Genomic DNA, 57,671 nt, shown 5'->3' with positions numbered 1-57,671 from the left:
CTGAAGAACGGCACGCCGGCCTCGCCGGCCACCGCCTTGCCGAGCAGCGTCTTGCCCGTGCCCGGGGGGCCCACCAGCAGCACGCCCTTGGGGATGCGTCCGCCGAGGCTCTGGTAGCGTTCGGGGTTGCGGAGGAAGTCGACCACCTCGCGGAGCTCGTCGACGGCCTCTTCAATACCGGCGACGTCGTCGAAGGTGACCTCGATGTCTTCCTGGGCGTAGAGCTTCCCGCGGCTGCGGCCAAACGCCATCGGCGAGCCCGCGCCGCCGATCCGCCGGATCAGCAGCAGGAACAGACCGATCATGCCGACGAACACCGCAAACCACATCAGGTTGCTGAGCAGCGGGTCCGGCAGCTCGCCGTTGGTGAAGTCCAGCCCCGACTGCTCGAGCAGCTTGGGGAATTGGCGGTCGTTGGGGTCGCGGTTGCTGGTGAATTCGATCACCTGGCCGGTCGATTCCCCATCGCCCTCGGTGCGGTTGAGCACCGTCCGGGTGACCTTGCCCTTCACCTTGGTCGGGTAGACCACGATGTCCGAGAGCTTGGAAAGCTTGATCTGCCGGGGCGGCGTGGTGGTGGTGTCGGTGATCTCGATCCAGTGGGGCGAGGTCTGATCGCCCACCTTGCTCTGCTTCACCAGTTCCACGAGGTCGGACCAGGCGACCTTCTTCTCCCCGCTGTTGGAGAAGATGGTCACCATCAGCAGCAGCAGCACGCCCAAACCGAGCAGGTACCACATGTAGCTGCCGCCGTTCGAGGCGGGCTTCTTGTTCTTCTCGGGGGAGGGCTTTTTGCTGGATTCCATCGGCGCTGGTCTGTCGGGGGACGGGTTTCCCTGTTCTCAACTCTCTAAACGCAGGCCGGGGCGGGACGGTTCGAATGTCCGGCCCCCTGCCCGGCTCGCCTTGCTGGCAAACCGGCTGGGTTCTAGAATTGCGGGGCCGCGGGGCGGCCACCCACTCTTATCGTAACGTAAATGTTACATTGAGCTTAGCGGGCAAATGCCGCAGTGCAGCCGGCGCCTGGCCCGCCGCCTCTTACGACCGTTTTGATCCCTACCAGTCGCGCCAATTCGCGGCGCCGACGCCCCGGACACGGGGTGGTCGGTTTGCGACCCGTTTGTCCTAGCCGCTTCCACCCCAGTTGTTCCCCCGCCCTATGGCCGCCTCCGCAAAGAACGTCGCGGTCCTCGGGGCAACCGGCAGCATCGGCCAGAGCGCGTTGGAGGTGATCGCCGGCAGTTCCGGGCGCCTGCGGGCGTTCGCGTTGTCGGGGCACACGCGGCTGGACGAGTTGAGCCAGGCCGCCCAGGAGCACGGCTCGCGGACCGTTGTAGCGACCGATGCCCAACTGGCCGACGACTACCACTGGAACGGGCTGCCCGGCGGCATCCGGCGCCTGACCGGCCAGGAAGGGCTGGAGGCCGTCGTCAGCGACCCGGCCGTGGACGTCGTGCTGGCGGCGATTGTCGGCGCGGCCGGGCTGCGGAGCACGCTCGCCGCCCTGGAAGCCGGCAAGGCGGTCGCCCTGGCCAACAAAGAAACCCTGGTCATGGCCGGGCCGATCATCGAAGACGCGATTGCCGAGCACCGCGGCCGCCTGATCCCGGTCGACAGCGAGCACAGCGCCGTGTTCCAGGCGATGCAGGGCGCCAAGCCGAAAGAGGTCCGCCGCATTGTGCTGACCGCCAGCGGCGGGCCGTTCCGCACCTGGCCGGTCGCGCAGTTCCGGCAGATCACGGTCACTGAAGCGCTGACCCACCCCACCTGGGACATGGGCCCCAAGATCACGGTCGACTCCGCGACCATGATGAACAAGGCGCTGGAGATCATCGAGGCGCGGTGGCTGTTCGACCTCTCGGCGGAACAGATCGAGGTGGTGATCCACCCGCAGTCGATGGTGCACTCGTTCGTCGAGTTCGTGGACGGGTCGGTGCTGGCGCAGCTCAGCCCGCCCGACATGAAGCTGCCGATCCAGTACGCGCTAGAATACCCCGACCGCCTGCCCGGCCCCGCCGACCGCGTGGACTGGACGCAGGCCATGACGCTCGAGTTTGAGCCGCCCGACCCGAAACGCTTCCCCGCCATCGCGTTGGGCCACGAGTGCGCCCGCGCCGGCGGGACTAGCGGGGCCGTGCTGAACGCCGCCAACGAGGCGGCGGTCCAGGCGTTCCTGGACGGGGAGCTCCACTTCACCGAGATCGTTCCGGCCTGCCGGAGCGTCCTTGAATCGCACAACTTTGAGCCCAGGCCGTCGCTCTCTCGGCTGATCGAGCTGGACGCCTGGGCCCGGAAGGAGATAAGCACATGGATGCTTGCCTGATGCTGGCGGATACCTCGTTCGTAGACCTCGTGCTCGGCATCCTCAAGGTGGGCGCCGCGCTGGGCTTCGTGATCTTCGTGCACGAGCTGGGCCACTTCGCCGTGGCCAAGATGTGCGGCGTGCAGTGCGACAAGTTCTTTGTCGGCTTCGACATCGGCGGCTACAAGCTGAGCCGCAAGTGGGGCGAAACCGAATACGGCATCGGCATCCTGCCGCTGGGCGGCTACGTGCGGATGCTCGGCCAGAACGACGACCCGTCCAAGATCGCCGAGCAGCTCAAGGAGTCCGAGGCCGCTGCGCAGGACATCGACGAGTCGCAGACCAAGGAGATCACCGGCCCCGGTGGCGAGAAGTACCGCGTCGACCGTCGCAGCTACATGGCCAAGAGCGTGCCGCAGCGGATGGCGATCATCTCCGCGGGCGTGATCATGAACATCATCTTCGGCTTCATCTTCGCGGTGATCGCGTTCAGCATCGGCGCGGACTACATCCCGTGCGTGGTGGGCGGCGTGTCGCCCGCGTCGCCGGCCTACATGGCCAACCTGGAGCCCGGCGACGAGTTCCTCAAGCTCAACGACCGCCAGGAGCCCAGCTTCGGCCACCTGCGGCAGGACGTGATGCTCGGCGACCGCGACCAGGGCGTCACGTGCGTGGTGAAGAAGGCCGCCACCGGCGACGAAGTCGAGCTGCAGCTCAAGCCCGCCGTGGTGAAGGGCGTGGGAATGCAGATCGGCATCAGCCCGTCGGCCACCAACACGCTGTTCGCCGACGACCCGGTCGCCAAGGGCTCGACCGCCGCCGCCGCCGAGGGCTTCCAGGGCGGCGACAAGATTGTCGAGATCAACGGCGCTCCGGTCGAGACCTACCGCGACCTCAAGGTCCAGCTCTTCGCCAACCTGGGCAAGCCGCTGGACGTGATGGTCGAGCGTCCCTCGGAGTCGGCCGGCAGCGACGCGCCGGTCACCGAGGTGGTGACCGTGCAGCCGGCCAAGATCCGCCGCCTGGGCGTGCAGGTCACCATGGGCGACGTGACCGCCGTGCAGCCGGGCTCGCCGGCCGACGACGCGGGCATCGAGCCGGGCGACCGGATCACGTCGATCAACGGGCGCCCGGTGGGCCCCGCCGAGCCGGGCGAGGCGAGCTGGGACCCCTCGACGCTGCCGAACCGGCTGCCGCAGGAGGAGGGCGAGCTGGAGTTGGTGCTGCAGCGCGGCGACCAGACCATCAACGCCACGATCACCCAAAGCGAGGGGCGGTGGTTCGAGTCGCCCAACGGGCCGGGCGCGCCGTTCGCGCTGTCGACCGTGGGCCTGACGTACCAGGTGTCGACCGAGGTGGCCGCCACCGTCGAGGGCGCGACCGGCGCCGAGCCGCTCCGCGTCGGCGACATCATTACCTCGATCGTGGTCGCCCCGCCTAAGGGCGGCGAGTCCGACCTCGAGAGCACCACCATCAACTTCAGTGAAGACAGCCCCAACTGGCCGTTCTTCTTCACGCTGATGCAGGCCGCGCCGCTCGACTCGGAGATCGTGCTGACCGTCAAGCGGAACGACAAGCCAGTCGAGCTGAAGCAGACCCTCTCCGAGCAGGACGGCGTCTTCTACCCCAACCCGGGGCTCAACCTCAAGACGCTGGTGCTCACCCGACCCGCCGAGAGCTTTGGGCAGGCGCTGTCGCTGGCCAGCGACCGGGTCTGGTCGGACATGACGTCGGTGTTTCGGGTGCTGGGCAAGATCGGCTCCGACCAGGTGCCGGTGAAGAACGTCAGCGGGCCGCTGGGCATCCTCAGCGTCGCGTACAAGTCCGCCGAGGCGGGCTGGTCGCAGCTGCTGCTGTTCCTGGTGCTGCTGAGCGTCAACCTGGCCGTGCTGAACTTCCTGCCGATCCCGGTGCTCGACGGCGGGCACATGGTGTTCCTGGCGTGGGAAGGACTCACCGGCAAGCCCGCCAACGAGCGGGTGGTGGTCGCGCTGCACACGGTCGGCTTCCTGATGCTGATCGGGCTGATGGTGTTCGCCTTCAGCAACGACATCCGCAACATGTTCGGCGGGCAGTCGTTCTAGCGGGGCCGGTCGGGCAAGCCTGGTAAGCAGCGCCGGCCGCGGCGGACGCCTTTGAGCGTTGTGCCACGGGGACCGATTCTACCAAGGGCGCGTGTCGTGCGCCCTTTGCTAGCAATCCCCGACACCCGCCGCGGCCACCGATGCACCAAGCCCACGCCCGTAGAGTCCTGCTGTTGGCCGCTGCCGTGACGATGTGCGGCTGCTCGATGCGCCAGCCCATCAAGGTCTGCATGCAGGGCGACCTGGACGCCGCGGCCTCCATGAAGCTGGACAACAACGTGCAGCAGGTCTGCGCCCGCACGCTGCCGGGCGAGCCGTGCGGCGGCCCCCGCGTGGCGCTGATCGACATCGACGGGCTGCTGGTCAACCGCAACCTGACGGGGTTCTCCTCGATGGGCGAGAACCCGGTGGCGCTGCTGCGTGAGAAGCTGCAGAAGGCCGAGCGCGACCCGTGCGTCGCGGCGGTGGTGCTGCGGGTCAACTCGCCCGGCGGCGGCGTCACGGCCTGCGACATCATGCGGTACGAGCTGACCAACTTCCGCCAGCGTTCGGGCAAGCCGGTGGTGGCCTGCCTGATGGATGTCGGCGCCGGCGGCGCGTACTACATCGCCACCGCGGCCGACGCGATCGTGGCCCACCCCACCACCATCACCGGCGGCGTCGGCGTGATCCTCAACCTGTATGACCTGCAGGACTTCATGCAGCAGCAGAACGTGGTGGAGAACGTCATCCGCAGCGGCGACAAGATCGACATGGGCACGCCGATCCGCACCATGGAGCCCGCCGAAGCCGAGATCCTCGAGGGCATCGCCCGCGAGTTCCACGACCGCTTCAAGACCGCCGTGCGTGATAGCAGGCCGGCGGTCGCGTCCGCGGCGCCGCGGCCCGAGGTGGTCCCGCTGCCCGACGCCTCGCCGAGCGACGACGCACGCGACACGGACGCCAACGTGCTGGACGGGCGGGTGTTCACGGGCGTCGAAGCGGTCCGCCTGGGCATGGTGGATGAGCTGGGATACCTGGAGGACGCGATCCGGTTGGCCGAAGGCGCCGCCGGCGTGATCAACGCCAAGACGATCGTCTACCGCCGCGACAACGACCGCGCGCTCACCCCCTACGACATCACGCCCAACATCCCCGGCCAGAGCCTGATCCCGCTGAGCCTGCCCGGCGTCGACCGCGCCCTGCTGCCCACGTTCCTCTACCTGTGGCAGCCCGAGCCGGCCTACGAGAAGACCAGCGGGCCGTAGGCGTCGCCCGCCGCGGCCGGTACGATTGGTCTAGGCCCAAACTTTCTTCCAGCCGCCGACACCCGAGCCTGATGGCCAGCCCCTCGACCGCCGCAACGCCGCAGCCCGCCGCCAAGCCGGCGCCGCCCGCGCCGATCCTCGAGGCCCGCAGCCTGGTCAAACGCTACCCGAACGGCGACGTCACCGCGGTCGACAACGTATCGCTGTCGATCAAGCCGGGCGAGTACCTCTCGATCATGGGACCCAGCGGCAGCGGCAAGTCGACGCTGCTCAACCTGCTGGGCGGACTCGACACTCCCACCTCGGGCGAGGTGCTGTTCCAGGGCACACCGTACAGCTCGTTCCCGTCGCTCGACCAGCTCCGCGCAACGCACCTGGGGTACGTCTTCCAGTCGTTTCACTTGCTGCCGACGCTCACGGCGCTCGAGAACATCCAGGTTCCGATGTTCGAGGGCCCGCGGTCGGCGGCCGATCGACAGGCCGCCGCATGGGAGCTGCTTAAACTCGTCCACATGGAGCACCGCGCCCGGCACAGCCCGCTGCAGCTGAGCGTCGGGGAGCGGCAGCGTGTCGCGATCGCCCGGAGCCTGGCGAACGACCCGCAGGTGCTGCTGGCCGACGAGCCGACCGGCAACCTGGACAGCAAGAACGGGTCGGAGGTGCTGGACCTGTTCGACAAGATCCACCAGCAGCACGGCGTGACGCTGGTCGTGATCACGCACGGCGGCGAGGTCGCGGACCGGGCCCAACGCCTGCTGACCTACCGCGACGGCCGCGTCGTCGGCGACGAGCGGCGCTAGCTGCGCGTCGCCGACCTGCCGCACGAGAGACGAAACGGAACGCTGGACCGCACCACACCAATGCCGCCCGCTCCCCCATTGCGAACGACCAACCCTATGAACCACCGCCGCCTCGCCGCCCTGCTTGTTCTGCTGCTGGCGCCCACCGCCGCTCCTGCTCAGCACACGACCACAACAGACCACCCGGTCGTGAAGCAGCTCACGACCGAAGGCGTCGAGGCGATCGGCGGCGCCCGGATCAAGCTGCTGCCCCCGCTTGTGACCCCCGGCATGCCGGCCGACCAGCAGCGTCAGGCGTTCGCCGACCTGGTGGGCGAGCGGCGCATGGACAAGTACCTGCAGGACTCGGTGGTGGCGTCGTACGAGCTCGACATCCAAGACCTCGGCAAGACCGCCGACCGGGGGACAATCCGCCGCCTGGACCTCTACTTCGTCGTGCGGGGGAACCTGAACATCATCCACCAGAAGAACCTGCTCAGCGGCTTCATGAACAACGAGGAGACCAGCCAGGCGGTCGCCGAGAGCGGCTTCGAGACCTATGTCAAACCGGTCGACGAAGCGGCCGAGAAGCCGAGCGAGCTGCCGCCGGCCGGCGTGCTCTCGACCGGCATGTCGAAGTACCGCTTCCCGGTGCTGGAGAAGGTGGTGGTCAGCGGCCTGGTGCGCAGCGCGGGCATGCACGTCGACGGCGGTCTGGTGCAGTCGGCAATCTCGCCGCTCGACCTGCTGGACGACCCGCAGAACCCGACCGTGTGGCGGCCGATCCCCCGCGGCGCCGAAGACGACACCCAACTCGGCCCGCCGGCGCCGTTTGGTGGGTTCTTCTGTTACCTGCACGCTTCGCAGCTCGGCTTTGAAAAGGACGCCGTGCTGGTCGAGTGCCACGCGGCGTACATCGAGCCCTACGGGTGGTTCCGTGGACGCAACTTGCTGGCCTCGAAGCTGCCGCTACTAATGCAGCACAACATCCGCGACTTCCGCCGCAAGCTGAAGGAAGCGCAGGCCGAGCAGGAGTAGAGCGGCGCCACGAGCCGCTCTAGGCCAGCAGCATCTCAGCCGGCGGCAGCCCCAGCTTGTTGCAGATGCTGGCGTTCACCTGCTCAATCGACTTCATGCCATCGATGTGCACGACCAGCTCTTTGGTCATGAACAACTCCACTACCGGCACGGTCTGCTCGCGGTAGTCGGCCAGCCGCTTGAGCACGGTCTCTTGGACGTCGTCGGCACGGGCGATCAGCGATCCGCCGCAAACGTCGCACACGTCGGGCTCGGCGGGGCGGTGGTGAATCAGGTTGTAGTCCAGCCCGCAGTCGGAACAGAGCCGTCGCGCCTGCACCCGCTCGATGACGGCCTCGTCGGTCACGTCCAGCAGCACCACGGCGTCGATGTCGTAGTTCTCCAGGAAGAACTCCGCCTGCGCCCGGTTGCGGGGGAAGCCGTCGAGGATGAAGCCGTAGTTCCAGTCGTGCTCTTTGAGCCGCTTGTCGACGACCTCGTCGACAATCTCGTCCGGCACCAGGCGGCCGGCGTTGACGATCCGCTTGATGCGGGCGGCCAGCTTGGTGTGGGTCTGGATGTTGAGCCGGAAGATGTCGCCGACGCTGATGTGGACCAGGTCGTACCGCGAGGAGAGGAGCTTGGCCTGGGTCCCCTTGCCGCAACCGGGGGCGCCCATGATGACGTATTTTCGCATAGCTCTGACGCGGGGTGAGCGGGGAGTCGCCTAAAAGCCCCATTATGGCCCGCTTGTCCGCCGCGTACAGAGCATCCACGCGGCGGTCGGGCGTCCGAAGCCTCGGTAATCTTGGGGCATGCGCCAATCGGAGGAAGGGGTGCGCTGGCGTGGGGGCCGGCTCTTGAGCGCACGGGTGGCGCCGCCGCAGCGGCGGCGGTAGGGTGCCGGGCATGACGGATCCATCGGGCGGGGCGGGCCAGATCGACTGGCAGGATTTCATGCGAGTCGACCTGCGGGTCGGCACGGTGACGCGTTGCGAGCCCTTCGCCGAGGCCCGTCGGCCCGCGTATAGGCTCTGGATCGACTTCGGGCCGGAGATCGGCGAGAAGAAGAGCTCCGCCCAGATCACCGTGAACTACACGGCGGAAGAGTTGGTGGGGACGCAGATTGTGGCGGTGGTGAACTTCCCGCCCAAGCAGATCGGTCCGCTGATGTCCGAGGTGCTGGTGACCGGCTTCGAGGACGTAAGCGGCGCCATCGTTCTGACCCGGCCCGCGGCGCCCGTCCCCAACGGGTCGCGGCTGATCTAGGCGGCCCCCGCTCTGCGCCCAAGTTAGCGATTGGGGAGAGGCCCAGCCGCGCTGGCATCGTTGGCGACCCCCTGGGGCCAAACGAAAAAGGCGGCCCGACCCACGGGGGATCGGACCGCCTCGGATTAGCTTTGACCAGCCCTCTTCCGTACCAAGGAAGCGGGGCTTTGGCTAAGGTCTCTCAACTACTCACTCGCAGCCGCGGACGGCTCAGTTGCAGCCGCAGTCGCTAGCGGGAGCCGACGCCTCGCCCTCGCAGCCGCTGTCGCAGCTGTTGCAGGGGCAGGCCGGGACCATGCGGGTGCAGGTCACGGGGACTTCCTTGCAGACGATCTTCGGCACGCAGCGGGTGACGGTGTACGGCACCTTGCGGGGCACGCACTTCATGACCTTAACCGTCTTCTGGCAGCAAACCGGCTTGCAAACCGTGTAGCACACGGTCTTGGTGCGGCACTCGGGGACCATCTTGCAGACCTTGTAGCAGCAGGTCTTGGTCTCGGGCACCATCTTGCACACCTTGTAGCAGCAGGTGCGGGTGCGGCACTCGGGGACCATCTTGCAGACCTTGTAGCAGCAGGTCTTGGTCTCGGGGACCATCTTGCAGACCTTGTAGCAGCAGGTCTTGGTGCGGGGCTCGCAGACCGTCTTCGTGCAGCAGATCTCCTTCTCGATGCACTCGGGCACCCAGACCTTCTTGCACTTCTTGATCGGCGGGCACTGCACGCACTCTACGCGGCAGGCGCCGGGCTTGTAGCAGCACTTGCAGCCACAGGCGTCGTAGACCCACTCACCCGGCTCGCGGACAACCTTCTTCCGCATCGGGCCAGGAACTTCCCACTCCTGCTTCTCCCAGTGACCACTCTGGACCGTGATGGTCTTCGTGTAGGGAACCTGCTTACGCACGGTGTAGTTGATCTCGCGGGTGCGAGTCTCCCAGACCGGCTTGCACACGGTGTACTCGCGGGTGCGGGTCTCCCAGACCGGCTTGCAGACCGTGTACTGGACTTCCTTCTGACGGGTTTCCCAGACCGGCTTGCACACGGTGTACTCGCGGGTGCGGGTTTCCCAGACCGGCTTGCACACGGTGTACTCACGGGTGCGGGTCTCCCAGACAGGCTTGCAGACCGTGTAGGTGCGGGTCTTGGTTTCCCAGACCGGCTTGCAGACGGTGTACTGCACTTCCTTCTGACGGGTTTCCCAGACGGGCTTGCACACGGTGTAGGTGCGGGTCTTGGTTTCCCAGACCGGCTTGCAGACCGTGTAGTTCACTTCCTTCTGCCGCTGCTCTTTAACGTACTTCGTGTAGTTCACGATCTTGTCTTCGCAGATTTGATCGTAAACCGTCTTGTAGCAGGTCACTTCCTGCTGCTCGTAGACTTTGCACCGCACCGTCTTCATTACGGTGTGGGTTTCGGGCACACAACACTGCCCGCAGTTTCCGTAGCGCACTGCGCCACAGTACCGGGCGTCGGCTTGCGATGCCGCAAGCACGATCGCCAGGCCCGCCAACAGCGGCGTTGCAATCAAACGTTTCATGGTAGAGTTCGCCTCCTTCGACAACTGCACGGGGAATATAGGGGGGCTGGTCAAGACGGACTGTTTCCGTCCGTAAATACTTCGGGCAGCCTTGCTATCGTTCCTTAGCCGACTTGCCTAAATTGACTGGTCGGATCGCATTCTTTTTTCGGCCTATTTTTCCTCGTTGGAATCGTCGTAAGTGTTTTGAGGATAGGGGGTTGGGGTAGGCCGTAGCGGCCCTACGGCGGTGCGTTCGCAGCGGTTGTTCCGGGGGCGCCTGGCGGCACGGTTGGGGCGGTCGTGCCGCCGGGGAGGGTCGTACTGCTAGCGGGACCGGTAGCGGACCCGTGTGGGGCCCAGCGCCGGCGCCGCCTGGCCGAGCGTAAGTGCCGTTCTGGCTTGCCTTTTCGCCGATTCAGCCCTACAACTACGCCCGTCGAACGGCTAACCTGGATCCACGGCTTCGATTCCGGGGCCCGCAGTCCCCTTCCCCCCTTCGTGTGAGTCGCAGCGTCCTGCGGTCCACGACCGCCCGACCGCGACCCCTCACTTGAGTTCACCCAAGCGAAAACCCGGCGCCGTCGATCCCGAGTCCGTCCCCAAGGCGGTGGTAAGCCGGCTCAGCCTGTACCTGCGAGAGCTGCAGCACCTGTTGCGCGACGGGCAGGCGACCGTCAGCTCCAGCCAGCTGGGGCAGCTGCTCGGCTTCAGCGACGCCCAGGTGCGGAAGGACCTGGCCTACTTCGGGCACTTTGGGCACCCGGGCATCGGCTACCGCTGCGACGAGCTGGTCTCCGCGATCCGCAGCATCCTGGGCACCGACCGCGAGTGGACCATCGGCATGGTCGGGACCGGTAACCTGGGCCGCGCGCTGCTCGGTTACCGTGGGTTCGCGTCGCAGGGTTTCCGGATCGTGGCGGCGTTCGACGAGGACCCGGCGCGGGTCAACCAGACGATCGAGGGGGTCGACGTATTCCCGATGATGCGGCTGGACGAGATCGTGCGGGACCGGGCCATCTCGTTCGGGCTGGTGGCGGTGCCAGCGGCGGCCGCCCAAGGGGTGGCCGACCGGCTGGTGGCGGCCGGCGTGACCGGCATCCTGAACTTCGCCCCGGTGACGCTGTCCTTCCCGTCGGGGGTCAGCCTGGTGAGCGTCGACCTGGCGACCGAGCTGGAGCGGCTGTCGTTCTCGGTGGCCAACCGCGGCGGCGAGAAGGCCGAGGAAAAGCCGGACGACCCTCCGCCCGAATAACCAGCGGAACCGCCCCGAGGCCCTCAATCCGGCCCCTTTAGCAGACCGCCCGCCGTGCGGTAGAATAGAGCGTTCAGGCACAGCCCCGTAGTGTAATGGTAACACTAGGGATTTTGATTCCCTCATTCCAGGTTCGAGTCCTGGCGGGGTTGCTCAATGAAGGCTGTCAGCTCTCGGCTGACAGCCTTCCGCTGTTTCGACGCTAGGCATTGCCTTTCTTTCTGAGTGCTGACAGCCGATAGCAAAAAGCCGACTGCTACTATGATCGACTCCCCCGAAGCCAAGTTCGCTATCGCCGCGGTCCGTGAGGCCGGCAAACTGGTCCGCCGCGTGCAGGCCGAGATGGTCACCGACGCCCTCACCAAGGGCGACAAGTCGCCCGTGACGGTGGGCGACTTTGCGGCCCAGGCGGTGGTGGCGCGTCGGCTCAGCCAGGCGTTCCCCGGCGCGGTGCTGGTGGGCGAGGAGTCCGCCGCCGACCTCCGCGAGGAAGCCGGCGCCCAGACGTTGGCCGACGTGGTCAAGTTTGTGCGGACCGTGTTCCCGGACGCCACGCCCGACGACGTCTGCGACTGGATCGACCTGGGCGCCGTGGACTCGCACGACACCCACTGGACGCTCGACCCGATCGACGGCACCAAGGGCTTCCTGCGGGGCGACCAGTACGCCGTGGCGCTCGCCCACATCAAGGGCGGCAAGGTGGTGCTGGGCGCGCTCGGCTGCCCCGAGCTGGCCGCCGGCCAGACCCCGCAGAAGGGCGGCCCCGGTTCGGTGCTGATCGCCGCGGCAGGGCAGGGCGCCTACGTGGGATCGATGGCCGACGGGGTCGACGACTGGCGGCAGGCAAGCGTGTCCACGACCGCCGACCCGGCCCAGGCCCGCGTGCTGCGGTCGGTCGAGAAGGGCCACACCAACATGGGCCAGATCGACTACTTCGCCGAGGCCCTCGGCATCCAGGCCGACCCGGTCGGAATGGACAGCCAGGCCAAGTACGCGGTGCTGGCCGCCGGCGGCGGCGAGATGCTGCTGCGGCTGATCTCTCCCAAGATGCCCGACTACGTCGAGAAGATCTGGGACCAGGCCGCCGGGTCGATCGTCATCACCGAGGCCGGCGGCCGCGTCACCGACCTCGACGGCCGCCCGCTCGACTTCTCTCACGGCCGCACGCTCAAGACCAACCGCGGCGTGCTGGCCACCAACGGCGCGCTGCACGACGCCGCGCTCGCCGCGCTCAAGAGTGTCGGCGCCTAGCCCCGATAGCCGGCGAGCCACGCCTCGCCGGCGTCTTCTTTGTCTGGTCTGGCGCCGCGCTCGAGAATGCGCAGGACGATGAAGCCGGTGCAGGATCGGGGGTCCGTCCTGAATCTGCACGAGGGTGTGACAACCGACGTTAGGTGGGGAGCCGGAAATCGCGGTACAGGGCGAGCACCGCGGGGACATGCGGCAGAGCCAGCTCTGTACCGCTTTGCTACAATCGGATGGCTACTTTATCCACTCGTTCTGCAGGTAAGCACGCTGCATCAATTCTCATCCACGTTTCTTGTGTCAAGCGACAAGTTATGTGCCAATAGCAGCACACTCAAGAAATGGAGCCAATCCCTGTAGCACCCTATCCGTTCAGAAAGACATTTGACTCGGTCGAATCTGCCGTTGAGTATTCGATGTCCCACCCACTCCGCCCCGAAGCAGAGGCTGACGCGGCACGATTGAAAGACTCGACTCTGACTGAAGCCTATTGGTCGTACTCAGCCTGTGTTCTGCGTTTCTCCAACGATCAGTATCTGCATTCCTTCATTCGCGACGGTGCTGTTCGTTGGCGACTTCAAAACAGTTCACCAGTTCTCTCCGCCGAACCGCAGTTCCGCATCGGTGCTCCACCCGTGACACTCGACTGGACCTCGATCGGCGTTCAACAAATGTGTGTTTCCGACCTCATAGCCAAACGGATCAACTCAACATTCACAAACTTGTTCATCAATCACACCGGATTCTTCGTCTATTTTCGCTCCCACATGGTTCTTCAATTCAACGCTGCGTATCGTACGGACACAGAACAGGATCTGCTCTATGTCACTGAAGATGACTGAACAGGGCACATGACAATCGCCCGAACCGGAGCGGCGACACTGGGCCAACCTGAAATCAACGCGTAATGTCGCCGCTCGGTCACGCTGGTCGTTATCGGGCTCGTCGGCAGCCCCCCAACCAACCGCGGCGTGCCCAACCTCAGCGACTTTGAGCCCGGATGTAACCTGCGTCGACGTGAAACGCCTGCGCTCCAAAACGCCTAGCAACAGCGCTCGTCGCGCCCCAAGCGCTCGGTCCAATTCGTTCTGTCCAAAAACACGCGCGAAGCGGACAAAACTCCGGGGGCATTTTCCCCTAGGTTGTCGTTCTACGCTTCTATAGCGGTGCCTCTCGCGTCGTGGGGAAAGCGGCCACTAGGGTTTTGTCCGATTGGTGGCCGACGCGGCGGGACAAAACGGACAAAACCCCAGCGGCTCACGGGCGGTCTAACCAACCGCGCAGCCGTCATCCGGCACGCGCCGGCCGAATCGGCGCGCGTGGGTACGGGTGAGCACCCCCACATTGGAGCACGGCAGGTGGCCGGTTTCTACAAGAATCCGGCCAGGAACCGCAGCGTCCGCTTGGCGTCACGATGAGGAGATTCCACCGCCAGGCGTGGCTCGCCAAGTAGTCCCCTAGCGCCGCGCGGACTCTGGTGCGGCCCGCAATTGCTTGCATTGCCCCGACCGCTCCCCCATGCTCTAGGGCGAACCGCCCCGACGCCGCGGCGGCAACTTCCTCAGGGACGCCATCATGCCTGCACCTCCGCGCGTGCTCTGCTGCCTCCTCGCCTGCCTGCTGCTCGTGGGCGGCGCCCGCGGCCAGAGCGAGGTCTACCGGGACTTCAACTACGGCCAGGACACCGGCGGCGATCAGTGGACGCAGTCCATCAAGGTCTCGCAGCCCGCGCTCCGGTCCAGCGTGTCGGGCGACGTACAGATCAGGTTCCAGGCGCCCGGCATGCAGGCCGCCTGGGCCATGTGCTGGCGGCAGCCGACCGCCGAACACGCGAGCCGCTGGGGGCACGACGCGCGACTGGAACCCGGCGTGATCGAACTCGACGAGCAGGGCCGCGGCGCGTTCACGTTCCCCGCCGCCGAGTTCCCTCACGGGCCGACCAACGTGCGGATCTACGCCCGCAACGGCGAGGGCAAACGCGACGTGTTCGAGCTGCAGCTCTACAACACAGGCGGCGCGGACTGGAACGCCGGCGCGCCCAAAGAGACCCCGCCGGGCGCCAAGGGGATGAAGCTGCTGTTCGCCGACGACTTTGACGCCCCGCTATCGATTAGCCCCGACGGCCGCGGCGCCGCGCGGTACACGGCCCACAAGCCGGGCGGCGGCGACTTCAGCGGCTGGCAGTTCGCCAACCCGCCAGAGCCGTTCGAGCAGGTCGATAGCTACCTCAAGATCAAGGCCCGCAAGACCGGCGAGGGCGCCTACTCGGGCCTCATCGCGTCGGTCGACGCCGACTTCCAGGGCGTTACGGCGCGGGCGCCCTGCTACCTGGAGTGCCGGTTCACCGGCCAGTCGGCGCCGGGCACGTGGCCCGCGTTCTGGACGCTCACCCTGCCCGACGAGCCGCGCGGAACCGACGAGCTCGACATCTGCGAGGCGTACGGCGGCGTGGGCGCCGGCAACCCCAACCACCCGGGCTACAGCCTCGTGTCGCACTTCTGGAATCAGGAGCTGCCCAGCGGCGAGAAGAAGCCGCACCCCAACAAGGTGGTGCCGATGATGGAGCTCGGCGGCAAGAGCTACTGGTCCACCACCATGCACACGTACGCGGTGCGGATCGGCAAGCAGGAGACGGTGTACTACTTCGACAACATCGAGGTGTTCCGCCACGCCACCAACCCGCGGTCGCTCGACCCGCACTTCTTCCTAATCAACTACGCCATCGGCGGGATCAGCGGCTGGTCGATCGACCTGGAGCGGTACGGCAACGCGTCGGACATGTACGTGGACTTCGTCCGCGTGTACCAGGGAGAGTGAAGCGCTGGGCGGCCGCCGGCTACTCGCCGAGCGCGGCCTTCACGCGCGACACGGTGTCGGCGTGCTCCAGCTCCAGCTTGCCGAAGCCGCGGAGGGCGCCCGCCTGCTCGGCGGCGTCCTGGTGCTCGGGGAAGTTGGTGATCAGCATCACCGGGGTCGACGCCAGCCGCTCGTCGGACTTGATCTGGCGGATCACGTCGATGCCGTCGGTGTAGTCGATGTCCAGCTTCCGGTTCACGACCACCAGGTCGTAGCCATTGTCGCGCAGCTTGGGCAACGCGTCCTCGGCGCGGTCGGCCTGGTCGACCGTGCAGTCGAAGTGGCTCGTGAAGAAGCGGGTCAGCGAGCCGTGGTCCGGGCCGCAGTTGCCGATGTCGAGGATGCGTTTCATCAGTCCCGTTAGTCGTTGTAAGAGAAGCTGGTGGCTGACGCTTCAGCAGAGCAGGATCGCTCCGCCGGCCCCTCCCCCTGACGGGGAGGGGGATTGGCCGCCCGGCGATTGGCCAACAGCCAACGGCTGGCGGCCAATCAGTCTTCCTTGTTCTCGATGGCAAACAGGTGCGTCTTGTTCGAGATGTACATCACGCCGTCGGCGAAGATGGGGGTCGAGTAGACGCTGTTCTTCATGTCGATCTGGCCGAGCGCGGGGACCATCTCGCCGCCGTCGTCCATCATCGCGACATTCGGGTCGGCCGAGTGCCGGAAGATGGCCACCTCGCCCTCCTCGTCGCCGATGTACACCTTGCCGTCGGCGATCATCGGCGAGCCCCACGCGGCGGCGAACATGTCGTACACCCAGTGCCGCTTGCCGGTCTGGGCGTCCAGGCAGTGGAACAGGCCGCTGAAGTCCGCGATGTAGAGCACGTCGTCCTTGATGGCCACGGTGCCGCAGCTGCGGTGCATCTCCTCCTCGAAGTCGATCTCACCGTCGCCGTTCTCGTCGACCTGGCTGTAGTGCCAGATGGCGGCCGAGTTGGGGTTCGGCCGGGCGAAGTCGCCCTCCTCGGGCACCACGGCCTGGATCCGCTTGTGCGCGATCGGCTCGCTGGGGTTCTTGGAGTTGAACGCCAGCTCGGGGCTTACGTCGCCCCGCTTGGTGGGGTCGATGCACCACAGGTGGCCGATGCCCTCGCCGTGCTCGGGGTCCTGGCCCACCGCCACGTACACCTTGCCGTCGTAGATGACGGGCGTGGCGATGATGTTGTTCCGCGTGCCGCGGCCGCCCAGCACCCACACGCTGTCCTTGGGGTTGGCGTCAAACTTCCACAGCAGCTTGGCGTTGCCGGCGCCGTCGCCCTTGGGGTCGAAGCTGTAGACCCAGCCGTCGCCGCCGCCGAAGATCGCCTGCTCCTGGCCGCCGAGCACCGCGTACGACGGGCTCGACCACTGGCCGTGCAGGATGTTGGACCCGGGCGACTTGTCGGTCCACAGCAGCTTGCCGGTGTTCTTGTCCAGAGCGATGAAGCTGGGCGCGTTGGGCGCCGGCAGGTTGATGTGCGACTCGTCCAGGCCGTTGGAGGTGTTGACCAGCAGGATGTCGCCGATGGCGGTGACGCTGCAGCTGCACATGTTGTGCTGGCTGACGCCGAGCTCACGCATCATGTCGAACACCCACACCACGTCGGCCTCGACCTCGCCGGTGTGCTCCTCGTCGGTGTAGGGGCCGTCGTTCTCGCCGTCGCGGAAGCCCTCGGGGTCCAGGCAGCGGACCTCGCCGCGGCTGGTTACAAACCACAGCCGCTTGCCCTCCACCAGCGGCGCGCAGCAGATGCCCTGCAGCGGCCAGTCGTGCACGCGGCCGGTCTTGAGCTTCTCGCTGGAGTGCTGCCACAGGAACTTGCCGTCCTTGATGTCGAAGCAGAGCAGGCACCCCAGGTCGACGTCCGACAGGTAACGCTCGATCCACCCGCCCGAGTTGTTGGTGCCGACAAACGCCTTGCCGCCGGCCACCACCACGTTGCCGTAGGTCTGCGAGCCGAGCCGCGCCGCCCAGCGGATGTTGCGGGCGGTGGAGGGGTCCCACTCGCCGGTGCGGAAGTCGAACTCGCCGACGTCCCAGTCGGTGGGGACGTTCTCGGCGACCGGCACGTTGTTCTTGGAGGGGCCGCCGGCCCACTGGTTCCACTCGAGGGTCGGCTCGTCGGCCAGGCAGCAGGCAAACGACGTCAGGCAGGTCGCAACGGCGATCGAAACGCGGTTCATTGTAGGGTGGCCTTGGTAGGTCGAAGTTTTTGGGGGGACGCCGGCGCCGGCCGCCGCGGGCGGTCGGTTGGCGGTGAGACTGGCCGACTCACGCGGCTAGTTGGGCGTGACGCTCAGGTTGTCCACGTAGAACTCGGCCTCCTTCGAGTCGCCGAACAGCCCGGGGCTGCCGCTGTAGTTGGGGGCCTCGTCGTACACCTCCATGGTCCACTCGTCGGGCTCGGCCTCGCCACGCTTCCACACCTTGGCGAGCACGTGCGCCACGCCGGACTGCTTGTCGGGCTGCACCTTGAGCTTCATGGTGTACCACTCGTCCGGGACAAACTCCATCGGCACGGTCGCCTGGGCGCGGCGGTCGTGCGTGCACCAGCTGTACAGCCGGGCCTCGTTGTTGGGGCCGAACAGCGTGAACGTGTAGCGGCTGTTGATCAGGCCGGCCGACGGCAGCTTGACCGCCGAGGACGACGCGGCCTCCGGCGGGAACTCGGGCACGGGGCCCGACGACTCGCCGCCCACGCCCACCTTCATCTGGATGTCCGCCTGCACCGTGTAGTCGGACATCTCCGGCGAGCCCATCCACATGCGGCTGCGGGTGCCCAGCTTGGTGGTCGGCGCCCCGGGGCGGGTCGGCAGCTCGGTCGGCTTCGCCAGGTACTGGTTGCCGGACTCGTCCTCACGCAGGTTGTAGCGGATCCGGCCGCCGACCCACGTCAGCGGCACGTCGCGGCGGGACTCGAAGTCGAACTCCCACGGCAGCGGCGGCACCACCCGCACGCGGGCCTGGGCGGTCAGGTCGCCGAACTTGCAGGTGACCAGGGCGCACTCGTGCTGGGCGTCTTCGCTCGCGGCGTACGTGGCGGTCAGGCCGGAGTCGTCCTGGGTGACAGCGCCGCTGCCGTCGACCGAGAACGAGACCTCCGCGTCCGACGGCTCGGCGATCAGCTCGCCCTTCTCGTTGTAGCAGCGGAGCGTGAGCTTGAGCGAATCGCCGGGCGCCAGCAGCGAGTCCCACGGCGAGAGCTGGATGTGCGTAACGGCCTTGCCGCCCGCCGGCGGAGGTTCGGCCACGACGTGCGTGTCGTGGTCGGCGTGCGTGTCGGCCGCCGACTTGTCTGCGATGCAGTACAGGTTCTCGCTGGTCGCGAGGTACACGCGGCCGTGCGAGACGATCGGGCTGGCGTTCACCTCCTCGCCGCCGAGCCGCTCGCGCTGCAGCACGTCGACCCCGCGGCCCGAAGGCTTGAGGATGTAGAACATGCCCTCGTTGGTGCAGGTGTAGATCTTGCCGTCGGCGTACACCGGGGTGCCGCGCATCGCGCGGCCCAGCGTCCGCTTGCCGACCTGCTCGCCGGTCTCGGCGTCAAAGATGTTCATCTTGGCCGTGTCGGTCACGGTGTAGACCCGGCCGTCGACCAGCAGCGGCGAGCTCTTGCCGACCATCTCCTGCGGGAGGATCCACTCCTCGTCGCCGAGCTTGAGCTCGCCCTCCTTCTTGCCGTCGATCGCCACCACGGCGCCCATGGTGCTGCCGACCACGTTCTCTTCGCTGTGGCCCGTGTAGACCATACCGTCGGGGCCCACGACCGGCGAGACGTTCAGCCCGCGGCGCGACAGCGGGTAGCTCCAGATGTGCTCGCCGGTGGCGGCCTTGAAGCTCCAGACCTTGCCGTCGCCCGAGCCGAAGACCAGCACGTCCTGGTCGTTGATGCGGGCCAGGGCCGGCGTGCTGTAGGTGGTGTCCTCGGGGATCAGGGTGGTGCCGCTCAGCCAGCGGAGCTCGCCGGTCGCTTTGTCGAAGGCCATGAAGCGGTGGGCCGGCTTGGCCAGCAGGCCCCACTGCGGGGTGTCGCCCCAGCCGATGACCACCGCGCTGGTGATGACCGTGTCCTTATAGATGAGGGGGAAGTTGGTGCGGCCGCCGTAGGTGGACAGCAGGCCCAGCTCCTCGTGCAGGCTCCGCTCCCAGACCAGGTCGCCGGAGTCGCCCTCCAGGCAGCAGAAGTAGCCGCTCACGCCGTTGGCGTAGACGCGGCCGGTTTCCGGGTCGCCCACCACGCTCGACCAGCCGACGCGGGTGTCCGGCACGTCGGACAGGTAGACGTTGAAGCGGTGCTCCCACAGCACCTCGCCGGTGGCGGCGTTGGCGCACACGACCTTCTCGCCCTCGGTGGTGGTGCCGGGCTCGGCGCGGACCAGCGTGTACAGCTTGCCGCCCATCACGATCGGCGTGGAACGCCCGGCCAGCGCGGGGTTCTTCCACAGCAGGTTACTCCCCTCGCCCCCGTCCGGGTCCCACTCGTCGGGCAGGCCGGTCTCGGCCGAGACGCCGTTGTAGTGCGGCCCGCGCCAGTTGGGCCAGTCCAGCGGGTCGGCTGCGCGGGCCGGCGCCGCGGGCGTGAGCAGGGCGGCCGCGAGGGCCAACGCGGCTGCAGCGGGGATCCGAAACCAACGCGGGACGAAGGATGTGGGCATAGTGCGGGTCATGCTGGGAGTGCCGTCGGAAGCGAGTGTGACGATTAGGCGGTTTGGCGGGCCGGCCCGGGGGACGGGGCGGAATCGACCGAAGACTCGACTGTTAAAGGATATCAGGCCGGTGCGCGGCGGGCTATGTGGTCCGCCGCGCGCACGGCCGCCTAACGGAAGAACCCCTACAGACCGAACAGGTTCCGGACCCAGCAGATCTTGCCTAAGCGAAGCTGTAACCCAAACGGCTCAAAAAGCTTGCGATGATTCAAGGGCGGTTTTCAGCGGGGCCGATATGCGTTGATGTCGCTCAGCAAACCGCTGCGACACCGTGAGGCACTAAGGCCTAAGCGTCAACAAACCGGCCCGGACTGCTTCGAGTCAAGGATTGGCTCGACTGGTGTTGACGCTCAACAATGCGGACCCCCCTTGGCCCCCCCCGCCTTCCGCTGACGATCGACTCGGCGCGTCTGGAACAGGTGCCCCCTGGCCCAACGCAAGCGCTCGGCGCACCGGCAGCTGCTCGCCAGGATCCCAACTGGTTGGAGTTGTCCCCCGCCCTGGCGCCAGCGCCGCGTCGCCGAGTCGTTAGTTCGCGAAGTACAAGGCGCCCAGGTTGGTTCGAACGTAACAGGAGTTGTTAGTGATGAAGTGGAACCTGTTGGGAGCGCTCCTGCTGAGCATTTCGATGGCGGGCCCCACCCTGGGTGGCGGTCTGCTTGGCAAAATGTGCAGCGACAGCTGCGGATGTTGCGAGCCATCCTGCGGCTGCGATGAGCCATCGTGTTGTGCAGCTGACCCGAGCTGCTGCTGTGAAGAGCCCTCTTGTGGCTGCGACTCGTGCGGCAGCTGCTGCAGCTCGAAGAAGAGCTGCTGCCTGCTGGACCGTCTGTTCGGTAAGAAGAAGGGCTGCGGCAGCTGCTGCGAGCCGTCTTGCTGTGCCGACCCGAGCTGCTGCTGCGAAGAGCCCAGCTGCGGCTGCGACGACGGTTGCTGCGAGCCGTCCTGCGGTTGCGACTCGTGCGGCAGCTGCTGCAGCTCGAAGAAGAGCTGCTGCCTGCTGGACCGTCTGTTCGGCAAGAAGAAGGACTGCGGCAGCTGCTGCGAGCCGTCTTGCTGTGCCGACCCGAGCTGCTGTGCTGAGCCGAGCTGTGGCTGCAACGACGGTTGCTGCGGCGACCCCTCGTGCTGCTGCGAAGAGCCTTCCTGCGGTTGCGACTCGTGCGGCAGCTGCTGCAGCTCGAAGAAGAGCTGCTGCCTGCTAGACCGTCTGTTCGGTAAGAAGAAGGGCTGCGGCAGCTGCTGCGAGCCGTCTTGCTGTGCCGACCCGAGCTGCTGTGCTGAGCCGAGCTGTGGCTGCAACGACGGTTGCTGCGGCGACCCCTCGTGCTGCTGCGAAGAGCCTTCCTGCGGTTGCGACTCGTGCGGCAGCTGCTGCAGCTCGAAGAAGAGCTGCTGCCTGCTGGACCGTCTGTTCGGTAAGAAGAAGGGCTGCGGCAGCTGCTGCGAGCCTTCCTGCTGTGCCGACCCGAGCTGCTGCTGCGAGCCGTCCTGCGGCTGCGACAGCTGCGGCACCAGCTGCGGATGCGGCGGCGCCCCGGCTGCTGTGCCGGCGCCCGCTCCGGTTGAGGCCGAAGAGCCGACCCCGGTTCCGCCCGCTCCGATGTCCGACCCCAACGCCTCGGTTGGTCGTCAGCGTGACGTCGTGCGTGCCGCCTTCGCCCGCTAAGCTCTCCGCTAGCTAAGCACAAGCGAAGACAATTGGATCCCCCTTTTGTGACCTGTCCCAGGCTTCGGCCTGGGGCAGGTTTTCTTTGTGCGCGCAGCGAACCAGTGATGGAACTACCTGTTCGACTGCCTCACCTACGGCGGCAGCCGTGGGGGTGTGGCTTCGGGCGTCCCTTTAAGGATGCGGCTCGCACCCCATGGCTTCTGCCGTGGGTAGCTGCGCAGGGTGAGCCGGGAGTGGAACAGGAAGGCCTAGGAGGCCGGGCCGCAGATCGCGGCCGTTCGCTAGCCGGCCTTGTCTGAGCGGAGCGCTTTGAACGACTCGGCGGGCAGGATCATCTGGCTGATCTTCACGCCGAACCGCTCGCCGACCTTGACGGTCTCGCCCTGGGCGATCGGCTGATCGCCGATTGAGATGTCGATCGGCGCGTCACACTGCTTGTCGAACGACAGGATCGAGCCTGGGCAGAGCGCCATGACTTCTTCCACGCTCTGCCGCTTGCTGGCCAGCGTCACCTTCACCGGCAGGCGGACCTTCAGCAGGCTCTTGCTGTACGGCGGGAGCTGCGAGAAGTCGAAGATCCGCGGCTTCGGGTCGCCGCCGCTAGCGGCGGGCTGCGTCGGCGTCGGCTGTGGCGGCGCGTCGTCTTCTTCGGCCGGCGCCTCCTCGGCGTTCGCGGCCGGCGCGAGCACCTCGCCCGGCGAGCCGCAGGGCCACACCAGCCACAGCACGCCCTGGTCGTCGCCCGACTTGAGCGTGATGGGCACGGCGGCTGCGCTGTCCGCCACGCCGCCGCGGGCGAGCGCCTCGCCGGCGTCGGTGACCCAGGCGGCCTGGAAGTCGTCGGCCATGAGGGTCTCGGGAACGAGCAGCATGCTCAGTTCCTGGGCCAGCGTGGCGAGCTTGCTCTCGCCGGTCGGGTCGGGCTCGGGCGCCCAGTCGGGCGTCAGGCCGGTCGACTCCGCCAGCACCGCCACGGCGCCCTCGCCGGCGAAGGTCATCACCACCGCCAGCCCTGGCCCGCCGAACCCCTCGGGCGGGGCGGCCAGGTCGAGCGTGGTCGCCTCGCCGACCTCCATCGTGAACTCGCGGTCCAGCGCGCGGGACAGCGCACCGGCGGCCTCCTCCGCCCCGGCCTGCGAGGCGGCGATGACGTCGGCCGCGATTTCTGGCGTCAGCTCAGACAAGTTTCGACGAGGGTGCTAGCGTGAATCCACATCGGCCCTGCCAGAGAACAAGGCCTCACCCTCTGTATCGGCCGCCCAGCCGGCAATCTTTGCCCAGCCCGCCGCGCTGTTTGCTGGCGCCGGCGGCGCGTATAATGACCTGCCCTCATCGAGTCGTGCTAGCACGTAATCCGCACGGCCGTGGCCGGTGGGGCGCCGCGAACCTCACTCCTGCTTGCGATCACCATGCCTACCGCCGCCGAACCGGCCTACCCCGACGTCAAACCGTACAAGTCGCTCGCCAACGAGGAGCTCTCCGCCCGGATCGATGCGGTCCGCGCCGAGCTGGGCCCGCGCTTATTGATTTTGGGGCACCACTACCAGCAGGACGAGGTGATCGCCCACGCCGACCTGCGGGGCGACAGCTACCAGCTCAGCCAGATGGCGGCCGACAGCAGCGATTGCCGCGCGATCGCGTTCTGCGGCGTGCACTTCATGGCCGAGACCGCCGACATCCTGGCCAACCGCCCGGAGAAGCTGGCCGAACGCGGCGGCGAGCGCGTCCGCGTGATCCTGCCCGACATGGCGGCCGGCTGCAGCATGGCTGATATGGCAGCGATCGGACAGATTGAGGACGCCTGGGACCAGCTCTCCGAGGTGATCGACACCGAGCGGCTGATCCCGGTTACCTACATCAACTCGGCCGCCAGCCTCAAGGCGTTCGTCGGCCGCCACGGCGGCATCGTCTGCACCAGCTCCAACGCCAAGGCCGCCATCGAGTGGGCCTTCGGGCGGGGCGACCGCGTGATGTTCTTCCCGGACCAGCACCTGGGCCGCAACACGGCCGCGGGCATGGGCATCGGCAACGAGCTGATGCCGGTCTGGGACCCGTACGACTCCGACCTGGGCGGCAACACCGAGGAAGAGCTCGAGAACTCCAAGGTGATCCTCTGGAAGGGCCACTGCAGCGTGCACCAGATGTTCAAGCCGGAGCACGTGGCGATGTTCCGCGAGCAGCACCCCGGCATCAAGATCCTGGTGCACCCCGAGTGCCCTCAGAACGTGTTCGAGCTGGCCGACGAGTACGGCAGCACGGGCAAGATCATTAACACGGTGAAGGACGCCCCGGCGGGGACCAAGTGGGCCATCGGCACCGAGCTGCACCTGGTCAACCGGCTGAAGCAGGAGCACCCGGAGCAGGAGATCCACTTCCTCAGCCCGGTGGTCTGCATGTGCGCGACGATGTACCGCATCGACCTGGCGCACCTCTGCTGGACCCTCGAGAACCTCCGCGATGGCAACCCGCTCAACACCGTGGCGGTCGACGAAGAAACCTCCAAGTGGAGCCTGGTGGCGCTCGAGCGGATGCTCGAAGTAAAGTAGCGCGGATGCTCGAAGTAAAGTAGCCGGCGAGCCACGCCTCGCCTGGGTTCCGGGAGGAACCACCAAGACATGAAGTCACTAAAAAGCTGTCCCGAAATCATGAAGCGTCGACGGCGCCTTGCTACAGCTCCCTGTTAGCGTGGCCGTCTTTCAGCGGTCAGCTTTTTCCCGCGTGTTTTCAGGCTGAGAGCTGACCGCTGAAAGCCTAGGTCCCATCAGCTCAGCTATCCCGACGCTGCGTCCCTGAAACCGGCTGTTGACCATTTCGGGACAGCTTCTAAGAGTGGCTCGTCGATCGGGAGACCAACTGCTTCGTGTCTTCGTGGTTCACTTCCTCGACGCCGGTGGCTTCCAGCGGATTGCGCCGCCGCAAAAACGGCCCGACCGCTAGCCCCACAAACAGCGTGGTCGACAGCACCCGCCGCCAGTGGACTGTGTAGCCGACAACGGTCTTGGTGCGGTTGTACTCCCCGCTGTCGATTTCCGCGGGGATCTCTTCGCCGCCCGCGCGGGTGAGCGCGGCCCTGGCGAGTTCGCGGGTGGGGACGTAGCCGATCGAACGCACGCGACCATCAGCGAACGCGACATTTCGTGGGTAGAGCCCGTCGCCCCGGTAGTGGGTGGAGATGAAGAAGCCTGGTTCAACCCACTCGTGGGTCTCATCGGACTCGCCAACTAGAAGATCGATCGCCTCGTCCATGCTGAGGTCGCGCGGCTCATGCCAGCGGACGCCGCGGCCGGCGGCTTCAATGAGGGCGATTGTGTTCGATGATCCGTCGGCAATGTCACGGAAGCTAACGCCACCGCCCGGTCGGAGCAACGTTTCGTCGTCGACGATTGAAAAGTAGTGCGTCTCATCAGCAATGCTAGATTCTGGCCGCTGCGGACTGCGGTAGATGTGGAGCTCTTGGTCATTAAGCCATCTGGCGTTGGCAGAGCTGTTCCAGGGTTCATCGAAGTTGAGTTTACTGTACAGCGGCATCTCTTCCAGGTAGGGAAGAATCAGTGTTCGCCAGCTGTGCAGCGGTTGCCCTTGTGAGTCAGCGGTAAAAGCAGGTGGGAAGTTTCCGTGGGTGTCGTGATAGTTGTGCAGCGAGAGCACCAGCATCTTCAATTTGCTCATGCTGGAACTCCGACGGGCTGATGTGCGAGCAGTCTCAACCGCGGGGAGCAGGAGGGCAAGCAGCACTAGCACTACGCCGCCGACAACGAGCCACTCAAGACAGGGTAACTTCCTCCACCGCACTGCATGCAGAACACAAACCCCGCTGGCCAGCAGCAGCCCAACCGTCGGTCCGAACGTCCCCATCCCGGTAGCGAACAACGCGGTCAGCCAGAGCAGGGTCGTGATGGTGAATCGCGGCAAGGGGGTGTCTCCGATAGAAGCAGCCGGCGAGCCACGCCTCGCCGGTTGTCCTGGTGTTGGTTCCGATTGTCTTACCACGAAGGGCACTAAGGGCACGGAGAACGTACTTGGTAGCGCATGCTCCGATGCTTTGTGACTTTGTGACTTTGTGCCTTGGTGGTTTGCCTATTAGGGTTGGGGTTCGTTCGCGGTATTCGCAGAACGGCGGCGCTCCCACATGGGTGCTAACGCAATCGTCACGAAGGCCAGCATCAACGCCACGCGGTCCCAACGCACGACATGCTTGCTAGGCGCCCTGGCGGCTTTGATCCTCAAGAGCTCGCCGGCGCGGGGTTCGCCGCCGGCCGCGGTCAGGCACGCCCGGGCGGACTCCTCGCTCATAGATCCAAGGTTCCAGTAATCACCGCTCAGAAAGCTGACGTAGCCGCGACCGCCCGCGTAGGCAGTGGTCCAGAAGCAGTCCGTCTGGTTGGGGTGCCGCACCGCATCGATAGAAGTGAGCAGCTCGACCGCCTCCTCCAGTGAGTAAGCGTCGGGTTCTAGCCAGTTCTTTGTTCGCTCGTGGCTCTCGACGAGGACAATGGTCTCATTCCGGCGGTCAGTGGTTGCCGCCAAGGTCGCGCCGGACGTGCGGTGGAACGCGGCGTCGGGATCGGCGACCAGGTGGTAGCTGGGGCAATTCCGCGGCGGCAGATCCCACGGCACGCCCCACGCGCCGCGGCACTCCTCGCAGGCTTGGCACCGAAACACGGCGGGCATCTGGTCGGCCAGTTGCTGGTTGTGCGGGCTGTCCCACGGCTCGTCCAGTCTGAACTGCTGGTAGAGCTCCTCCTCGCCGACGAACGGGAGGATCAGCACCCGCCAGCTGTGCAGCGGCCGCCCGTCCGCGTCGACGGTCCACGCGGGCGGCAGGGCGCCGTGCTTGTCGTGGTAGTTGTGAATCGCCACCATGATCCGCCGGTTGTTGTGGATGCAAGGCTCCCGGTCGAGCGCGTCGTCGGCCACGCTGAAGACGATCGCCAGCATGGAGAACCCAGTGAGACCCACTGCCCCGAACGCGAGGCAGCCGCTCGTCGCCCGCCAGCCGGACCTGACCCAGGTCAGCACGACCAACGCCACAACCGCGAGGCCACCGATGGCGCCGAACGTCCCCATCCCGACAGCGGTCAACGCGAACAACCAGAGGAGGGCGGTGAGGCTGAATTTCATGCGGCGTAGGTCGATCGTTCAGGCGGCCGGGGTCTGCCCGCGGTCAGCGGCGGGCCGGCGCCGCCCGACGTGGGGACCGACGACTAAGCCCACGAACAGCATCGCCGGGACGACCCGATCCCAGCGGTCGACGGAGTACTCTCGCGCGGCGAAGGTTCGGTAGTCGGTGATCTGATTGGCGCCGCCGTCGCCGCTGGCCGCGGTGAGCAGTGAGGCGGCGATGTTCTCGGGGAGTGGTCCCTCGGAGGACAAGTGCCCGTCACACCATCCTACTTCGCCGAACCCGTGCGAGTAGGCTGATGTGAACCAGTACCTGTCCACCACGTCGACGTGTCGCGTAGCGACGCGAGATGACAACAGCTCGGCTGCTTCGGAGAGGGACAACCCGCCGGGCGCGAGCCAGTTCTGACTCCGGTCGTTGGACTCGATGAGCAGGATGGTGTTCGAGGCGCCGTCGGTGACGCCGGCCACGGACCCGCCCCGTGTGGGATGCACAGCCGCTTTCGGGTCGGCGACCAGGTGGAAGCTTGGGCTGGTGGCGGGCGGCAGGGTCCACGGCAGGCCTGGTAGTCCACGGCACCGCTCGCAGCCCGCGCAGCGGAAGGCGGCCGGCATCTCGTTCGCGAGCTTGGAGTTGCTGGGGCCATTCCAGGGTTCATTGAAGTGGTACCGGTCGTAGAGTTCTTGTTCGCCCAGGTAGGGAAGCAGCATCACCCGCCAGCCATGCATTGGGGCGCCGTCGTCTCCCAGAATTGCTGCCGGGGGGAACACGCCATTGGCGGACTCGTAGGCAAGCATGGCGAGCAGGAGCGTTCGCATCCTGTTCGCGCATTGGTGGCGTTGTGTGGCGCGGGGCCTTGTGTCGGGGAGGAGGAGGGCCAGCAGCACCGCGGCAACGGCGACCACGACCATGGCGTCGCGGATCACCGTCGGAGCGGATCGGCCGTGGAGGAGTGCATTCCGAGTCGGCGCGCTTCCCAGGGCAGCCCCGACCGCCGCCGCCGGAATCGCAGCCGTCATTCCGAACGCCGGAACCGCCAACGCGACCAGCGCGACCAGCCAGAAGAGAGTGGTGAGTCGGAATTGCATAGGGCCAATGGTTGACGTGCATTCAGCCGGCGAGCCACGCCTCGTGGGCGGTCGTGGCGTTCAGGTTGTTTTACCACGAAGGGCACGACGGACGATCTTGGTCGTGTACGGTCCGATGCTTTGTGTCTTCGCGCCTTGGTGGTTCCTCATGATTATCCCGCCGCTGCAATCGATCGCTCAGCCGGTCCCGCCACGCAGCGCGTGGGCCAGCTCACCTTTGAGCCAGCGGCGGGTTGGCGACAACGCGGGCGCGAGTGAGGCCAGCACGAAGAAAGCCAGGCCGCCGCAGCGGCGCCAGTCGAGCCGCGGCTCGACGTGGCGATTGATCTCGTTGAAGTCGACTTCCTCTCCGCCGTCGACCGTGAGGAGGGCGATGGCCAGCTCGCGGCTGATAGGGCACTCGATGCCCAAGACGCGACCGTCCGCCATCACGACGTGCCGCACCGTAGCGGGCAGGTAGAAGTAGCCCGGGTCGGACACGTGGCCCGCCACTGCGGGTGGATTGTCGGGCGAGGTGAGCAGCGCCACGGCTTCGGTCACCGTGAGGTCAGCGGGCTTGGCCCAGGGGATAGCGGTGTCGCCCTCGATCAGCATCACGGTGTTCTCGGCGCCGTCCCGGATGTCGGACAGCGACCGCGGGCCCTCTGGTGGCCACAGCGTTCCCGGTCCGGTTACGACGAAGTAGTTCGTTTCAGGCTGTGTGGAGTAGGTCGAGTGTGATGGGCACGTGTAGAGGTCGACGGGGGAGGAGGCAGCTTGCTTGTTGTTCGCGCTATCCCAGGGCTCCTCCCATCGGAGTGCGTCAAACAGGTCGGCTCGTTCGATGTTGTGCAGGACTAGTGATCGCCAACTGTGCAGCGGCAGGCCAGCGTGATTCTGCATGCTTGCGGGAGGGAGGGCGCCATGCTGGGTATCGTAGTACTCCAGCGCGAGCCCGACTTGTCGGATGTTGTTCATGCAGTGCCCAGTACGGCTGTACGAGCGTGATTCGTTCACCGCGGGAAGCAACAGCAGCATGATGAATGCTCCTATCGCCACCCAGACGCAGCCAGTCGCTGTTCCACTTGGATTGCGGTGCAGGCACACCCAAAAGACGGCCACCGCCGCCGCAGCCAGCAGTCCCCAGCCATCAAACGCCACCAGCGCGGAAGCGAGCAGCGCGAACAACCAGAGCAGGGTAGTGAGGCTGAATCTCATGCGGCGTAGCACTGAGGTGTATCTAGTCGGCGAGACACGCCTCGCCGGTCGTCCTGGCGTTCTTGTCTTTCTACAACGCCGGTCGCGAAGAGGAGCCTAGGTGACATAGGCGCCGATCTTTGTGTCTTCGTGCCTTGGTGGTTCAATCACGTGCTCAAAGCTATCTCAGGAACGCCTGTTGCGGCGGTAGGCGCCCATGGGAGCTAGCGAGGCAATGACGAAGCAGGCCACGAGGGCAAGTCGGACCGCCGGGTGGTCGTTCTGGGTGCGGGATCCAATCGTGTATGCAATCGTCAGGGCGCCGGTGATGAAGCTCAGGACTAACAGCGTAACGGACATGGCGGTATCGGCGCCGGCCAGCGGTTGAGGACCTTGAGCACGCGTGGCGAACAGGAACCCCCAGAAGTAGAGCGTGCAGCCCGCCGCGGCCAAGCCCCAGCCGCCGAACGCGCTGCACGCGAAGGCCACGACCGCGGTGATCCAGAGCAGTAGTGACAAACGGAACCGCATCTGGGGGTTTTCTCGGGGCAGGGCGGGGCGGTTATTGCGAGGAGCGACAAACAGCGTACGCTGCCGGGCGGAGGATCGCCACAATCAGGCCGGTGTGTCGTTGTCACCGGCCGCCTTGTGAGGTCCAATGGTGGATTGCCTGTGAAGCGGTACTACCGGCAGGTACCGGCGGATCTGCTGCTGACTTGCTGGTTAGGCAGCCCCGCATACTGCCGGCCTCCGCCGGCAGTTGTCGTTGAGGACACTGCTTCAAGGTCACGACACACCTATCGGAATCGGCAGAGCGTGAGCGACGACTGGCCTGACTACGAGTTGATCGACTTCGGCGACGGCCGCAAGCTGGAACGCTTCGGCCGCGTGGTCGTCGACCGCCCGGCGCCGGCCGCCGAGGGCGCCCGCAAGGCGGACCCGGCCGCCTGGAAGCAGGCCGACGGCGTGTACACCGGCGCCCGGGTGGGCGATGGAAAGTGGAAGCTCGCCGATGGGCTGAAGGGCTCGGACGCTGCGGTGTCGGCGCCGATCGCTGCTGGCAGTTCATTCCAGATGCAGCTGGAGTTTACGCCGGCCGGCCAGGTGGGGCTGTTCCCAGAGCAGTTTGAAAACTGGCGGTGGATCGCCGAGTGGGTGGGAAGGATAGGTACAGGGAAGCAAGAACTGCGGGGCGCCCCCACCCCCGGCCCCTCCTCCACGGGGGGAGAGGAGCAGTTGCCAACGGTGTTGAACCTGTTCGGGTACGCGGGGGGCAGCACGTTGGCCGCTGCTTGCGCGGGCGCCGAGGTGACGCACGTGGACGCTTCGAAGCCGTCGGTGCAGCTGGCAAGGCAGAACGCGGAGCTCAGCGGGCTGGAGGAAGCGCCAATCCGCTGGATCGTCGAGGACGCGGTGCGCTACTGTCAGCGCGAGGTGAAACGCGGCAGGCGGTACGACGCGGTGGTGCTCGATCCGCCGTCGTTTGGGCACGGCCCCAAGGGAGAGCAGTGGAAGCTGACCCGCGATCTGCCCAAGCTGCTGGGGCTGATCGCGGAGCTGGTTGATGGTCGGCCGAAGTTCCTGCTGGCCACCTGCCACACACCGGGCGTCGGCCCGGCCGAGATTGGCGCCTACCTGGCCGACGGGGTGTTCGGCGCCTGTGGTCAGCCAGCGAACACCGGCGAGCACTCGCTTGTCACTCACGACGGCCGACGGCTGGAGAGCGGGGTCTATGCGCGGTGGCCGCGGTAGGTTGGGGGCCGCTGTACTGCAGCGAGGAGAGTACTCAATGACTACCTTGCGATTCACTACGATTGGCGACGGACTTGGCCTGGTGCTGCCGCCTGAGGTGCTCGAACGCCTGCAAGCATTCGACGGCGCCGAGGTGCAACTTATCGACACTCCGAACGGCGCACTCATTCAGCGTGTCGATGCTGACACGGCAGAGCAGATTGAGGTTGCCAAAGAGGTGATGGAACGACGCCGCGATGCGCTGCGTCGCCTGGCGGAGTGAGTGGCGCAAGCGAGCCGCGTTGGATCTCCCCCAACGCCTTCGGGTGGTCCACAAGCTGCAGCTCGACGAGCTCGGCGGCCAGGAGGGCGTACGGGATGAAGGGTTGTTGGACTCTGCCCTTCAGCGTCCGCGCAACCAGTGGGCCTACGCGCAGGCGGATCCAGCCATGATGGCCGCCGTCTATGCGCATGGAATTGCGAAGAACCATCCGTTCATTGACGGCAACAAACGCACCGCGGGCGTCGTGTGCGATACGTTTCTTGCTCTGAATGGATTCCTAGTGGAGGCTTCGAACAATGAATGGTACGAAGCCGTGCTGGGCCTCGCCGCGGGGGAGGTTAGCGACCAGCAGTTTGCTCAGTGGCTGAGAGATCACCTGGTCGAATCAGCGCGATGACCTTATTTCAGGTCAACCGGCGGCTGCGGCGAGCGATGGTGATCTTCCTCGTCGCCGATACGGCGCGAGAGGGGACGCAGCACCGCGAGGACGATGACCGCCATCAGCACGCTGACGGCCATCAGCTCGTACCGACCCAGCCCGGCGACCGCACCAACGGCGGCGGCCAGCCAGATGCTGCTGGCGGTGGTGAGGCCCTTGATCTTCTCGCGGTGGTCGAGCTTGAGGATCGTGCCGGCGCCAAGGAACCCGATGCCGGCCGCGACGCCCTGCACCACGCGGGCGCCGGCGTTGGGGTCGCCGTCCGCCACGCTGCTGCCCAGCAGAACGAAGGTAGCCGAGCCGAGCGCCACGACCATGTGGGTGCGGAGCCCGGCCCAGTGGCCGCCGCGTTCCCGCTCGAATCCAATTACTCCGCCCGCCATCGTGGCGACGGCGAGTCGCAGGAGGTACCCGCCCGCTAGCTGCCAGTCGAATTCCATTGCTTCCTCTCTCGTTAGGGGAAGCAATTATAGGCGTCCGCGGCTCGTGGGTCGCGGCGCGTGGCGGCGATGGTCGCTAACCGAGCAGCTCGGTCACCGGGGATCCGTCGTCGACCAGGCGGATCGGCCGCCCGACGAGGCTCATGTTCTCGTGGTCCGGGTCGATGCCCAACGCGGTGTAGATCGTCTGGTAGAGGTCCTTCGGGCTGACGGGGCGGTCGGTGACCTGTTCGCCGCCGCGGCTGGTCTGGCCGATGACCTGCCCGCCGCGGACGCCGCAGCCGGCCAGCGCCACGTTGAACGCCCGGGGGTAGTGGTCGCGGCCGGCGCGGGCGTTGATGCGGGGCGTGCGACCGAACTCGCCCATCCAGATAACCAGCGTGTCGTTGAGCTGCCCGGTCCGCTTGAGGTCGTTGATTAGGGCCGCCATCGGCTGGTCGAACTGGCCGCACAGGTCGGCGGTGCGCTGGGCGTTCTCGTCGTGCGTGTCCCAGCCGTTCAGCGTGACCTCGACAAACGTGACGCCGAAGTCCAAGAGCCGCCGGGCGAGCAGGCACCCCGACGCGAACTGCCCCTGGCCGTACTCGTCGCGGGTGCGTTGGTCCTCCAGGTCGAGGTCGAAGGCCTCCATCTTGGGGCTGAGGATCATCTCGCTGGAGGCCTCAATCAACTTGCGGTGGTCGGCCACCACGTCCGTCCCCTCGACGGCGCCGAAGCTGGTTTCCAGGTTCTTCAGCAACCCAAGCCGGCGTTGGTAGCGGGCGCGGTCGGTGGCCGGGCGGGAGTTCTCGGGCGGGCGGTCGGCGTTTGCCAGTATCAGCGGGTCGTAGTCGACGCCGAGGAACCCGCCGTTGCCGGGGTTCTGGCCGCCGCGGCCGATGCGGACGAAGCTCGGCAGCTCGCTGCTGGCGTCGCCGATCTGGTGGGCCACGTTGGCGCCGAGCGTGGGGAACTTCACGCCGCCCATCGGCAGGTAGCCGTGGTGCATCAGGAAGCTGGCGCGGGGGTGGCTGCCCTCCTTGCTGGCCATCGACCGGATGATGGCGATGTCGCCCATTGCTTGGGCGATCCGCGGCAGGTTCTCCGCGATCTGGATCCCGGAGACCGACGTGCCGATCGCCTTGGTCGCGCCGCCGTTCTCGTGGTCCGGCTTGGGGCTGAAGGTTTCGAACTGGCTGGGTCCGCCGGCCATCCAGAGGAGGATGCACCGCTTGCCGCGCCGCCGCAGATCGGACGCGGCGAGCGCGACCCGATCGGTCCAGCTCAGCACGCCCGCGGTCGTCGCGGCCGCGCCGACGTTCCGCAAGAAGTCACGGCGCGAAGCCACACGCCCGCCACGCAGGCCAACGTTGATCTGATGTTGCAGCGGCATCATTGAGTCCTCAACTCGAACCGTAGAAACTCAGGAACACTAATAACCACATATTGCGAGTGAACGGCGACTCCGCGGTCATTAGCGTCGATTAGTGTTCCCCTCACACGTCATACTAGCGGCGGTGGGCGAACTCCGCCGAGTTCACCAGCGCCCACAGCAGGTCCTCGAACGCGGCGTTGCGGTTGTCGACCGACGCGTTGTAGGCGAGCGCCGCGGTACGCTCGGCGGGCGTCGGTTCGCGCGACAGGCAGCGGAGGTAGAGCTCGTCGACCACGGCGTCGTCGCCCGGGACGTTGGCCAGCAGTTGGCCCAGCATGGTGTTGCGTCCCGAGCGGATGGCGCTGTTGAACCGCGGCGTGTTCATCATCGCCAGCGCCTGCGGGATCGAGGCGGAAACCGCCTCGCGGTCGACGCTCGGGTCGAAGCCGAACGCGGCGTTGAACTGGGCACGCTGGCCGGCGGGGCGGCGGTAGCCCCCGCGGCGGGCCTCGGTCTGCTCCTCCACGCCGAGCGACGTCAGCAACGCGTTGTAGAGCTGGTCGCCCCGCAGCCGCTGGGCCACATTGGCTGTCATTGGGGTCGCGTCCGGCGAGCGGCGGGGCCGGCACTCACGCTGGTAGGCCTCGGTCGCCATCACGGCGCGGATCAGCCACCTGAGGTCGTAGCCGCTGTCGGCGAAGCCGGCGGAGAGCAACGCCAGGGCCTCCGGCGCCTTCGGGTCGCGCTCGGGGCCGATGTCGTCGATGGACTCGAAGAACGGCTCGCCGACCAGCTCCGCCCACATCCGGTTGACGGCGGCGTTGGCGAACCAGGGGGAGCCGGTGATCCATTCGGACAGCTCGCCGCGGCGGAAGGAGTCCCGCGAGCCGAGCGGGGTCTCGGCGCCGGTCAGGAAGAACTTGGCCCGCATCCGCGAGCCGGGCGCCTGCGGGTCGTCCATGTCGGGCATGTAGTGCTCGGTAACGCCGCGGCGGTTATTGTTGTCGTTACGCCGCGGCGTGCGGCCGACGCCGTCGGTCACCGCGACCTCGAAGCTGCGCCGCAGCGGCGAGCGAACCGGGCGCAGCGACACCCGCGGGAAGAAGGCCGCCAGCTCGTGGAACTGCTCGCGTTCCCAGCTGTCCCAGGGGTGGTCGTGGCACTGGGCGCACTGGATCTGGATGCCGAGGAAGATCCGCGAGACCTCCGCGGCCACCTCCTCGGTGCGGCCGTCCTGGGCGGCGATGATGGCGGTGGCGCCGTTGTCGCGGATGTCGCCCTCGGCGGTGATGAACCCGTCGGCGATCTCGTCCCAGCCGGCGCCGCGGTTCAGCTGCTCGGTGAGCTGCGGCACCAGCGCGCCGGCGACCAGCAGCGAGCGGTCCTCCAGCCGGCGGTACAGGATCACGTCGCGCCAGTAGCGGGCCCAGTTCTGCCCGTACTGGGGCTCGTCGAGCAGCGATCGAACGAGCCTGGCCCGCTTGTCTTCGGCCGGGTCGAGCAGGAACGCGGTGACGTGTTCCGGCGAGGGGATGTCGCCGACGATGTCGAGGTACGCGCGGCGCAGGAACGTGGCGTCGTCGCAGCGCGGCGCGAGCTCTCCGGGCGACTGCCCCAGCTCCTCAAACAGCAGCCGGTCGGCACGGGCGGCCAGCTTCTCTGGCGGCGTGGCGAGTGCGGGCCGGCAGCACACTGCGCAGACCACGACGCCCAACCACCTGGCATGCCGGCTAGCAAACATAGTGTCGCACTCCTACAGACGGCGCAATGGGAACCGTGAACCGCCCCCAGATATCTGCCTAAAGACTAGCAGATTCATGGATGCAACCCCGGTGGCCCGCTCAAGGTAGCGTCCGATTCACCCCCAGAAAAATCACGATAGGGAATCAGTGAAGAGAGTGATGCGGTTTCTACCACGGCCGAGTATGCAGTTCTGCTCCCCCCTCGGCCCGCCCTATGGTCGCGAGTGGCGTCGACGGCGGGCTATGCCCTGTACGCCAAGAAACGGGCAGTCGCCAGGCCGATGACAAACACCACCGCCGAGGCGGCCAGGGCGAACCCCATCATCTCGCCACGGGCGGTGTAGCCCGATCCGCTGTCGCTTTCGACCCCGGCGATGATCCACTTGGTCGTAGCCAAGCACGCCGACAGCACCGCCGTGAGCAACAGCATGAACCGGATGCTGAACTGCCAGTTCGCCGGGGCGTAGTGTGCCGGGTGGGCCCGTCGCCAGACGTCCAGGATCGGGCCGCGAGAAAACGCGATCAGGAATATCGCGTACACCCACCACGTGCAGTTGATGGGGGCGTAGGCGTTGCCCGGAGAGAGCCGCCAGGATGAGATGATAATCGCGCAGGCCGCGGCCATCAGCGGCGCCGAAACAGCAAACAGGTGCAGCCGCCACGACGCCAGCGGCGCGCTGACAAACGACAGCACCAGGCCGATTACGGCGCAGGCGGGGAGGCCGCCGATGAGCGCCTCGATCGAGATCAGCATCGCGACGCCGGCCACCGCGACGGCAATCGGCAGCACGATGACCAGCCAACGCGTCACTCGCCCGCCCCGGCGAGGTGGAAGGTCGGGCGGCGACAGGTTACTCTGCATGGCTTACTCAAGTTGGCGGGAAACGCCGCCGGGCCGTGGGATTCAGCAACAGGGGGCTTCGCACAGTGTACAGCAGCAGCCAGCCGTCAATCGCCAGAGCGGCGGTTCTACTATTTATTCTCGCCCCCACACCGGTTCTTGGGGACCCAGCGCAGCAATTGCAGCAACTGCTGGACGACGCGTGGCAGTTCGGCATGGAGGAGCATCCCGAGTTCGCCACACACACCGGCGACCACCGCTACAACGACCGGCTGACCAAGGTCTCGCTGGCGGACGAGCAGCGGCGCACCGAGGCCCGGGCGGAGTTTCACGATCGGGCGATGGCAATCGACGCCGACGCGCTCAGCGGGCTCGACCGGATCAACCTGGCCCTGTTCAAGCGGCAACTCACCGATGACATCGCGGAGCACCGGTTCCTGTCACACCTCACGCCGGTCAGCAACCGCGGCGGGTTCCACATCGAGTTCCCCGAACTGCCCCGCGACGTGCCGCTCAGGACCGTCCAGGACTACGACAACTACACCGCCCGGCTGCGGGCGTTCGGCGCACAGGCCGACGGCAACATCGAGCTGATGCGCGAGGGCGTGCGGCGCGGCGTGACGATGCCCGCAGTCATCCTCGAGGGCTGGGAGGAGTCGGTCGACCCGCACATCGTCGACGACCCCGAGGAGAGCCTGCTGTTCGGGCCCTTCAAGGAGTTCCCCAACACGTTCTCCGCCGAGGACAAAGAGCGGCTCGCGGCCGCGGGCAGCGACGCGATCGCCCAGGTAGTATCACCAGCGTACGCCCGCTTCAAGCGGTTCATGGCGGACGAGTACGTGCCGAACTGCCGCACCAACATCGGCGCGTCGGCGCTGCCGGACGGGCGGGACTTCTACCGCCACCGCGTGCGGCGGTTCACAACCCTCGACCTCACGCCCGAGGAAGTCCACCAGCGTGGGCTGTCGGAGGTCGCCCGCATCCGTGGCGAAATGGAGGCGATCGTCCAGCAGGTTGAGTTCGAAGGCGACCTGCAGGCGTTCTTCGAGCACCTGCGGACGGACCCGCAGTACTACGCCAAGACGCCCAAGGAGCTGCTGGCGGAGTGTTCGTACCTACTCAAGAAGATCGACGGGCAGCTGCCCAAGCTGTTCGGCAGGCTGCCCCGCACGCCGTACGGGCTGCGTGAGATCCCCAGCTACATCGCGCCCAAGACGACCTGCGCATACTACCAGCCCCCGGCCGGCGACGGCGCCCAAGCGGGTTTCTTCTGCCTGAACACCTACAACCTGCCGAGCCGCCCGCTGTACGCGCTCGAGGCGCTCTCGCTGCACGAGGCCGTGCCCGGGCACCACCTGCAGATCGCCCTGCAGCAGGAGATGGAGGGCCTGCCCAACTTCCGCAAGTACAGCGGGTTCACCGCGTACGTCGAGGGCTGGGCGCTCTACGCCGAAAGGCTGGGCAAGGAGATCGACTGCTACCAGGACCCCTACAGCGACTTCGGTCGGTTGTCGATGGAGATGTGGCGCGCCTGCCGGCTGGTGATCGACACCGGCATGCACTTCCAGGGCTGGACGCGGCAGCGGGCCATCGAGTTCATGTCGCAGAATTCGGCGCTGTCGGAGCACAACATCCGTGCGGAGGTCGACCGCTACATCGGCTGGCCGGGCCAGGCGCTGGGCTACAAGATCGGCGAGCTGAAGATCCGCGACCTCCGCGCCGAGGCGGAGGAGCGGCTGGGCAAAGATTTCGACGTCCGCGCGTTCCACGACGCCGTGCTCGAGACCGGCGCCGTGCCGCTGGACGTGCTGGAGGAGCACATCAGCGAGTGGCTCGATTCGCAAGGAGCGGGCTGAGCGGTCCGGCCGCCCCCATCAACTTGCAGTCGGCCGGATGATCCAGCAGGAGTCGTGCTGCTCCATGCCGATGTGGGGGTAGTACCCGCGGGCCGCCGGCGCGGAGAGCAGGATGAGCGTGGTCTGCCGCCCGGCCACGGCGTGCGTTTCCTCAATCAGCCGCCGGCCGACGCCGCGCCCTTGGTAGTCGACATCGACGGCCAGGTCCGACAGGTACGTGCAGTAGTGGAAGTCGGTGATCGCGCGGCTGACACCCACCAGCGCCCCCTCGGGCGTGCGGGCGGTGAGCACCACGTGGGCGTGGGCCAGCATCCCGGCGATCTGGTCCGCGTTGTCCACGGGCCGGCGCTCGGCCAGCGTCGAACGCCGCAGCACGTCGACGAATTCGTCGGCCGAGAGACTGGGCTCGGCGGCGATGGTGAACTCACGGGCAGGGTCGGTCGGCATAGATTGGCTCCGCGGCTTGTATTGGAACAGCCGCAGGACAAGCTACGCTATGCGACGGGTTCACGCTACACGTCGAATTTGATGCCCTGGGCTAGCGGCAGGGCCGAGCCGTAGTTGATGGTGTTGGTGCTGCGGCGCATGTACTGCTTCCACGAGTCGGAACCCGACTCGCGTCCGCCGCCGGTCTCCTTCTCGCCGCCGAAGGCGCCGCCGATCTCGGCGCCGCTGGTGCCGATGTTCACGTTGGCGATGCCGCAGTCGCTGCCGGCCGGGCTGAGGAACCGGCCCGCCTCGCGGACGTCCGACGTAAAGATGGCAGACGACAGGCCCTGTGCGACGCCGTTCTGCAGCTCGATGGCGTGCTCCAGCGAGTCGTAGGTCGTGAGATACGTGAGCGGAGCGAAGGTCTCCTCCCGCATCACGTCGGTCTGCTCCGGCATGCGGATCAGGGCCGGCTTCACGTAGCACCCGCCCGGCACGCCGTCGGTGACCTGCTCGCCACCGCACAGCAGCTCGCCGCCCTGGGCCTGGGCGGCCTTGATGCTGGCCAGGAACTTCTCCATTGACGGCTTGCCAACCAGCGGGCCGACGAGCGTCCCTTCCTTCGACGGGTCGCCGATCGGCAGCGTGGCGTACGCCTTGACCAGCCGGTCGGCCAGCTTGTCGATGATGTCCGGGTGCACGATCAGCCGCCGCAGGCTGGTGCAGCGCTGCCCCGCGGTGCCCACCGCGGCGAACACAATCGCCCGCACGGCCAGCTCGAGGTCGGCGGTCTCAGTGACGATCATCGCGTTGTTGCCCGACAGCTCCAGCAGGCAGCGGCCCAGCCGGGCGGCCACCGTCTGGGCGACGGCCCGGCCCATCGGGATCGAGCCGGTCGCGGACACCAACGGCACGTCGGCAGACTTGGCGAGCGCCTCGCCGGCGTCGGCCTTGCCCTGCACCACGCACGACAACGCGTCGGGCGCTTCGTCCATGGTCTTGGCGGCGCGGACCACCATCTCGTGGCACGCCAGCGAGATGAGCGGCGTCTGCTCCGACGGCTTCCACACGATGGGGTCGCCGCACACCAGGCCGATCATCGAGTTCCACGCCCACACGGCGCACGGGAAGTTGAACGCGGAGATCACGCCGACTACGCCCAGCGGGTGCCACTGCTCGATGAGCTGGTGCTCCGGCCGCTCGCTGGCGATCGTGAGCCCGTACAGCTGACGCGACAGGCCCACAGCGAAATCGCACACGTCGATCCACTCCTGGATCTCGCCCTCGGCCTCGGCGGGGATCTTGCCCGCCTCGAGGGTGATCAGCTTAGCGAGCTCGGACTTGTTCTTGCGGACCTCGTCGCCGATGCGGCGGACCAGCTCGCCACGGACGGGCGCGGGAACGGTCCGCCAGGCCTTGAACGCGCCGTGCGCGGTGGCCACCGCCGCGTCGACATCGGCCGCGGTGGCGGCGCCGCTCTGGCAAACCGCCTCACCGTTGACCGGCGATGCCGGCGAGAACTTGTCGCCTCCGCCCAGCTCGTACTTGCCGCCGATCGCGACCCCGGGGTAGCAGCCGTGGATTTGGTGGGGGAGCAGTTGAGCAGGGATATCCATGGATTCGCCTTGCAGTTCCGTCTTCGGGTAGGGGTTCTGGTATTCTAACGCGCCGAGTCGCTAAGGGCCGTTGGCTACGAGGCCAGCGGCTGTGGAGTGGTGGGCGCGGTCACGGTCTTGGCGGTCGCGTAGGGCTTGCCGAACTCGTTCGCCTCGAAGTCGGACAGCTTCACGTCCTCCTGACGCACGAAGCCCTTGCTGGGCAGCTTGCCGCCGAAGTGCAGGTCGACCACCACGCACGCGCTCGAGGCGGTCGTGATCTGGATGGAGCTCGCCTCCTGGCCGCACAGCTCCCCGTGGTAGACCTTGCGGGCGTAGGCGATCTGCTCGAAACGGTTGTTGCGCCAGCCGGTGACCGTGCTGAAGATCAGCACCACGTCCTGGTTGGTGCAGGGGATGGCGTCCTCCATCAGCTCCTTGAGCAGCTCGCGGCGATCGATCATCCGCAGGCCGTGCAGCAGGAACATCATCAGGTCGCGGTGCCCGGCGTAGCGGACGGTCTTGTAGTCGAGCGTCTTGACCTTGCCGGACAGGGTCTCGCACAGCGTGCCGAGCCCGCCGGAGGTGTTGAACGCCTCGTAGTCGACGCCGTCCAGCGCGAAGTGCTCCAGGCCCTCCAGCGGCTGTAGGTCGCTCGGCTCGCCGCCGTAGATCGCCTCGCAGGGGTTGCAGTACTCGTTGATCAGGCCGTCGATGGACCAGGTCAGGTTGTACTTGAGCATGTTGGTAGGGTAGAGCGGCAGCGCCCCCACCCGCAGCATCACGCGGTCCAGCCGGTCGAACCGCTGGCAGAGGTCGTGGGCGATGATGCCGATGTAGCCCGGCGCCAGCCCGCACTGCGGCATGAAGATCTGCCCCTCGGCCGCCTCGCCGGCGATGTCCCGTATCGCCTGCGTGGTGGCGACGTCCTCCGTCAGGTCGAAGTAGCTGACCCCCGCCTCGAGCGCCGCCTGGGCCACCTTGACGTTCTGGTCGAAGGGCAGGGCGGAGAGGACCGAGCCGTGCGCCTTGAGCGTGGCGACCAGGTCGGAGTGGTTGTTGACGTCCAGCACGCCGGTCGCGACCGGAGTCTCGGCCTTCAGCCGCTCGAGCGCGTCGGGCGCGATGTCCGCCACGAACACCTCGTAGCGGCCCGACGTGTGCAGGATGCGGGCGATGCCGCAGCCAATCTTACCGGCGCCCAGGATCGTGACCGGGTGCTTGGACTCACTCATAGCGTTGCTCTCGTTCTCTTGCTTAGTTCTGCGTGCGGATTCTATCAGCCTGCCGCCTGTAATCGGGGCCAACCCCGCGGCGGCGGCCGCGGGGTGGGCCTCTAGCGGGACACTCTTCAGCCCGGGGCGCGGAGGTATCTCCGTGCGTCCATCAGCGGTGCGCTACGAACCGCTCTTGCCGACGTTGGTGGACTCGAAGATCTTGTCCGCGCTCTGCGCGACGAAGCCGGGGTACAGCTCGCCGGAGGGCGTCTTGTAGCGTTTGGCGAACTCGTAGTAGCAGGTCGGCACCTCCCGCTCCTGGCCGTCGGCGAACGGGACCTTCATCCGGTCGGCCATGGTCGACCCCTGCTCGAGCAGCACTTCGGGCGAGCCCTTCACGCGGCCGCCCGAGTCGTTGACCTGGTACCCCAGGCCCTCGACCGTGCGGAGCACGTCCTCCACCTCGGGGTGCTGCTCCAGGTAGTTCACGCTGATGGTGAAGTGGTTGGGGCGGATGCCGATGGTGGCCATCCAGGCCGCGTACTCGCTCTCGGCCAGCAGCGTTTGGTAGTCGTCCCAGCTCACCGGGTCCCACAGCCGGCCCGACCACAGGATGCTGGGATCCTTCACCTTCTCGGCGTCGACCTGCTCGGCCAGGCCGCGGAGGATCTTGGCCGACGCGTCGGACAGCTCGTCCACCCGCAGCTCCGACAGGAACACCCGCGGCAGCTCCGGGCCCGGCGGGAGGTAGCCGTAGGCCGACAGCTTCTTGGCGGCGAAGTCGTACGGCTCGTACGGCGTGTAGCCCACGGCCAGCAGGTGCGGCTCGAGCGCCTTCAGGCGGATCGGCTCGAGCGCGAGCGTGCGGAACGCGACGTGGTCGTTAACCACGCGCTCGCCCTTCGCCTCAAACGCCTGCTTGATCTTCTCCGCCTGGGGGGTCGACGCGATGTAGTCCGCCCACAGGTTCGCAAAGAAATCGTCGATGCTCATGGGAGCCCTCTTTCCACAGCTTGAAGGACCAGGGTCGGTTGGCCCGCGTCATTGACGGCGGGCAACGGCCCTACTTGGGACGGCAATCGCCGCCCCTTAATAGCGGTATACTTGCCGGCTCCGGGGCCGGCAACCGGCGCTAAAGCGTACCTTTTTTCTCGCATGTGCGCGACGCAATTCTTCCGCCGCGGTTCGCGGTCGTTGGCAGCTCAGGGGCGACGCGAACTCGCCGATCGCCCATTCGGCCCAAAGTCATGCGCTTGCCAACTTTGCGGCGCGACCGGTGGCCGACCCGAACCGCCCAATCACGCGCGCCTGCTGAACAAGGATCACGTGTCATCAGGAGTCGGCGGCGTCAACACCGCTGACGCGGCTGCGCCGGACCAACGTTTCTCCGCGCGAATCCGAGACGCCGTCCGGCCTGTGTTAGCGAACGATTAATCTTCCATCGGGTGCAATACATCCGCGTCCTCCACCGATTCACTTGCACGGTCGGAACACCGCAACCCGGAACGGAGAAGGACAAGGAATGCGCGCGCACAGAACGAGGGGATTCACGCTGGTCGAGTTGCTCGTCGTGATCGCGATCATCGGCACGCTGATCGCGTTACTACTGCCGGCGGTTCAGAGCGCCCGCGAGGCGGGTCGGCGGAGCACGTGCCTGAACAGCATGCGGCAGATAACACTTGCGACGCAGCAGTACGAGATGCGGATGAAACGGTGGCCCGGCGGATTCGAACGCCTTGCGGAGAACGGGCTCAGCTCAGCCAACGGCGAGATGTTCAGCACCTGGGCGGTGGTGATCCTGCCCGACCTTGAGTACCACCAACTCCACGACCTGTACGCAGAGGGCGCCGCCCCCGACGCGTTCTTTGACGTCATGCTCTGCCCAAGTGACGACGTGAAATCCCGCGCGAACGCCGCTAACAGCTACGTTGCGAACGGAGGGATGATTGGGTCGGCACTGCAGCAGCGGAGCGCCAACGGACCGTTTCTGAATCGCGCTTTCGACCCCAACCGCGCCATGCTGGACGGCCACTGGCGGGACGGTCGTGAGTACACACTCGTGTACTCTGAAAACTTGAGCGCTTCCCGCTTCGATATGCTCGGGTGGTCGGCGTTCAAGCCGCACAGCACGCAGGTCGGTCGAATCGACTTCAAGCACGTGGAGGAACAATTAGATTGGCAGTGGTCGCCCCTTTTCTTATGGAGCCCGTCGCTGTCAACCAACGCCTACATCAATGACGAGGATGTCGAGTGCACCGGCAATAAGTGTATTCCGATTGAGATGGTGACCAAGCTCACTTTTGACCGGAACACCGGGATCGATTGGGCGCGGACCCAGGCCCTCAACGCCCGCCCCAGTAGCAACCACCCGGGCGGGGTGAATGTGGCATTTGCCGGCGGGAGGGGGCTGTTTCTGCAACAAGGCATCGACTTCAACGTCGTGCGGGCGCTGATGACCCCGAACGAGCGTAAGTCGAACTCGCCAAACCCACGGATCATCATTGCCGACAGTGACTTCCTGTAGTGCAGCAGTGCTCACGTCACTTCTGGGAGACAAACTCCACGATCACGGCGCGGTGATCAGAGCCCACGTCCGGACCGATCTGCCGATCTACCACTTTCAGGCCATCTGTATGGAGGGCGTGGTCGATAGGGATACCGATCAGGTTGCGCCCTACCCGCCAAGTCGTGCGCAGCCAACGGCCGGTTGCGCTGTCGTTCAATCGGCTGGCGTTCAAGAGCGAACGGAAGTAGGGCGACCACGGCGTAACGTTTAAGTCGCCCACCACCACCTGCTCGCCCGGCGTACTGAGCGACCATTCGGCGATCGCCGCAAGGTGATCGTTGCGAAGCCGGGCGTTCTCGGCGCCGATCGGAGGCAGCGGGTGCGTCGCCAGCACCGTGATGGGCTGCCCCTCGAACAACAGCGTCGCGCGGATCGACGGGACTTCCGAGTTGGCGAGCTCGATCACTTCCAGGCTCTCGGTCGGCAGTTTGCTGAACAGCGCCACGCCGAAGTTGTCGCTGCGCGGCAGGGTCTTGGCGGTCGGGAACTTGGCGAACAGCGGCGCCAGGTCCGCCATCCAGCTACGGTCGACCTCGATGAGCGCCAGCACGTCCGGGTCTACCTGCTCGACCAGCCGCAGCACGTCATCGTGCCGCTGGTTGCTGGTCAGCACGTTGAGCGTCATCACCCGCACCGTGAGTTGGTCCCTCGAGGGAACGCCGGCCGGCAGCAGATAGGGCGACAGCAGCCACACGTTGAGCACCAACGCCACGGCCGCTGCGACGCCAAGCCGCCGGCGGCGGTGCGGGCCCGGCAGGAGAAACAGCGGAGTCGCGATCAGCAACGCCGCTGCGTAGTAGGCCGTGAAGTGGCAGGGGAGCTCAAGTGGCCACCAGAGCCGGCCCAGGAGCTGGCCGCAGGCGGTCAGCAGGATCGAGAACAGCCCCGCCAACGCAACAACGCGCGCCAGTCCGTTCGCGGCGTCGGTGAGCACCCGGCGGGCCATGCTTCGGTCAGGCGCTCTCGCGGTAGCTCACGTGGCAGAAGCTGCGGAAGAGTTCGTTGCGGGAGAGCAGCTCGTCGGGCGTGCCGATGTCGTCGATGCGGCCGCGGTCCATCACCACCACGCGGTCGGCCAGCGTCAGCGTGCTGGGGCGGTGCGTGATGAGGAACGTGGTGCGGGTGCGGATGAACTTGTCCAGCGCCTGGTGGATCAGCCGTTCGCTCTCGACGTCGATCTGGCTGGTGGCCTCGTCGAGGATCATGATCTCCGGGTTGCGGAGGATCGCCCGGGCGAGGGTGATCCGCTGCCGCTGCCCGCCCGACAGCCGGTTGCCGCCGGGGCCGATGACGGTGTCGTAGCCGTGGGCCAGCTTGTTGGTGATGAAGCCGTGGGCGTAGGCCTGGCGGGCGGCCTCCTCGATCTGCTCCTGAGTCGCGGACGGGGCGCCGTAGCTGATGTTGGCCGCGACGGTGTCATTGAACACCACCGCCTGCTGCGACACGATGCCAATCCGCTTGCGGAGCTCGCGGATCCGCACGTCCCGCAGGTCGACCCCGTCGAGGGAGATCGACCCGGCGTCGACATCGTAGAAGCGGGGCAGCAGGTTCAGCAGCGTGCTCTTGCCGCAGCCGTTTGGGCCGACGATGGCGATGGTCTCGCCGCGGCGCACGGTAAGATTCACGTTGGTCAGCACCGGCTTGGCCGGGTCGTACCGGAAGCACACGTCCTGGAAGTCGATCACCCCAACCGGCGACTTCAGCGGCTGCGGGTTGGGCGGGTCGAGAATCCGCGGCTCGCGGTCCAGCACCTGGTAGATCCGGTCGGCCGACGCGCTGGCGCGCTGGATGGAGTTGAACACATTGGACAGCCGCCGCGCCGGGTCGCTCATGCCGATGAGCATCGCGAAGAACATGCTCATCTGCCCGTGGGTGAGCGGCGCGTCGCTGATCGGAAGTCCCAGCAGGCTGGTCTGCTCGTTGAGCACCAGGTAGCCGCCGGACATCGCGGCCAGCACCACCATCGCCACGCCCAGGTTCTCGGTCACGGGGCTCACCAGCGAGCCGTACCACGCGATCTTCATCTGCCGCCCGTAGAAGGTGCGGGCCGACGCGCCGAACCGCGCCCGCTCGGCGGGCTCGTTGGTGAACGCCTTGATGACGCGGATCGAGCCGAGGGTCTCGGTGAGGGTCTCGTAGATGCTGGACAGATCCTCCATCGCGCGGCGGTTGGCCCGCTTGAGCGCCTTGGAGAGCCAGCTGATCGCCACCCCGGCGATCGGCACGACGATGATCGTCAGCAGCAGCAGCCGCCAGCTGATGAACGCGGCGCCGATGAAGCACGCGATCATCTTGAGCGGCTCGCGGAGCGCCTCGCCGAAGACCGACTGGATGCCGATCTGCAACGCCTCGAGGTCCGACGTGCAGCGGGTCATCAGGTCGCCGCGGCCGCTGTCGCTGAAGTCGGCCATGTCGAGCCGCAGCACCCGGCGGTAGAACTCGTTGCGGAGCTCCAGCGCCGACCGGGCGCCCAGCCGCACCACCAGCACGATGTTCAGCACGCGGAAGAAGTTCTTGACCAGCGTGCCGACCAGCACCGCCGCGCACACCACGCCGAGGGTCTCAAACGGTGTGTCGGGCAGCATCTCGGCGTAGGGGCGGACCCACTCGACGCGGGCCAGCCGCGCGTGGTCGGTGGCCAGGCGTTCGTCGGCCTGGGCGAGCCGCCAGTTCAGCGACTCCTGCTCCTCGGGCGCCGCCGCAGCGGCCTGGCTCTCGAGGTTCTGGAGTTCAACCTCGTGGGCGTTGATCTCCTGGTTGATCTCTGCGACCTGCGCGTCGATCCACTGCGGGACCGACATGTTCTGCATCACCGCGTCGACAATCGGCCAGACGGCGGCCAGGTTCAGCGCCCACAACGCGGCCACCATCAGGCTGGTGGCGATACAGGCCGCGACATTCACCCGCAGACGGAGCGCGATCCGGAGCGCTCGGGAGAAGTTACTCATGCTAGCTTACTTGGTGCGGGTCCAGCGGGCGTGCTTGGGGGAAGCCTCGGCGCGAAATTGAGCCGGGGCGTTCTAACAGATGCCCCCCCGCGGAGGAAGATCGACCGCCCGCCCGTCGCGGCGGCGGCTGCTAGCTGTCGAAGGGGCTGGCGTCGGTCGGCGGGGGTCGGCGTCGCCGCTTGGCGAGCTGCCGGGCGGCGGCGGCGGCGACCAGCACCACCAGCGGCGTCATCAGCGTCATCGTGACGTAGAACGCGTGGCTCTCCCCCTGCTTGGCCATGCCGCCGTAGCCGGCCGCAGCGGCGGCCAGCAGGAACGTCAGCGCGAAGAACCCCCGCGTGGTGAAGGCCGGCGCCCGCCCGCCGCGGCGCCGGTACAGGTACGCCGCCAGCAGTCCGAGCGCGAGCAGCAGCACCGCCAGCAGCAGTGCTAGCACGAACGACAGCGTCTGGGCCTGCCCGTACCGCCGCATGATGGTGTAGCCGGCGGTCGCGACCGACACGACGAACAACGCCGAGAACACGGCGCTCAGGCGGAACTGCAGCGGGCTGAGCGGCGCAGGCGGTGCGGACGGCGGGCCGGCGGCCGCCTCGTCGGGCGGTGGAGCGGCCGCGCGGGGCGGCGTGTCGAACGGCGTCTTGAGGCGGGGGCGGTCGACCATAGGTTCGCGACGCGGCGCCCGCTGCTCGGCGGGTCGCACGGGATGTGCCGAAAGGTTCAATTCCTCCGATTGTACCGCCGATACTCCAACCACAGATACCCGCCGCGGTCCGGCGCGCTCATTGCGCGTGCGGGCAGCGAAATCAGTTCAGCGGTGGTTCCATAGGGGGGAAAACCATGAAGACTCTGTACGCCTTGGTGGCGGCTGCGCTCTTGATCCCGAGCGTCGGCTGCCAGTCCATCGGCGGCCTGGGCCAGCAGAACCAGGCCATGCCGTCGCACATCACCCAGTCGCAACGCGCGCCGCGTCCGACGATCTTCCGCTCCGGCCCGGTCCAGTCGCCCGGACTGGCCAGCACCGTCCAGGTGCCCGAGACCGGCCTGTTCCAGCGGTGCGGGTACGAGTGCGGCGGTTCCTGCGGCATGGGCTGCGGCGACTGCTGCGGCTCGGAGTGCGGCGCCGGCGGCTGCTCGGCCGGTGGTTGCGGCGCGTGCCGCGGCGGACGCGGCTGCAACGGCGGTTGTGGCGGCTGCGGCTGCTGCAACGGCAACGGGCTGATCAACAAGGCGGTCAGCGGCGTGCTGGACTGCGCCCAGACCGACGCGTCCTACAACTTCAATCCGGGACCGGCCGCCGCCCAGGTCGCCTACCCGTACTACACCACGCGTGGCCCGCGGGACTTCCTGATGGCCAACCCGCCTAGCATCGGCCCGGGCGCCTACAGCCCGAACTGCCCGTACTAGTCGGACAGCGAGAAACGGCGTGCAGGGACGCACGCCCAAGCCGGCCGCCTGCGCACGGATGCGAACCCAGGCGGCCGGCTTTTTCTATGCGCCAAGCCACGCCCGCGCTAGCGCGGCGGCCTGCCCGGCCGCGGGCCACAGCCCGGCGAAGACCAGGCCCGTGAGGACGGCGTACACGACGCCGTCCAGCAGCGACATCGCCACCTTCTGGGGGAACCAGAAGACGCTGGGGAACTTCGCGAAGCAGTGCGTCAGCAGCCCGGCGGTCGCGACAAACCGGAAGACGTGAACGAAGCCCGCTCCGCGTGGCAGGCCAATCGAAGCCAGGTAGCCAATGACCGTTGCGGCCACCAGGAAGAACGCGAGCGTCTTGCCGATCGCCGCCGGCATGTTGAGCGGCCGCTCGTACACGGTCAGGAACAGGCTGCAGCGTTTCTGCTTCTCCTGGAACGCCGGCTCGGCGGCCTCCTTCATGTCCGCGCAGTAGGGCGCCGGGTACTGCCCCGGCGCCACCTGGTCTGCCTGGAGCAACGCGAGGAGCTTGTCCTCGGTCTCGCCCAGGCTCTTGAACTCCGGCTTGTGGTGCGGCAGCACCGTCCACGCGATCGTGCTGGCGATGTGCGTCGCGACGCCCGACAGCAGGATTGGCAGCCACAGATCGGCGATCGAGATTTCCATGCGTGCTCCGAGATGAGTAGGCGGCGGGCGGGCCGTTGCTCGGTCGCGCGGGGCGAGGCTCGGCTCGCCAGCTCGGCCGGCATTCGTTAACCTCTTGAAGTCCGTAGTATTCCCGAGTTCTGCGACCCCGCAAGACGTCCGATGCAAGAATTCTTCTCCATCCAAGGCCTCACAACCCTGGTGATGCTGGTGCTGCTGCAGGCGGTGCTGGGGTTCGACAACCTGCTGTACATCTCGATCGAGTCGAAGCGGGCGCCGGAGGACCAGCAGTCGTGGGTGCGGCGGGTGGGGATCGTGTTGGCGATCGGGCTGCGGATCGTGCTGCTGCTGGTGATCATGCTGCTGATCGACAAGGTCAAGGAGCCGCTCTTCAAGCTGGCAATCCCAAACCCGTTCGCCAGCGAGATGGCGGCCGAGTCGGACCCGGCGCCCGCGCCCGAGCCGCTCTCGCCCGTTGGCGCCGAGGGCCCGGTGACCTCCGCCGGCAAGGCGGCCCACGACGAGCACGGCGGCGACCGACCGGGCGGTTCGTCCTACATCTTCTTTGGCGACTTCACGCTGCACAGCCTGATCACGCTGTTCGGCGGCGCGTTCATCCTCTACACCGCGGTCAAGGAGGTGCTGCACCTGCTGGCGGTGGAGCACATCGAGCACGGCGCCGAGGGCCAGCCCACCAAGCCGGTCGGCATGGTGGTGACCATGATCGTCATCATGAACCTGGTGTTCTCCTTCGACTCCATCCTGTCGGCGATGGCGCTCACCAGCCACTTCAGCCGCGGGCCCGCGTTCTGGCTGATGGCCGTGGCCGTGGTCGCGTCGGGCGTGCTGATGATCTACCTGGCGGACACCGTCTCGGAGTTCCTCAAGAAGAACCGCATGTACGAGGTGCTCGGCCTGTTTGTGCTGTTCATCGTCGGCGTGATGCTGCTGGGCGAGGGCGGTCATCTGGCCCACCTGACGCTGTTCTCCTACCACGTGGAGCCGATGGCGAAGTCCACCTTCTACTTCACGCTGGCGGTGCTGCTGGCGATCGACATCGTCCAGGCCAAGTACCGCAAGAAGCTGCTTGCGCAGCGGGCCCACGAGCTGCAGGACGATCACGTCTAGCACGGCGAACCCGCGGACGGGGCGCACGGTCCTTACTGCTTGGCGTCCGCGTCGGGCGTCCGAACGCCGCCGCTGCGGAACCCTGTAGCCAGTTGGCGGTGACAGGCCGACCCCGGCGCGAGACAATACGCGAGCGACCCCGCCCCCGCCGGCGGGTCGCCCGCGACCGCCGCGGCCCTCCCCCACCCCCCCTGCCCTCCCCCGCGTTATGGCCCAACCCGCCGGTCAGAAAGTCGGCCCTGCGCCGCAACCCGAAGCCGACCCCCGCTACGCCTGGGTCATGCTGCCGCTGGCGATGCTGATGCAGATCGGCACCAGCCCGGGCCAGACGTTCGGCGTGTCGTTGTTCAACGAGCCGATCCGCCAGGAGCTGGGGCTGAGCGACAGCCTGCTGACCGGCGCGTACATGATCGCCAGCCTGCTGGCTGCCGTGCCGCTGATGGCGATTGGCAGGCGGATGGACCAGCACGGCCTGCGGCGGGTGTCGCTCTCGCTGGTGGCGTTGGTTGGGTTGTCGTGCGTGGTCATCTCACAGGTCCACGGACCGGTGGGGCTGACGATCGCGTTCTTCATGCTCCGCGCGTTCGGGCAGGGCGGGCTGTCGCTCGCGGCCAGCAACACGCTCGGCACGTGGTTCGTCCGCCGGCTGGGCCTCGCGTCCGGGCTGGCCGGCGTCGGCATGTCGGCGGCGATCGCGGTGCTGCCGCTGGCGTACTTCGAGCTCATCGAGCGGCTCGGCTGGCGCTACGCGTACCTGGCGATCGGCCTGTTCACGTGGGTGACGCTGCTGCCGCTGCTGGGCCTGCTCTACCGCAACAGCCCGGTGGTGCAGGACGCCGACACCGACCACGAGGTGGCGGCCCTAGGGCCTTCGCTCGACCTGCGGGCGGCGATGCGCACGCCGGCGTACTGGATCGCGATGAACTGCGCCGCGATGTCGGGGCTGATCGCCACCGCCGTGTTCTTCAACCTGGTGCGGCTGTTCGAGCTGCAGGGCTTCACCGCCGCGCAGGCCGCCGCGATCTTCCCCACGGTGGCGGTCGCGATGGCGCTGCTGCAGATCAAGGGCGGGCTGCTGGCCGACTACTTGCCGCTCCGCGGGCTGATGGCCGTGGCGATGGCCAGCCTGGGGGCCGGCGTGCTGGTGCTGGGGACCGCCCACACGCTGTTGATGACCCAGGTTGGCGCCGCGCTGCTGGGCGCTGGGCAGGGGCTGATGGCCGTTACCGGCAACACGCTGTGGCCCCGGTACTTTGGTCGCAGGCACCTCGGATCGATCCGCAGCTCGGTCTGGACCGCCACGGTCGCCGCGTGCAGCGCAGGCCCGTTCATCATGGGCGTCACGTACGACTTGACCGGCGGCTACGGGCCCTCGATCTGGCTGTTCGTCGGGTTGGCCTGGGCGTCCGCGGCCGCGTCGGCGGGCTGGGCCGTGCGGCCGCAGACGAAGCCGCGCAGCGTCCCGATCGAGCTGTGCGGACAGGGCGTCGCGTAACGCAGCGCGCGCTTGCGGGCGGCCGAGTTGCGCGATTTCTGCCAATTCTTTAGATCGCTGGCAATTGGCCTGCGCACCGATACGGCGAGTTTGTTTGCCGATCGCTGGGTCGGTTATAATCACGCCGGATCTGCCTGCCCCAGTCCGTACGCAGTTGTCTGCCTGAGTCCTCGCGGACAAACTGCGGCCCGCCTTCACCCACGCAACGGAGTGTGCCGCGTGCAGCTTCGCTTTTCTTGGCTACTCGTCGCGATCCTTGTAGCAGGTTCCGGATCCCGCGCAGCAACTGCCGGCGGAGGTTTCTCCGGCGAGCAGCTGGAGTTCTTCGAGACCAAAGTCCGCCCGCTGCTGGCCGAGCACTGCTACGCGTGCCACAGCGCTAAGACGGGCAAGACCAAGGGCGGCGTGCGGCTGGACCACCGCGACATGCTCATCACGGGCGGCGACTCCGGGCCGGCCATCGTGCCGGGCGAGCCCGACGCCAGCCTGCTACTCGAGGCGGTTCGCTACGAGTCTTACCAGATGCCGCCCACGGGCAAGCTGCCCGACCAGGACATCCAGACGCTCGCCCGTTGGGTGGCGATGGGCGCCCCCTGGCCCGAGGAGCCGCTGCCCCAGCTCAACAGCGACGAGAAGGCGTTCGACCTGCCCGCCCGCCGCGAGGCCCACTGGGCGTGGCAACCGGTCGAGGCGCCCACACCGCCGGCCGTGGCCGACCCGCAGTGGCCAGCCGACCCGATCGATCAGTTCGTGCTCGCGAAGCTCGAGGCCAGTTCGCTCCGCCCCGCCCCGCCGAAGAGCCGCACCGCCCTGCTCCGCCGGCTGTACTTCGACCTGATCGGGCTGCCGCCCTCGTCCGACGAGGTGCAGGCGTTTCTTGATGACGAGTCGCCGGACGCGGTGGCGACGGTGGTCGACCGGCTGCTCGCGTCCGAGCGGTTCGGCGAGCGGTGGGGCCGGCACTGGCTCGACCTGGTGCGCTACGCCGAGTCGCGCGGGCACGAGTACGACTTCGACGCCCTGAACGCCTACCAGTACCGGGACTATGTGATCCGCGCGTTGAACGCCGACGTGCCGTACGACCAATTCCTGCGTGAGCACATCGCCGGCGACCTGATCGACGAGCCGCGACTCAACCCCGAACGCGGGTTCAACGAGTCGCTGCTTGGGACCGGTTTCTGGCACCTGGGCGAGTGGGTCCACTCGCCGGTCGACACGCGCAAGGACGAGACCGACCGCTTCGACAACATGATTGACGTGCTGAGCAAGTCGATGCTGGCGATGACCGTGTCCTGCGCCCGCTGCCACGACCACAAGTTCGATGCCATCTCGATGGCCGACTACTACTCCCTCAGCGGCTTCTTGCAGAGCAGCGGCTTCCGCCAGACGCGGTTCGAGTCGGGCGAGCACAACCGCCGCGTGGCGGAGCGGCTGGCGGAGCTCGACGACCGCTACCGCCGCCGGCTCCGCGAGCTGATCGGGTCCGCCGGCCTGCCGGCCGAGAACGAGGCCACGGCGCAGCGGCCGTCGAAGGGGCTGCCGGCGCCGCCGACCGGCGCAGCGACCCGCACGCTGATCGACTACGCCGCCGCGACGCCACGCGAGTTCATGCAGGACGGGTTTGGCTTCGGCCAGGGCGCCCGGCCCGCGGGAGAACTGACGATCTCTGACGCCCAGGGCGGCCCAGGACTGCGATTGGCGTCCGCCGCGAGCGCCGCCTTCGACCCGTTCTGGCGGGGCCTGGAGAGCCGATCGGAGGACTACATCAACGGCCCGGGCCGGCTCGACCCCAAGCACTGGGCGGGCCGCACCCTCCGCACCCCGACCATCGAGCTCGCCACCGGCGAGGTGCACCTGCTGGTCCGGGGCGGCGGGAGGGCGTTCGCGTGCGTCGACTCTCACCGCACGGTCTCCCCGCCGCTGCACCAGGAAACGATTATCGAGTTTCCCACCTCCGACGAGGTCCGCTGGGTGGCGATGCCGCTGCCGCGGTTCCGCGGCGCCCGCATTCATTTCGAGTTCTGCCCCAACGATGACGACCGGCTCGAGGTCCTGCGGGTCGTGGAACGGGGCGAACAAGCCGACTCGGTCGCCCACCATGACCAGCCGTCGATCGACGGGAACGAAGCCGAGGCGTTGCGGCGGTGGGTCGCCGGCGAGCCGCTTCCGCCCGGCATCGGCGCCGCGCTCGCGCACCGGCTCGCGCCGATCGTTCGGGCGCCTTCGGAGTTCCTGTCGGCTGAGTCGGCCCGCGAGCTGCAAGACCTAGTCGGCGCCTGGTCGGTCGAACGCGAGGAGCTCCGCGGCAAGGTGATGCGCGCGTCGGATCTTGCGATGGCGTCCATGGAGCTCAACGGCGAGGACGACCGCCTGCTGATCCGCGGCAACTCGTCTTCACCGGCGGCGGTCCAGCCCCGCCGGTTCCTCGAGGCGATCGACGGCGGCGGCCCGATGAGCATCCCTGCCGGGTCCGGCCGCGCGCAACTTGCCGACCGGATCACCGACCCGCAGAACCCGCTTACCGCGCGGGTGATCGTCAACCGCGTCTGGGGCCACCTGATGGGCGACGGCATCGTCCGTTCACCGGACAACTTCGGCGTGCTCGGCCAGCGGCCTACCCACCCAGAGCTGCTCGACTACCTGGCGACCGAATTCGTCGCGGACGGGCAGTCGCTCAAGCGGCTGATCCGTCGGCTCGCCCTGACCAGCACCTACGCCATGTCCGGCCGGGCGGGTGACGACGCGCTTTCGGCCGACCCGCTCAACCTGCTCTGGTCGCACCTGCCGCCCAAGCGGCTCGAGGCCGAGGCGATCCGCGATGCGCTGCTCGTGCTCTCCGGCCGGTACGACCCCGCCATGTACGGCCGCCCCGTGCCGGTGCACCTCACCCCGTTTATGCAGGGCCGCGGCCGGCCCAAGGAAAGCGGTCCGCTCGACGGCGCCGGGCGGCGTTCGATCTACGTCGCGGTGCGGCGTAACTTCCTGCCGCCAATGGCGCTGGCGTTCGACATGCCGTCGCCGTTCAGCTCGATGGGCCGCCGCACGCGGTCCAACGTGCCCGCCCAGGCGTTGGTGCTGCTGAACAGCCCGTTTGTCGCGGAGCAAACCTCGGCGTGGGCCGAGCGCACGCACGCCGCGGCCGAAGACTCCCACGCAACGGCCCGAAAGCTTTACGTTTCTGGCCTGGGCCGCGAGCCGTCGGAGGAAGAGCTGGAGTCGCTTGTCGAGTTTGTGGCCGCCGGCCCGGCGGTTGAGGGCTGGGCCGAGGCGGCGCACGCGCTGGTCAACTCCAAGGAATTCATCTACCTGCCATGACGCACCGCTACCAGACCGTCACCCGCCGAGAGATGCTCCGCCGCTGCGCCAGCGGGTTTGGCGCGGTGTCGCTCGCCGCGCTGATGACGGACAAGTCGTTCGGCGGCAGCGCCATGCACGGCATGCACCACCGGCCGACCGCCAGGAATGTGATCTTCCTGTACATGGACGGCGGCCCGTCGCAGGTGGACACGTTCGACCCCAAGCCGATGCTTGCCAAGCACAACGGCGAGGACCCCAGCCAGTTCTTCAAGGTCGCCCCGACCCAGTTCAACAACAACGGCACGGTGCTGGCCAGCCCGTGGAAGTTCCGCAAGCACGGCCAGTCGGGCATCGAGGTGAGCGAGCTGTTCCCGCACGTCGCGCGGGTTGTGGACGAGCTGGCCGTGGTGCGGTCGATGGTGTCCGAGTTCCCCGAGCACACCTCGGCCAACTACTTCCTGCACTCCGGCAGCGGGCTGCAGGGCCGGCCCAGCATGGGCGCGTGGCTCACGTACGGCCTGGGCAGCGAGTGTCAGGACCTGCCGGGCTTTGTGGTGATGGACGGCGGGCTCATCCCGCCCGGCGGCATCGACTGCTTCGGCAACGGGTTCCTGCCGGCCAGCTACCAGGGGTCGATCTTCAAGCCGTCGGGCTCAGCGGTGGCGAACATCGGGCGGCGCGAGCCGACCGCAGAGCGGCAGCGCCGCAAGCTGCGGCTCATCGAGCGGCTCGACTCGCTCACCGCGGCCCAGTTCCGCGAGCACGACGCCGTCGAGTCCGCCATCCGCAACTACGAGCTGGCCTACAAGATGCAGTCGGCGGTGCCCGGCCTGATGGACCTCGACTCGGAGCCCGACCACATCCGTCGTTTGTACGGCCTGGACGCCGAGCACCGTGGCACGCAGATCTACGCGGCGGAGTGCCTGGTGGCCCGCCGGCTGGTGGAACGCGGCGTGCGTTTCGTGGAGCTCACCTGCCCACGGCTCGACACCGACCGGTGGGACCAGCACGCCAACCTCAAGTACGGCCACGAGCAGAACGCCCGCGCGGTCGACCAGCCGGTCGCCGCGCTGATCACCGACCTCAAGCAGCGGGGCCTCTTGGACGAGACGCTGGTCGTCTGGGCGGGCGAGTTCGGCCGCACGCCGTTCGCCCAGGGCGCCGAGGGACGCGACCACAACCCGCACGGGTTCACCATCTGGATGGCCGGCGGCGGGGTCCGCGGCGGGGTGGTGCACGGCGCCACCGACGAGTTCGGCTACCGCGCGGTCGAGAACCGCGTCGAGGTGCACGACCTGCACGCCACGATGCTGCACCTGTTGGGCATCGACCACACGCGCAGCACCTACCGCTTCGGCGGCCGCGACATGCGGCTAACGGATGTGAAGGGGCACGTGGTGCACCCGATCATCGCCTAGCAGGACGCCGCGTTCGCTCGCGACGCGCGGGCAACCTAGCGGAACGCCAGCGACAGCAGCATGCCAACCGTGAAGGAGACGGTGCACAGGATCGCGGGGAGCAGACGCATAGCAGGACTCGGGAGGGCTTCGGAGGGTGGGGGCCGCCGCCGGCAGGGCGCCGCGGGGGCCGATCTCTCAAGGCGGGATCACGGAAGTATAGGCCGCGCACCGGGGGTAGGGCCAGAGGGGTTGTGCCGGTATTGCGGGTTGCCCGGGCCTACTCGGCGACCTCCTTCGCTGTGTCTAGGTCTGCCGGCAGCGGCATCCAGAACCCGCCGCCAACAGAGTACGGCAGCAAATCGTCGTGATTCGGCAGCATCATAGTGGGGCGCGTGTCGATGGTTTGGCCCTCTTCGGCCTCGTCGGGCCCCAGTTCGGTGGCGGCGACCAGCTGTCCCTCCGCGTCGATCTCGAAGTGCAGCTCGCCCTCGGTCGGCCGGCCCGACCCCGCGGCGTTGGGCACGACGCCGGCCGACCACAGCAAGGGCGTGCGTTGGGGGATCAATTGGCGCCCGCCGGCCGTGACCGCGTCCCAGGCGATCAGGTCAAACCCCTGGGGTTCGTAGCCATACAGGTCGTTGCTCAGCGGGTTGATCAAGCCGTCCGGCGCCAGGTACTCGGGCGCCAACTCTGCAAGCGACTCCGGGTAGGCGCCCTGGTCGATCCGGTAGGCGATCAGCGCCAGCCTCACCAGCTCCGCCCGGCGGTACGACTCGCCCATCATCCAGGCGCGCACCCAGCGGTGCGGATTCAGCCCGTACTCGTTAGCTGCCAGAGCGCTCGTCTTTGCCAGAGAGAGAAGGCGGTAGTTGTGCGGCGGGCGTCCCGACCTGATCTCGTCGTTGCCCAGGGCCTCGGTCTCCAGCAGCAGGAGCGACTCGGGCGCCCAATACGACTGCAGGACACGGTCGAGCGTCGCGCGGGGCCGCGCGCCCGCGGTTGGGTGCGCCGCCATGCGGCAGCCGGAGAGGAAGTCGATGTCCTTGATCGCCATCAGGTTGAGCGCCCGCTCCGCCCGGGCGGCTTCGCTGGGCAACGCGTTCAATACATAGGTGGCCCACTGGAACAGACTGGGGGAGGCGTCCTTGCCGCGGAGAAAAGTGGGCGCCTCTTTGCCACGAATCACCGCTTGGGCGTCGAGGTACACGTCCAGCGCCGGCTCGGCCGGGTCGCTCAACGGGGAGTCGACCTGGCGGATCTGGTTGAGCGCGTCCAGCACCGGCTCGCTCTCTTGCTGGGCGGCCGCCCAGTCGACGATTGCGCGGCTCGTCTCGAAGGTCCCCCGCAGCGTCTGGAGGAAGTCGTTGTACGTTGTCTGGCTGGTGCGCTGCACGTTCGCCCGGCGGCAAGCGAGCAGCACCTCAAGCCGGTCGTTGCTTTCGGAAGCCAACGCGGCCGGGATCAGCCCACTCAACGCCCCATCCCAGGAAAACCGACGCAGCCCCTCAGACGGCGCCCGGCAGTCGACCTTGCTGA

General features: G+C 67.3%; 47 protein-coding genes and 1 tRNA gene (2 of these 48 cut by a window edge). 22 read left to right on the top strand and 26 right to left on the bottom strand.

Translation table 11 applies throughout. The annotated features are described in order from the left end of the window. Nucleotides 1–806, bottom strand: the 5' portion of a protein-coding gene (gene ftsH, locus KOR34_RS10965) for an ATP-dependent zinc metalloprotease FtsH (protein ID WP_146564625.1). The gene continues 1,246 nt to the left of window position 1, outside the view; only the first 806 of its 2,052 coding nucleotides appear in the window; its start codon is at nt 804–806; its stop codon lies beyond the left edge, outside the window. A gap of 353 nt (nt 807–1,159) precedes the next feature. On the opposite strand from ftsH, the gene dxr reads away from it, so the two are divergent. The 5 genes from dxr (at nt 1,160) to KOR34_RS10940 (ending at nt 7,450) form a co-directional block, all read left to right on the top strand. Beyond that, complete coding sequence (gene dxr / locus KOR34_RS10960; protein WP_146564624.1) at nt 1,160–2,323, top strand: 1-deoxy-D-xylulose-5-phosphate reductoisomerase; 1,164 nt, start codon at nt 1,160–1,162, stop codon at nt 2,321–2,323. Further along, entirely contained in the window at nt 2,308–4,386 is a 2,079-nt protein-coding gene (locus KOR34_RS10955; protein WP_146564623.1) for a site-2 protease family protein, read from the top strand. The genes dxr and KOR34_RS10955 overlap by 16 nt, the downstream gene beginning before the upstream one ends. Before the next feature lie 140 nt (nt 4,387–4,526). Further along, nucleotides 4,527–5,633 carry a S49 family peptidase gene (locus KOR34_RS10950; protein ID WP_146564622.1) on the top strand — a complete coding sequence of 369 codons (1,107 nt, stop codon included), beginning with the start codon at nt 4,527–4,529 and terminating at the stop codon, nt 5,631–5,633. Nucleotides 5,634–5,704: 71 nt separating this feature from the next. Beyond that, nucleotides 5,705–6,433: an ABC transporter ATP-binding protein gene (locus KOR34_RS10945; RefSeq protein ID WP_146564621.1), complete on the top strand. Its 729-nt coding sequence runs from the start codon at nt 5,705–5,707 to the stop codon at nt 6,431–6,433. 96 nt (nt 6,434–6,529) lie between these two features. Next, nucleotides 6,530–7,450: a hypothetical protein gene (locus KOR34_RS10940; RefSeq protein WP_146564620.1), complete on the top strand. Its 921-nt coding sequence runs from the start codon at nt 6,530–6,532 to the stop codon at nt 7,448–7,450. Nucleotides 7,451–7,469: 19 nt separating this feature from the next. Here the strand turns inward: KOR34_RS10940 and KOR34_RS10935 are convergent, their stop codons facing one another. Then, the gene (locus tag KOR34_RS10935; RefSeq protein ID WP_146564619.1) at nt 7,470–8,126 is read right to left on the bottom strand and encodes an adenylate kinase; all 657 of its coding nucleotides are present in this window, start codon (nt 8,124–8,126) and stop codon (nt 7,470–7,472) included. A gap of 212 nt (nt 8,127–8,338) precedes the next feature. Between KOR34_RS10935 and KOR34_RS10930 the strand changes: the two genes are divergently transcribed. Next, nucleotides 8,339–8,698 carry a tRNA-binding protein gene (locus KOR34_RS10930; protein ID WP_146564618.1) on the top strand — a complete coding sequence of 120 codons (360 nt, stop codon included), beginning with the start codon at nt 8,339–8,341 and terminating at the stop codon, nt 8,696–8,698. 210 nt (nt 8,699–8,908) lie between these two features. On the opposite strand, the gene KOR34_RS10925 is transcribed toward KOR34_RS10930, so the two are convergent. Further along, on the bottom strand, nt 8,909–10,234 hold the full coding sequence (locus tag KOR34_RS10925; protein WP_146564617.1) for a hypothetical protein: 1,326 nt from the start codon (nt 10,232–10,234) through the stop codon (nt 8,909–8,911). Nucleotides 10,235–10,766: 532 nt separating this feature from the next. Here KOR34_RS10925 and KOR34_RS10920 point away from each other — a divergent pair. The 5 genes from KOR34_RS10920 to KOR34_RS10900 all read left to right on the top strand — a co-directional run bounded on the left by KOR34_RS10920 (nt 10,767) and on the right by KOR34_RS10900 (nt 15,530). Next, on the top strand, nt 10,767–11,468 hold the full coding sequence (locus KOR34_RS10920; protein WP_146564616.1) for a redox-sensing transcriptional repressor Rex: 702 nt from the start codon (nt 10,767–10,769) through the stop codon (nt 11,466–11,468). A gap of 81 nt (nt 11,469–11,549) precedes the next feature. Next, a tRNA-Gln gene (locus tag KOR34_RS10915) sits at nt 11,550–11,620 on the top strand. Nucleotides 11,621–11,729: 109 nt separating this feature from the next. After that, the gene (locus KOR34_RS10910; RefSeq protein WP_146564615.1) at nt 11,730–12,719 is read left to right on the top strand and encodes a 3'(2'),5'-bisphosphate nucleotidase; all 990 of its coding nucleotides are present in this window, start codon (nt 11,730–11,732) and stop codon (nt 12,717–12,719) included. A gap of 410 nt (nt 12,720–13,129) precedes the next feature. After that, complete coding sequence (locus tag KOR34_RS10905) at nt 13,130–13,555, top strand: hypothetical protein (RefSeq protein WP_146564614.1); 426 nt, start codon at nt 13,130–13,132, stop codon at nt 13,553–13,555. 733 nt (nt 13,556–14,288) lie between these two features. Next, complete coding sequence (locus KOR34_RS10900; RefSeq protein WP_146564613.1) at nt 14,289–15,530, top strand: family 16 glycosylhydrolase; 1,242 nt, start codon at nt 14,289–14,291, stop codon at nt 15,528–15,530. A 19-nt stretch (nt 15,531–15,549) separates the two neighbouring features. Here the strand turns inward: KOR34_RS10900 and KOR34_RS10895 are convergent, their stop codons facing one another. From KOR34_RS10895 to KOR34_RS10875, 5 genes are all read right to left on the bottom strand, one after another. Continuing rightward, entirely contained in the window at nt 15,550–15,921 is a 372-nt protein-coding gene (locus KOR34_RS10895; RefSeq protein ID WP_228714576.1) for a response regulator, read from the bottom strand. 137 nt (nt 15,922–16,058) lie between these two features. Next, the gene (locus KOR34_RS10890; protein WP_146564611.1) at nt 16,059–17,732 is read right to left on the bottom strand and encodes an outer membrane protein assembly factor BamB family protein; all 1,674 of its coding nucleotides are present in this window, start codon (nt 17,730–17,732) and stop codon (nt 16,059–16,061) included. A 96-nt stretch (nt 17,733–17,828) separates the two neighbouring features. After that, nucleotides 17,829–20,204: an outer membrane protein assembly factor BamB family protein gene (locus KOR34_RS10885; RefSeq protein WP_197531321.1), complete on the bottom strand. Its 2,376-nt coding sequence runs from the start codon at nt 20,202–20,204 to the stop codon at nt 17,829–17,831. Nucleotides 20,205–20,783: 579 nt separating this feature from the next. Next, nucleotides 20,784–21,770: a hypothetical protein gene (locus KOR34_RS10880; RefSeq protein ID WP_146564609.1), complete on the bottom strand. Its 987-nt coding sequence runs from the start codon at nt 21,768–21,770 to the stop codon at nt 20,784–20,786. A 438-nt stretch (nt 21,771–22,208) separates the two neighbouring features. After that, on the bottom strand, nt 22,209–23,111 hold the full coding sequence (locus KOR34_RS10875; RefSeq protein WP_146564608.1) for a FliM/FliN family flagellar motor C-terminal domain-containing protein: 903 nt from the start codon (nt 23,109–23,111) through the stop codon (nt 22,209–22,211). Between the two features lie 225 nt (nt 23,112–23,336). Between KOR34_RS10875 and nadA the strand changes: the two genes are divergently transcribed. Further along, nucleotides 23,337–24,473, top strand: a complete 1,137-nt coding sequence (gene nadA / locus KOR34_RS10870) for a quinolinate synthase NadA (RefSeq protein ID WP_146564607.1) — start codon at nt 23,337–23,339, stop codon at nt 24,471–24,473. A gap of 277 nt (nt 24,474–24,750) precedes the next feature. On the opposite strand, the gene KOR34_RS10865 is transcribed toward nadA, so the two are convergent. The 5 genes from KOR34_RS10865 to KOR34_RS10845 form a co-directional block, all read right to left on the bottom strand. Then, nucleotides 24,751–25,782: a DUF1559 family PulG-like putative transporter gene (locus tag KOR34_RS10865; protein WP_228714659.1), complete on the bottom strand. Its 1,032-nt coding sequence runs from the start codon at nt 25,780–25,782 to the stop codon at nt 24,751–24,753. A 225-nt stretch (nt 25,783–26,007) separates the two neighbouring features. After that, nucleotides 26,008–27,048, bottom strand: a complete 1,041-nt coding sequence (locus KOR34_RS10860; RefSeq protein ID WP_146564605.1) for a DUF1559 family PulG-like putative transporter — start codon at nt 27,046–27,048, stop codon at nt 26,008–26,010. A gap of 18 nt (nt 27,049–27,066) precedes the next feature. Continuing rightward, nucleotides 27,067–27,960, bottom strand: a complete 894-nt coding sequence (locus tag KOR34_RS10855) for a DUF1559 family PulG-like putative transporter (protein ID WP_228714658.1) — start codon at nt 27,958–27,960, stop codon at nt 27,067–27,069. Nucleotides 27,961–28,314: 354 nt separating this feature from the next. Beyond that, nucleotides 28,315–29,334 (bottom strand): DUF1559 family PulG-like putative transporter, encoded by a 1,020-nt coding sequence (locus KOR34_RS10850; RefSeq protein ID WP_146564603.1) that lies wholly within the window; start codon nt 29,332–29,334, stop codon nt 28,315–28,317. Nucleotides 29,335–29,499: 165 nt separating this feature from the next. After that, complete coding sequence (locus KOR34_RS10845) at nt 29,500–29,844, bottom strand: hypothetical protein (protein WP_146564602.1); 345 nt, start codon at nt 29,842–29,844, stop codon at nt 29,500–29,502. Nucleotides 29,845–30,129: 285 nt separating this feature from the next. On the opposite strand from KOR34_RS10845, the gene KOR34_RS10840 reads away from it, so the two are divergent. Genes KOR34_RS10840 through KOR34_RS10830 form a run of 3 tightly spaced genes read left to right on the top strand, consistent with a single transcriptional unit; the run spans nt 30,130 to nt 31,724 of the window. Further along, nucleotides 30,130–31,065: a class I SAM-dependent methyltransferase gene (locus KOR34_RS10840; protein ID WP_146564601.1), complete on the top strand. Its 936-nt coding sequence runs from the start codon at nt 30,130–30,132 to the stop codon at nt 31,063–31,065. 37 nt (nt 31,066–31,102) lie between these two features. After that, on the top strand, nt 31,103–31,327 hold the full coding sequence (locus KOR34_RS10835; RefSeq protein WP_146564600.1) for an AbrB/MazE/SpoVT family DNA-binding domain-containing protein: 225 nt from the start codon (nt 31,103–31,105) through the stop codon (nt 31,325–31,327). Nucleotides 31,328–31,370: 43 nt separating this feature from the next. Further along, a complete protein-coding gene (locus tag KOR34_RS10830) occupies nt 31,371–31,724 on the top strand; it encodes a type II toxin-antitoxin system death-on-curing family toxin (RefSeq protein ID WP_197531318.1) in 354 nt (117 codons plus the stop codon). Between the two features lie 2 nt (nt 31,725–31,726). Here KOR34_RS10830 and KOR34_RS10825 read toward each other — a convergent pair whose 3' ends face one another. The 4 genes from KOR34_RS10825 to KOR34_RS10810 form a co-directional block, all read right to left on the bottom strand. Continuing rightward, entirely contained in the window at nt 31,727–32,206 is a 480-nt protein-coding gene (locus KOR34_RS10825) for an MgtC/SapB family protein (protein ID WP_146564598.1), read from the bottom strand. A 76-nt stretch (nt 32,207–32,282) separates the two neighbouring features. After that, the gene (locus KOR34_RS10820) at nt 32,283–33,578 is read right to left on the bottom strand and encodes a DUF1501 domain-containing protein (protein WP_228714575.1); all 1,296 of its coding nucleotides are present in this window, start codon (nt 33,576–33,578) and stop codon (nt 32,283–32,285) included. Nucleotides 33,579–33,693: 115 nt separating this feature from the next. Beyond that, the gene (locus tag KOR34_RS10815) at nt 33,694–35,301 is read right to left on the bottom strand and encodes a DUF1549 domain-containing protein (RefSeq protein ID WP_146564596.1); all 1,608 of its coding nucleotides are present in this window, start codon (nt 35,299–35,301) and stop codon (nt 33,694–33,696) included. Nucleotides 35,302–35,543: 242 nt separating this feature from the next. Beyond that, nucleotides 35,544–36,164 (bottom strand): hypothetical protein, encoded by a 621-nt coding sequence (locus KOR34_RS10810; RefSeq protein ID WP_146564595.1) that lies wholly within the window; start codon nt 36,162–36,164, stop codon nt 35,544–35,546. Nucleotides 36,165–36,322: 158 nt separating this feature from the next. On the opposite strand from KOR34_RS10810, the gene KOR34_RS10805 reads away from it, so the two are divergent. Beyond that, nucleotides 36,323–37,999 (top strand): DUF885 domain-containing protein, encoded by a 1,677-nt coding sequence (locus KOR34_RS10805; protein ID WP_146564594.1) that lies wholly within the window; start codon nt 36,323–36,325, stop codon nt 37,997–37,999. Between the two features lie 18 nt (nt 38,000–38,017). On the opposite strand, the gene KOR34_RS10800 is transcribed toward KOR34_RS10805, so the two are convergent. From KOR34_RS10800 to KOR34_RS10785, 4 genes are all read right to left on the bottom strand, one after another. After that, nucleotides 38,018–38,446: a GNAT family N-acetyltransferase gene (locus KOR34_RS10800; protein ID WP_146564593.1), complete on the bottom strand. Its 429-nt coding sequence runs from the start codon at nt 38,444–38,446 to the stop codon at nt 38,018–38,020. 65 nt (nt 38,447–38,511) lie between these two features. Then, nucleotides 38,512–40,044 (bottom strand): L-piperidine-6-carboxylate dehydrogenase, encoded by a 1,533-nt coding sequence (amaB, locus tag KOR34_RS10795; protein ID WP_146564592.1) that lies wholly within the window; start codon nt 40,042–40,044, stop codon nt 38,512–38,514. Between the two features lie 74 nt (nt 40,045–40,118). Beyond that, nucleotides 40,119–41,258, bottom strand: a complete 1,140-nt coding sequence (locus KOR34_RS10790) for a saccharopine dehydrogenase family protein (RefSeq protein ID WP_146564591.1) — start codon at nt 41,256–41,258, stop codon at nt 40,119–40,121. Between the two features lie 162 nt (nt 41,259–41,420). Then, nucleotides 41,421–42,233, bottom strand: a complete 813-nt coding sequence (locus tag KOR34_RS10785) for a DUF1338 domain-containing protein (RefSeq protein WP_146564590.1) — start codon at nt 42,231–42,233, stop codon at nt 41,421–41,423. Nucleotides 42,234–42,762: 529 nt separating this feature from the next. Between KOR34_RS10785 and KOR34_RS10780 the strand changes: the two genes are divergently transcribed. Beyond that, entirely contained in the window at nt 42,763–43,764 is a 1,002-nt protein-coding gene (locus tag KOR34_RS10780) for a DUF1559 family PulG-like putative transporter (RefSeq protein ID WP_146564589.1), read from the top strand. Nucleotides 43,765–43,780: 16 nt separating this feature from the next. On the opposite strand, the gene KOR34_RS10775 is transcribed toward KOR34_RS10780, so the two are convergent. From KOR34_RS10775 to KOR34_RS10765, 3 genes are all read right to left on the bottom strand, one after another. Continuing rightward, complete coding sequence (locus KOR34_RS10775) at nt 43,781–44,752, bottom strand: endonuclease/exonuclease/phosphatase family protein (RefSeq protein WP_146564588.1); 972 nt, start codon at nt 44,750–44,752, stop codon at nt 43,781–43,783. A gap of 7 nt (nt 44,753–44,759) precedes the next feature. Further along, nucleotides 44,760–46,754, bottom strand: coding sequence for an ABC transporter ATP-binding protein (locus tag KOR34_RS10770; protein WP_146564587.1), 1,995 nt, complete (start codon nt 46,752–46,754; stop codon nt 44,760–44,762). Nucleotides 46,755–46,884: 130 nt separating this feature from the next. Then, a complete protein-coding gene (locus KOR34_RS10765; RefSeq protein ID WP_146564586.1) occupies nt 46,885–47,454 on the bottom strand; it encodes a hypothetical protein in 570 nt (189 codons plus the stop codon). Between the two features lie 137 nt (nt 47,455–47,591). Here KOR34_RS10765 and KOR34_RS27135 point away from each other — a divergent pair, with 137 nt between their 5' ends. After that, nucleotides 47,592–48,158, top strand: a complete 567-nt coding sequence (locus KOR34_RS27135) for a hypothetical protein (RefSeq protein ID WP_228714574.1) — start codon at nt 47,592–47,594, stop codon at nt 48,156–48,158. A gap of 84 nt (nt 48,159–48,242) precedes the next feature. Here the strand turns inward: KOR34_RS27135 and KOR34_RS10755 are convergent, their stop codons facing one another. After that, nucleotides 48,243–48,836: a hypothetical protein gene (locus KOR34_RS10755; RefSeq protein ID WP_228714573.1), complete on the bottom strand. Its 594-nt coding sequence runs from the start codon at nt 48,834–48,836 to the stop codon at nt 48,243–48,245. A gap of 141 nt (nt 48,837–48,977) precedes the next feature. Here KOR34_RS10755 and KOR34_RS10750 point away from each other — a divergent pair, with 141 nt between their 5' ends. From KOR34_RS10750 to KOR34_RS10735, 4 genes are all read left to right on the top strand, one after another. Then, nucleotides 48,978–49,943: a TerC family protein gene (locus KOR34_RS10750; protein ID WP_146564585.1), complete on the top strand. Its 966-nt coding sequence runs from the start codon at nt 48,978–48,980 to the stop codon at nt 49,941–49,943. Between the two features lie 208 nt (nt 49,944–50,151). Beyond that, nucleotides 50,152–51,438: an MFS transporter gene (locus tag KOR34_RS10745; protein ID WP_146564584.1), complete on the top strand. Its 1,287-nt coding sequence runs from the start codon at nt 50,152–50,154 to the stop codon at nt 51,436–51,438. Nucleotides 51,439–51,657: 219 nt separating this feature from the next. Next, a complete protein-coding gene (locus KOR34_RS10740) occupies nt 51,658–54,753 on the top strand; it encodes a PSD1 and planctomycete cytochrome C domain-containing protein (RefSeq protein ID WP_228714572.1) in 3,096 nt (1,031 codons plus the stop codon). Continuing rightward, nucleotides 54,750–56,153: a DUF1501 domain-containing protein gene (locus KOR34_RS10735; protein ID WP_390620774.1), complete on the top strand. Its 1,404-nt coding sequence runs from the start codon at nt 54,750–54,752 to the stop codon at nt 56,151–56,153. Before KOR34_RS10740 ends, KOR34_RS10735 begins: the two co-directional genes overlap by 4 nt. A 259-nt stretch (nt 56,154–56,412) precedes the next feature. On the opposite strand, the gene KOR34_RS10730 is transcribed toward KOR34_RS10735, so the two are convergent. Beyond that, nucleotides 56,413–57,671, bottom strand: partial view of a hypothetical protein gene (locus tag KOR34_RS10730; RefSeq protein ID WP_146564583.1) — the 3' end only. The gene runs 1,768 nt beyond the window's last position; only the last 1,259 of its 3,027 coding nucleotides appear in the window; its start codon lies off the right edge, out of view; the stop codon is at nt 56,413–56,415.

Origin of the sequence: Posidoniimonas corsicana (assembly GCF_007859765.1) — a bacterium.
Taxonomy (GTDB): Bacteria; Planctomycetota; Planctomycetia; order Pirellulales; family Lacipirellulaceae; genus Posidoniimonas; species Posidoniimonas corsicana.
Note: the sequence above shows the minus strand (reverse complement) of the source record. Positions and strands in the feature narration are given on the sequence as shown.

Bases quoted from the DNA above. Each gene is read 5' to 3' on its own strand.
- dxr (WP_146564624.1), top strand. From the start codon at position 1,160: ATGGCCGCCTCCGCAAAGAACGTCGCGGTCCTCGGGGCAACCGGCAGC.
- KOR34_RS10955 (WP_146564623.1), top strand. From the start codon at position 2,308: ATGGATGCTTGCCTGATGCTGGCGGATACCTCGTTCGTAGACCTCGTG.
- KOR34_RS10950 (WP_146564622.1), top strand. From the start codon at position 4,527: ATGCACCAAGCCCACGCCCGTAGAGTCCTGCTGTTGGCCGCTGCCGTG.
- KOR34_RS10945 (WP_146564621.1), top strand. From the start codon at position 5,705: ATGGCCAGCCCCTCGACCGCCGCAACGCCGCAGCCCGCCGCCAAGCCG.
- KOR34_RS10940 (WP_146564620.1), top strand. From the start codon at position 6,530: ATGAACCACCGCCGCCTCGCCGCCCTGCTTGTTCTGCTGCTGGCGCCC.
- KOR34_RS10935 (WP_146564619.1), bottom strand. From the start codon at position 8,126: ATGCGAAAATACGTCATCATGGGCGCCCCCGGTTGCGGCAAGGGGACC.
- KOR34_RS10930 (WP_146564618.1), top strand. From the start codon at position 8,339: ATGACGGATCCATCGGGCGGGGCGGGCCAGATCGACTGGCAGGATTTC.
- KOR34_RS10925 (WP_146564617.1), bottom strand. From the start codon at position 10,234: ATGAAACGTTTGATTGCAACGCCGCTGTTGGCGGGCCTGGCGATCGTG.
- KOR34_RS10910 (WP_146564615.1), top strand. From the start codon at position 11,730: ATGATCGACTCCCCCGAAGCCAAGTTCGCTATCGCCGCGGTCCGTGAG.
- KOR34_RS10905 (WP_146564614.1), top strand. From the start codon at position 13,130: ATGTCCCACCCACTCCGCCCCGAAGCAGAGGCTGACGCGGCACGATTG.
- KOR34_RS10900 (WP_146564613.1), top strand. From the start codon at position 14,289: ATGCCTGCACCTCCGCGCGTGCTCTGCTGCCTCCTCGCCTGCCTGCTG.
- KOR34_RS10895 (WP_228714576.1), bottom strand. From the start codon at position 15,921: ATGAAACGCATCCTCGACATCGGCAACTGCGGCCCGGACCACGGCTCG.
- KOR34_RS10890 (WP_146564611.1), bottom strand. From the start codon at position 17,732: ATGAACCGCGTTTCGATCGCCGTTGCGACCTGCCTGACGTCGTTTGCC.
- KOR34_RS10885 (WP_197531321.1), bottom strand. From the start codon at position 20,204: ATGCCCACATCCTTCGTCCCGCGTTGGTTTCGGATCCCCGCTGCAGCC.
- nadA (WP_146564607.1), top strand. From the start codon at position 23,337: ATGCCTACCGCCGCCGAACCGGCCTACCCCGACGTCAAACCGTACAAG.
- KOR34_RS10865 (WP_228714659.1), bottom strand. From the start codon at position 25,782: ATGGGGACGTTCGGACCGACGGTTGGGCTGCTGCTGGCCAGCGGGGTT.
- KOR34_RS10860 (WP_146564605.1), bottom strand. From the start codon at position 27,048: ATGAAATTCAGCCTCACCGCCCTCCTCTGGTTGTTCGCGTTGACCGCT.
- KOR34_RS10855 (WP_228714658.1), bottom strand. From the start codon at position 27,960: ATGGTCGTGGTCGCCGTTGCCGCGGTGCTGCTGGCCCTCCTCCTCCCC.
- KOR34_RS10850 (WP_146564603.1), bottom strand. From the start codon at position 29,334: ATGAGATTCAGCCTCACTACCCTGCTCTGGTTGTTCGCGCTGCTCGCT.
- KOR34_RS10845 (WP_146564602.1), bottom strand. From the start codon at position 29,844: ATGCGGTTCCGTTTGTCACTACTGCTCTGGATCACCGCGGTCGTGGCC.
- KOR34_RS10835 (WP_146564600.1), top strand. From the start codon at position 31,103: ATGACTACCTTGCGATTCACTACGATTGGCGACGGACTTGGCCTGGTG.
- KOR34_RS10825 (WP_146564598.1), bottom strand. From the start codon at position 32,206: ATGGAATTCGACTGGCAGCTAGCGGGCGGGTACCTCCTGCGACTCGCC.
- KOR34_RS10820 (WP_228714575.1), bottom strand. From the start codon at position 33,578: ATGCCGCTGCAACATCAGATCAACGTTGGCCTGCGTGGCGGGCGTGTG.
- KOR34_RS10815 (WP_146564596.1), bottom strand. From the start codon at position 35,301: ATGTTTGCTAGCCGGCATGCCAGGTGGTTGGGCGTCGTGGTCTGCGCA.
- KOR34_RS10810 (WP_146564595.1), bottom strand. From the start codon at position 36,164: ATGCAGAGTAACCTGTCGCCGCCCGACCTTCCACCTCGCCGGGGCGGG.
- KOR34_RS10800 (WP_146564593.1), bottom strand. From the start codon at position 38,446: ATGCCGACCGACCCTGCCCGTGAGTTCACCATCGCCGCCGAGCCCAGT.
- amaB (WP_146564592.1), bottom strand. From the start codon at position 40,044: ATGGATATCCCTGCTCAACTGCTCCCCCACCAAATCCACGGCTGCTAC.
- KOR34_RS10790 (WP_146564591.1), bottom strand. From the start codon at position 41,258: ATGAGTGAGTCCAAGCACCCGGTCACGATCCTGGGCGCCGGTAAGATT.
- KOR34_RS10785 (WP_146564590.1), bottom strand. From the start codon at position 42,233: ATGAGCATCGACGATTTCTTTGCGAACCTGTGGGCGGACTACATCGCG.
- KOR34_RS10780 (WP_146564589.1), top strand. From the start codon at position 42,763: ATGCGCGCGCACAGAACGAGGGGATTCACGCTGGTCGAGTTGCTCGTC.
- KOR34_RS10775 (WP_146564588.1), bottom strand. From the start codon at position 44,752: ATGGCCCGCCGGGTGCTCACCGACGCCGCGAACGGACTGGCGCGCGTT.
- KOR34_RS10770 (WP_146564587.1), bottom strand. From the start codon at position 46,754: ATGAGTAACTTCTCCCGAGCGCTCCGGATCGCGCTCCGTCTGCGGGTG.
- KOR34_RS27135 (WP_228714574.1), top strand. From the start codon at position 47,592: ATGAAGACTCTGTACGCCTTGGTGGCGGCTGCGCTCTTGATCCCGAGC.
- KOR34_RS10755 (WP_228714573.1), bottom strand. From the start codon at position 48,836: ATGGAAATCTCGATCGCCGATCTGTGGCTGCCAATCCTGCTGTCGGGC.
- KOR34_RS10750 (WP_146564585.1), top strand. From the start codon at position 48,978: ATGCAAGAATTCTTCTCCATCCAAGGCCTCACAACCCTGGTGATGCTG.
- KOR34_RS10745 (WP_146564584.1), top strand. From the start codon at position 50,152: ATGGCCCAACCCGCCGGTCAGAAAGTCGGCCCTGCGCCGCAACCCGAA.
- KOR34_RS10735 (WP_390620774.1), top strand. From the start codon at position 54,750: ATGACGCACCGCTACCAGACCGTCACCCGCCGAGAGATGCTCCGCCGC.